This is a genomic window from Tardiphaga sp. P4_G1, assembly GCF_056401215.1.
This window is the reverse complement of sequence record NZ_JBFUJU010000001.1, coordinates 1-57212: the sequence shown is the minus strand read 5'-3', so window position 1 is coordinate 57212 and position 57212 is coordinate 1. Positions and strand designations below refer to the sequence as shown.

The 57212-nt window shown below is 61.8% G+C and carries 56 protein-coding genes (1 of these 56 running past the window's edge); 29 read left to right on the top strand and 27 right to left on the bottom strand.

Annotated features, from left to right (window positions below; translation table 11 throughout):
* Positions 1-793, top strand: partial view of a fatty acid desaturase gene (locus tag AC1DUY_RS00280; protein WP_478111548.1) — the 3' portion only. The gene continues 158 nt to the left of window position 1, outside the view; only the last 793 of its 951 coding nucleotides appear in the window; its start codon lies beyond the left edge, outside the window; the stop codon is at positions 791-793.
* Here the strand turns inward: AC1DUY_RS00280 and AC1DUY_RS00275 are convergent, their stop codons facing one another.
* Both AC1DUY_RS00275 and AC1DUY_RS00270 read right to left on the bottom strand, forming a co-directional pair.
* Positions 794-1375: a TetR/AcrR family transcriptional regulator gene (locus AC1DUY_RS00275; RefSeq protein WP_478111546.1), complete on the bottom strand. Its 582-nt coding sequence runs from the start codon at positions 1373-1375 to the stop codon at positions 794-796.
* Positions 1376-1432: 57 nt separating this feature from the next.
* Positions 1433-3400, bottom strand: a complete 1968-nt coding sequence (locus AC1DUY_RS00270; RefSeq protein WP_478111544.1) for an adenylate/guanylate cyclase domain-containing protein — start codon at positions 3398-3400, stop codon at positions 1433-1435.
* Positions 3401-3685: 285 nt separating this feature from the next.
* Between AC1DUY_RS00270 and AC1DUY_RS00265 the strand changes: the two genes are divergently transcribed.
* Complete coding sequence (locus AC1DUY_RS00265; RefSeq protein ID WP_478111542.1) at positions 3686-4069, top strand: hypothetical protein; 384 nt, start codon at positions 3686-3688, stop codon at positions 4067-4069.
* A 119-nt stretch (positions 4070-4188) separates the two neighbouring features.
* On the opposite strand, the gene AC1DUY_RS00260 is transcribed toward AC1DUY_RS00265, so the two are convergent.
* Positions 4189-4392: a cold-shock protein gene (locus tag AC1DUY_RS00260; protein WP_089263958.1), complete on the bottom strand. Its 204-nt coding sequence runs from the start codon at positions 4390-4392 to the stop codon at positions 4189-4191.
* 463 nt (positions 4393-4855) lie between these two features.
* On the opposite strand from AC1DUY_RS00260, the gene AC1DUY_RS00255 reads away from it, so the two are divergent.
* Entirely contained in the window at positions 4856-6016 is a 1161-nt protein-coding gene (locus tag AC1DUY_RS00255; protein WP_478111540.1) for an autotransporter outer membrane beta-barrel domain-containing protein, read from the top strand.
* A 75-nt stretch (positions 6017-6091) separates the two neighbouring features.
* On the opposite strand, the gene AC1DUY_RS00250 is transcribed toward AC1DUY_RS00255, so the two are convergent.
* Together AC1DUY_RS00250 and ndk are read right to left on the bottom strand one after the other, a co-directional pair.
* Positions 6092-6925, bottom strand: coding sequence for a TerC family protein (locus AC1DUY_RS00250; protein WP_093758307.1), 834 nt, complete (start codon positions 6923-6925; stop codon positions 6092-6094).
* An 83-nt stretch (positions 6926-7008) separates the two neighbouring features.
* Positions 7009-7431, bottom strand: a complete 423-nt coding sequence (gene ndk / locus AC1DUY_RS00245) for a nucleoside-diphosphate kinase (RefSeq protein ID WP_068731078.1) — start codon at positions 7429-7431, stop codon at positions 7009-7011.
* A 279-nt stretch (positions 7432-7710) separates the two neighbouring features.
* Between ndk and AC1DUY_RS00240 the strand changes: the two genes are divergently transcribed.
* The 3 genes from AC1DUY_RS00240 to AC1DUY_RS00230 all read left to right on the top strand — a co-directional run bounded on the left by AC1DUY_RS00240 (position 7711) and on the right by AC1DUY_RS00230 (position 10278).
* Positions 7711-7974, top strand: a complete 264-nt coding sequence (locus AC1DUY_RS00240; protein WP_068731077.1) for a sulfur globule protein precursor — start codon at positions 7711-7713, stop codon at positions 7972-7974.
* A 180-nt stretch (positions 7975-8154) separates the two neighbouring features.
* Entirely contained in the window at positions 8155-8337 is a 183-nt protein-coding gene (locus tag AC1DUY_RS00235) for a hypothetical protein (protein ID WP_089263955.1), read from the top strand.
* 78 nt (positions 8338-8415) lie between these two features.
* On the top strand, positions 8416-10278 hold the full coding sequence (locus AC1DUY_RS00230; protein WP_093758305.1) for an ABC-F family ATP-binding cassette domain-containing protein: 1863 nt from the start codon (positions 8416-8418) through the stop codon (positions 10276-10278).
* Between the two features lie 40 nt (positions 10279-10318).
* Here AC1DUY_RS00230 and AC1DUY_RS00225 read toward each other — a convergent pair whose 3' ends face one another.
* From AC1DUY_RS00225 to AC1DUY_RS00215, 3 genes are all read right to left on the bottom strand, one after another.
* Positions 10319-10912, bottom strand: a complete 594-nt coding sequence (locus AC1DUY_RS00225) for a hypothetical protein (protein WP_246297406.1) — start codon at positions 10910-10912, stop codon at positions 10319-10321.
* Between the two features lie 84 nt (positions 10913-10996).
* Positions 10997-11449, bottom strand: coding sequence for a DNA polymerase III subunit chi (locus AC1DUY_RS00220; RefSeq protein WP_093758304.1), 453 nt, complete (start codon positions 11447-11449; stop codon positions 10997-10999).
* A 9-nt stretch (positions 11450-11458) separates the two neighbouring features.
* Positions 11459-12961 (bottom strand): leucyl aminopeptidase, encoded by a 1503-nt coding sequence (locus AC1DUY_RS00215; protein ID WP_441229844.1) that lies wholly within the window; start codon positions 12959-12961, stop codon positions 11459-11461.
* Positions 12962-13465: 504 nt separating this feature from the next.
* On the opposite strand from AC1DUY_RS00215, the gene lptF reads away from it, so the two are divergent.
* From lptF to AC1DUY_RS00160, 11 genes are all read left to right on the top strand, one after another.
* Positions 13466-14635, top strand: coding sequence for an LPS export ABC transporter permease LptF (gene lptF, locus AC1DUY_RS00210; protein WP_068731073.1), 1170 nt, complete (start codon positions 13466-13468; stop codon positions 14633-14635).
* Positions 14632-15729 carry an LPS export ABC transporter permease LptG gene (gene lptG / locus AC1DUY_RS00205; RefSeq protein WP_231080480.1) on the top strand — a complete coding sequence of 366 codons (1098 nt, stop codon included), beginning with the start codon at positions 14632-14634 and terminating at the stop codon, positions 15727-15729. The genes lptF and lptG overlap by 4 nt, the downstream gene beginning before the upstream one ends.
* A 50-nt stretch (positions 15730-15779) precedes the next feature.
* Positions 15780-18230: an LPS-assembly protein LptD gene (locus AC1DUY_RS00200; RefSeq protein ID WP_478111535.1), complete on the top strand. Its 2451-nt coding sequence runs from the start codon at positions 15780-15782 to the stop codon at positions 18228-18230.
* 94 nt (positions 18231-18324) lie between these two features.
* On the top strand, positions 18325-19254 hold the full coding sequence (locus tag AC1DUY_RS00195; protein ID WP_414717154.1) for a SurA N-terminal domain-containing protein: 930 nt from the start codon (positions 18325-18327) through the stop codon (positions 19252-19254).
* Positions 19255-19296: 42 nt separating this feature from the next.
* Complete coding sequence (gene pdxA / locus AC1DUY_RS00190) at positions 19297-20301, top strand: 4-hydroxythreonine-4-phosphate dehydrogenase PdxA (protein ID WP_478111533.1); 1005 nt, start codon at positions 19297-19299, stop codon at positions 20299-20301.
* Positions 20298-21170 carry a 16S rRNA (adenine(1518)-N(6)/adenine(1519)-N(6))-dimethyltransferase RsmA gene (gene rsmA / locus AC1DUY_RS00185; protein WP_478111531.1) on the top strand — a complete coding sequence of 291 codons (873 nt, stop codon included), beginning with the start codon at positions 20298-20300 and terminating at the stop codon, positions 21168-21170. The genes pdxA and rsmA overlap by 4 nt, the downstream gene beginning before the upstream one ends.
* A gap of 246 nt (positions 21171-21416) precedes the next feature.
* A complete protein-coding gene (locus AC1DUY_RS00180; protein ID WP_478111529.1) occupies positions 21417-22730 on the top strand; it encodes an HdeD family acid-resistance protein in 1314 nt (437 codons plus the stop codon).
* A 106-nt stretch (positions 22731-22836) separates the two neighbouring features.
* On the top strand, positions 22837-23895 hold the full coding sequence (locus tag AC1DUY_RS00175) for an alcohol dehydrogenase (RefSeq protein ID WP_478111527.1): 1059 nt from the start codon (positions 22837-22839) through the stop codon (positions 23893-23895).
* An 81-nt stretch (positions 23896-23976) separates the two neighbouring features.
* Positions 23977-25356, top strand: a complete 1380-nt coding sequence (locus AC1DUY_RS00170) for a caspase family protein (protein WP_120292551.1) — start codon at positions 23977-23979, stop codon at positions 25354-25356.
* Positions 25357-25385: 29 nt separating this feature from the next.
* Positions 25386-25883 (top strand): hypothetical protein, encoded by a 498-nt coding sequence (locus AC1DUY_RS00165; RefSeq protein WP_478111524.1) that lies wholly within the window; start codon positions 25386-25388, stop codon positions 25881-25883.
* 27 nt (positions 25884-25910) lie between these two features.
* On the top strand, positions 25911-26390 hold the full coding sequence (locus tag AC1DUY_RS00160; RefSeq protein ID WP_478111522.1) for a hypothetical protein: 480 nt from the start codon (positions 25911-25913) through the stop codon (positions 26388-26390).
* A gap of 13 nt (positions 26391-26403) precedes the next feature.
* On the opposite strand, the gene AC1DUY_RS00155 is transcribed toward AC1DUY_RS00160, so the two are convergent.
* From AC1DUY_RS00155 to fabD, 12 genes are all read right to left on the bottom strand, one after another.
* On the bottom strand, positions 26404-27228 hold the full coding sequence (locus tag AC1DUY_RS00155; RefSeq protein WP_439064059.1) for an ABC transporter permease: 825 nt from the start codon (positions 27226-27228) through the stop codon (positions 26404-26406).
* A gap of 72 nt (positions 27229-27300) precedes the next feature.
* A complete protein-coding gene (locus tag AC1DUY_RS00150; protein ID WP_309945652.1) occupies positions 27301-28380 on the bottom strand; it encodes an extracellular solute-binding protein in 1080 nt (359 codons plus the stop codon).
* 11 nt (positions 28381-28391) lie between these two features.
* On the bottom strand, positions 28392-29432 hold the full coding sequence (locus AC1DUY_RS00145) for an ABC transporter ATP-binding protein (protein ID WP_120292339.1): 1041 nt from the start codon (positions 29430-29432) through the stop codon (positions 28392-28394).
* The gene (locus tag AC1DUY_RS00140) at positions 29429-30217 is read right to left on the bottom strand and encodes an ABC transporter permease (protein WP_478111518.1); all 789 of its coding nucleotides are present in this window, start codon (positions 30215-30217) and stop codon (positions 29429-29431) included. The genes AC1DUY_RS00145 and AC1DUY_RS00140 overlap by 4 nt, the downstream gene beginning before the upstream one ends.
* Before the next feature lie 85 nt (positions 30218-30302).
* Complete coding sequence (locus tag AC1DUY_RS00135) at positions 30303-30926, bottom strand: TIGR00725 family protein (protein WP_184517422.1); 624 nt, start codon at positions 30924-30926, stop codon at positions 30303-30305.
* A gap of 4 nt (positions 30927-30930) precedes the next feature.
* Positions 30931-31605: a guanylate kinase gene (gmk, locus tag AC1DUY_RS00130; protein WP_093758293.1), complete on the bottom strand. Its 675-nt coding sequence runs from the start codon at positions 31603-31605 to the stop codon at positions 30931-30933.
* 2 nt (positions 31606-31607) lie between these two features.
* Positions 31608-32495: a YicC/YloC family endoribonuclease gene (locus AC1DUY_RS00125; protein ID WP_478111515.1), complete on the bottom strand. Its 888-nt coding sequence runs from the start codon at positions 32493-32495 to the stop codon at positions 31608-31610.
* A gap of 120 nt (positions 32496-32615) precedes the next feature.
* Positions 32616-33899, bottom strand: coding sequence for an endolytic transglycosylase MltG (gene mltG, locus AC1DUY_RS00120; protein ID WP_175366145.1), 1284 nt, complete (start codon positions 33897-33899; stop codon positions 32616-32618).
* A 114-nt stretch (positions 33900-34013) separates the two neighbouring features.
* Positions 34014-35279, bottom strand: a complete 1266-nt coding sequence (gene fabF, locus AC1DUY_RS00115) for a beta-ketoacyl-ACP synthase II (RefSeq protein ID WP_120292331.1) — start codon at positions 35277-35279, stop codon at positions 34014-34016.
* A 124-nt stretch (positions 35280-35403) separates the two neighbouring features.
* On the bottom strand, positions 35404-35643 hold the full coding sequence (locus AC1DUY_RS00110) for an acyl carrier protein (protein ID WP_006020277.1): 240 nt from the start codon (positions 35641-35643) through the stop codon (positions 35404-35406).
* A gap of 297 nt (positions 35644-35940) precedes the next feature.
* Entirely contained in the window at positions 35941-36678 is a 738-nt protein-coding gene (fabG, locus tag AC1DUY_RS00105; RefSeq protein ID WP_089263936.1) for a 3-oxoacyl-[acyl-carrier-protein] reductase, read from the bottom strand.
* 20 nt (positions 36679-36698) lie between these two features.
* Positions 36699-37658, bottom strand: a complete 960-nt coding sequence (gene fabD / locus AC1DUY_RS00100) for an ACP S-malonyltransferase (RefSeq protein ID WP_478111510.1) — start codon at positions 37656-37658, stop codon at positions 36699-36701.
* A gap of 369 nt (positions 37659-38027) precedes the next feature.
* Here fabD and rpsF point away from each other — a divergent pair, with 369 nt between their 5' ends.
* The 4 genes from rpsF (at position 38028) to rplI (ending at position 40468) form a co-directional block, all read left to right on the top strand.
* Positions 38028-38501 (top strand): 30S ribosomal protein S6, encoded by a 474-nt coding sequence (gene rpsF / locus AC1DUY_RS00095; protein ID WP_068731054.1) that lies wholly within the window; start codon positions 38028-38030, stop codon positions 38499-38501.
* Between the two features lie 5 nt (positions 38502-38506).
* Complete coding sequence (gene rpsR, locus AC1DUY_RS00090; RefSeq protein ID WP_002711478.1) at positions 38507-38746, top strand: 30S ribosomal protein S18; 240 nt, start codon at positions 38507-38509, stop codon at positions 38744-38746.
* 124 nt (positions 38747-38870) lie between these two features.
* Complete coding sequence (locus AC1DUY_RS00085; RefSeq protein WP_478111506.1) at positions 38871-39839, top strand: hypothetical protein; 969 nt, start codon at positions 38871-38873, stop codon at positions 39837-39839.
* 44 nt (positions 39840-39883) lie between these two features.
* Entirely contained in the window at positions 39884-40468 is a 585-nt protein-coding gene (gene rplI, locus AC1DUY_RS00080; RefSeq protein ID WP_478111504.1) for a 50S ribosomal protein L9, read from the top strand.
* A 92-nt stretch (positions 40469-40560) separates the two neighbouring features.
* On the opposite strand, the gene AC1DUY_RS00075 is transcribed toward rplI, so the two are convergent.
* Positions 40561-41670, bottom strand: a complete 1110-nt coding sequence (locus AC1DUY_RS00075) for a hypothetical protein (RefSeq protein WP_478111502.1) — start codon at positions 41668-41670, stop codon at positions 40561-40563.
* A 289-nt stretch (positions 41671-41959) separates the two neighbouring features.
* Between AC1DUY_RS00075 and AC1DUY_RS00070 the strand changes: the two genes are divergently transcribed.
* Complete coding sequence (locus AC1DUY_RS00070) at positions 41960-43210, top strand: class I SAM-dependent methyltransferase (RefSeq protein ID WP_478111500.1); 1251 nt, start codon at positions 41960-41962, stop codon at positions 43208-43210.
* A gap of 6 nt (positions 43211-43216) precedes the next feature.
* Here the strand turns inward: AC1DUY_RS00070 and AC1DUY_RS00065 are convergent, their stop codons facing one another.
* The gene (locus AC1DUY_RS00065; protein ID WP_478111498.1) at positions 43217-43447 is read right to left on the bottom strand and encodes a hypothetical protein; all 231 of its coding nucleotides are present in this window, start codon (positions 43445-43447) and stop codon (positions 43217-43219) included.
* Between the two features lie 357 nt (positions 43448-43804).
* On the opposite strand from AC1DUY_RS00065, the gene AC1DUY_RS00060 reads away from it, so the two are divergent.
* Together AC1DUY_RS00060 and alr are read left to right on the top strand one after the other, a co-directional pair.
* On the top strand, positions 43805-45304 hold the full coding sequence (locus AC1DUY_RS00060) for a replicative DNA helicase (protein WP_068731048.1): 1500 nt from the start codon (positions 43805-43807) through the stop codon (positions 45302-45304).
* A gap of 99 nt (positions 45305-45403) precedes the next feature.
* Positions 45404-46594 (top strand): alanine racemase, encoded by a 1191-nt coding sequence (gene alr, locus AC1DUY_RS00055; RefSeq protein ID WP_478111496.1) that lies wholly within the window; start codon positions 45404-45406, stop codon positions 46592-46594.
* On the opposite strand, the gene AC1DUY_RS00050 is transcribed toward alr, so the two are convergent.
* Complete coding sequence (locus AC1DUY_RS00050; RefSeq protein ID WP_478111494.1) at positions 46591-46977, bottom strand: tautomerase family protein; 387 nt, start codon at positions 46975-46977, stop codon at positions 46591-46593. The genes alr and AC1DUY_RS00050 overlap by 4 nt on opposite strands.
* Before the next feature lie 77 nt (positions 46978-47054).
* Between AC1DUY_RS00050 and AC1DUY_RS00045 the strand changes: the two genes are divergently transcribed.
* Both AC1DUY_RS00045 and AC1DUY_RS00040 read left to right on the top strand, forming a co-directional pair.
* Entirely contained in the window at positions 47055-47783 is a 729-nt protein-coding gene (locus AC1DUY_RS00045) for a sulfite exporter TauE/SafE family protein (RefSeq protein ID WP_478111492.1), read from the top strand.
* A 317-nt stretch (positions 47784-48100) separates the two neighbouring features.
* Positions 48101-51577 carry a bifunctional diguanylate cyclase/phosphodiesterase gene (locus AC1DUY_RS00040; protein ID WP_478111490.1) on the top strand — a complete coding sequence of 1159 codons (3477 nt, stop codon included), beginning with the start codon at positions 48101-48103 and terminating at the stop codon, positions 51575-51577.
* A 90-nt stretch (positions 51578-51667) separates the two neighbouring features.
* On the opposite strand, the gene AC1DUY_RS00035 is transcribed toward AC1DUY_RS00040, so the two are convergent.
* From AC1DUY_RS00035 to AC1DUY_RS00025, 3 genes are all read right to left on the bottom strand, one after another.
* Positions 51668-52021, bottom strand: coding sequence for a hypothetical protein (locus AC1DUY_RS00035; RefSeq protein WP_089264635.1), 354 nt, complete (start codon positions 52019-52021; stop codon positions 51668-51670).
* 276 nt (positions 52022-52297) lie between these two features.
* Complete coding sequence (locus tag AC1DUY_RS00030) at positions 52298-52564, bottom strand: hypothetical protein (protein WP_139285819.1); 267 nt, start codon at positions 52562-52564, stop codon at positions 52298-52300.
* Positions 52565-52761: 197 nt separating this feature from the next.
* Positions 52762-52929 (bottom strand): hypothetical protein, encoded by a 168-nt coding sequence (locus AC1DUY_RS00025; RefSeq protein ID WP_441229861.1) that lies wholly within the window; start codon positions 52927-52929, stop codon positions 52762-52764.
* Between the two features lie 108 nt (positions 52930-53037).
* Here AC1DUY_RS00025 and radA point away from each other — a divergent pair, with 108 nt between their 5' ends.
* The 3 genes from radA to purF all read left to right on the top strand — a co-directional run bounded on the left by radA (position 53038) and on the right by purF (position 56898).
* Positions 53038-54498: a DNA repair protein RadA gene (radA, locus tag AC1DUY_RS00020; RefSeq protein ID WP_120292301.1), complete on the top strand. Its 1461-nt coding sequence runs from the start codon at positions 53038-53040 to the stop codon at positions 54496-54498.
* A 238-nt stretch (positions 54499-54736) separates the two neighbouring features.
* A complete protein-coding gene (locus AC1DUY_RS00015; protein WP_068731040.1) occupies positions 54737-55369 on the top strand; it encodes a CvpA family protein in 633 nt (210 codons plus the stop codon).
* A gap of 35 nt (positions 55370-55404) precedes the next feature.
* Entirely contained in the window at positions 55405-56898 is a 1494-nt protein-coding gene (gene purF / locus AC1DUY_RS00010) for an amidophosphoribosyltransferase (protein ID WP_081421779.1), read from the top strand.
* Between the two features lie 18 nt (positions 56899-56916).
* Here the strand turns inward: purF and AC1DUY_RS00005 are convergent.
* The coding region (locus AC1DUY_RS00005; RefSeq protein WP_478111485.1) for a transposase at positions 56917-57212 on the bottom strand (296 nt) is incomplete at its 5' end.

Sequence of the window (57212 nt, the reverse complement as noted above, 5' to 3'; positions counted from 1 at the left end):
CGCCACCCGCTACGGCGCGATGTGGGCGATTCCGCTGATCATCATCCAGGGCTATCTCATCGCCTTCCTGTTCATGGCGGTGCACGAGGCCGCGCACAAGACTGTGTTCACCAGCCGGCGGCTGAACGAGGCCCTCGGCCATGTCTCGTCGCTGATGATCGTTCTACCCTATGAACACTATGCGCTATTTCACTGGGACCATCACCGCTTCACGCAGGATCCCGACCGCGATCCTGAACTCGTCACCGCAACGATCCCCTCGTCCGACACCAGACTCGCCATCGCCTATACCGGCATCGTGCAACTGACCAATCGGATCCGTCTGCTGGTCCGCCGTGCTCTGACCGGACAAGCCGTGGCGCCGTGGATCCCGGAATCCAAGCAGGGCATGGTGGTGCGCGAAACCCGCATCTATGCCCTCATCTATCTCGCGCTGCTGATCGCTTCTATCGCGCTCTCCAGCATGATGCTGCTGTGGTGCTGGCTCGTCCCGCTCTATGTCGGCCAGCTCTTCCTGCGGCCCTATCTCTATGCCGAACACACCGGCTGCGAGCGTACCCGCAGCGCCTATGAGAACACCCGCACGACCTATACCGATAGGCTGACGAAGTGGTTCACCTGGAACATGCCATTCCATGTCGAGCATCACGCCTATCCGTCGGTGCCCTTCCACGCATTGCCGAAGCTCAACGCCATCATCGACGAACGTATCACGCATCGCGGTTGGGGTTACCGGGCCGTCACGCGCGAAACCTGGCGCTGGTTTCGCCGCGCGCGGCAAGGCGGCATCTGACTATTGCACCGACAACACGGATCTGACGAGCTTGCGGGCATAGTCGGCCGTCAGCGGCCGAAATCCAAAGACATACTCATAAAACAGCGTGCCATAGATCCGATCATAGAGATCGCCGGCTGGCTCCGAAGCAACGATGCTGCCGTCCTTCTGGCCGTCCTTGATAATCGCCAGCGATATGTCCCGGCGGATACCGAGATAGCGTTCGGAGAAGATTTTCGCTGAACCGGTCCGCGAGATGCATTCGGCAATGACAGCGAGCTGTACCTTGCCAAAATCGCTGTTCAGCGCCACGGCATAGGCGGCGGCATGTTTCGTGATGCGCGTGAACGGATCGCCGCTCTCGGAAAGCGGTAGCATGGTCGACGCCTGCCGCAGAAATGCGTCGATCAGTACCGCTTCGCGCGACGGCCACCATTTATATATCGTCATCTTGGAGACGCCGGAATCGCGCGCAATCGCATCGATGGTCGTCGCAGCAAGCCCCTCAGCCGCCATCATGCGATAGGCGCTGTCCAGGATCGCATCCTCGGTCTCGACCGATCGAGGACGACCTCGCCGCACCGGGGTCACGTCGGTCATCGTCGCAATATTTCTCTGTTGGCTGCCATGCGTTCACTATAGCGCGGCCCCCTTAGATCAAACAGGGAAATTGGCGTGGCGATCAGACGCGGCGACGGAATGTTGGTCTCGCGCGCCGAGCAACTCATAGATCTGCACTTCCGCGGCAAAGCCTTTCGGCTTGATCCGGGCGACGCTGCGGAAAAGGAACAGGGAGTCCACCCGCTCCTTGACGGCTTCGCTGACCAGGACGCTGGTTCCGTAGTCCTTGTTCAGCGTCTCGAGCCGTGACGCGAGATTTACGGTCGCGCCGAGCGCCGTGTAGTTCATGCGGTCGGGTGACCCGATATTGCCGATCATGACATCGCCCACATGCAGGCCAAACCGGGTCTTGTAGACGGGCCAGCCCTCACGCTCGAATTCCTCATTGAGCTTCCGATTGGCTTCGACGCAATCGAGCACAGCGGCGCAAGCCTGCGCGACATGGTCGGTGTGCTCGATGGGTGCGTTCCACAGCCCCATAACCGCATCGCCGATATATTTATCGACCGTGCCCTGATGCGTAGCAATGACGTCCGAAATCGCAGCGAAATAGCGCGACGTGTAGAGCATCACCCGGGTCGGATCTTCGTTCTCCGTCATTCCCGTAAAATTCTCGACATCCGTGAATAGGATGGTCGCTTCGCGGCGCTCGCCGCCCAATTGCATGGCTGTGCCGGTTTCGACCAGTTGCTGAACCAGACGCTTGGGGACGAAATTCGAGAATGTCTGCACCAGTGTGCGCATGGTGAAGACCGATCGACCGAGATCGTCGATTTCGCGGATCGGCGAACGCAGTTGCGGCATCGACGAGAACCGGAAGTTCTGGATGCGATCGACCTCGCGCGCCAAAATTCGCAGGGAGAGCGACAGCTTGTTGCCGATCCAGAACGCAATCGGTACGGCCGCGAGCACGAAACAAAATGCGAGAATGAAGAGCGTGCGCTTTTCTTGCTCGATCTCGGCATAGAACTCATCGAGCGGAGCGAAGAAGCCAACGCGAAGATTGGCCGATCCAGCCATCTCTACGGGCCTGAATGCCGCCGCATAGGCACGCCCGGTTCCGTCATCGAAGAACTGTTGTTCAACGCCGGTCTGGCGCCACGCCTTGATAGCCGCAGTAGCGCCGATCGTATCGACATCGCTCAGTCGCGGCAGCTCCGACAGTTTGTTCGGCACACTCGTGGCTTCAAGCCAGCGGGACATCTCGGGATGCGCCAGCACCCGGTCGGCATCATCAAACAGGTAGGCCACGCCCGAATGCCCGAGCTGCTGCTTGCGCAGCATGGCCTCGGCTTCACTGAGCAGGATATCGCCGGCCACAACACCCCGCTGCCCCTCCACAATGGGCATTCGCAGCGTGTAGCCGATGTCACCGGTCTGATAGAAAATATAGGGCTCGGTCAGCAGACTGGCATTGGGCTCGAAGGCGCCACGATACCAGGGCCGAACGCGAGGATCGAAATCGACAGGCCCGGGCAGACTTGCCAAAGGCTGCAGCGCATCGTCGAGATAGGAGGTCGTGGTCTGAAGCGGTCCAAAATCGCCTGCTTTCACGATCGTGAACAGGCGAAATCTGGCCCCGTCCGGCGCCCCGAAGCGCGCTTTCACCCCAGCTCCCGTTCGGTCGATCAGGTCCATTTCCAGGAACGAGCCGTCCTCATATCCCATGTACAGGCTGAAGAGCTGCTTGTTGTTGCGCAGCATCGACGCCAGCAGGATGTTCAGCCGCGGGTTATTCTTGAGCTCCGCGGACTGGACCGATGTGATACCGCGCAGGATATCCAGATTGTCATGGACGCTTTTGAGCTGCGCATCGATGCGATCGGTCGCAGCCTGCGCGACCACGCTGAGATACGACGAAGCCGCCGTCCGGATGATCGTGTTGACCCGGCTGAAGCTGAGATAGACCAGCGCAAGACCGACCGTCAGGACGACGCCGACGAACAGCGCAATGATCGACGTCCTGAAGCCAATCCGGAAACGCGATCTCGCCGGCACCGTCATCGCAGGATGCTCCACACGCCAGCCAATCTGGCACCGCATATCGACAGGCCAGACCTGGCTGCGCCGGACGGGAAGTCTCGCGGTATCATGATTCCGTCACGCAAGCGCAATTGCCGATTATCTTTACGGTAAAGAAACCCGATCTGTGCTTACGACATCGGACAATGAACTCACCTCGCGCAGCACGCTGGCCAGCGCCACGAGCTGCGACGATTGCAATGCCTCCATGGCAACTGCATAATTGAAACAATTGACTATTCTGGCTGTCACTTAAGGAAATGAAGAATGACGGGCGCCGATCTGGGTGTGATCATCCGGCAGACTGCTAAGCAGCAAAACAAGACACTGATGGCAGCCGTCAAGGCACAACGCGATCGCTATGCGGGCCTGGCCGCCAAGGCCAAAGACAAGACCGCCAAGGGCCGTTTCAAGCAACTAGCGAAGGACGCGACGGAGCAAGGCATGGCCGCCGCCAAGCGCCTTCAGATGTCCGCCGATAATGCCGCCGATAGCTATGCGCGATCGATGCGTAAGGCCGTTGAAGCACTTCAGATCGCAGAAGCAGCGCAAGCGATGAAGGCTCAGAACGCCGAAAAGGACAAGGCCGCCAAGAAGGCTGTACCCGCCAAGAAAACGGCCAAAAAGGCGAAGAAGCCAAAGAAGCGATAATGCGGGCATAACCTCGCCCGCTCGGCACGATCCGCACCGGAGCTACAAAAGGCCCGGCTTGCGCCGGAGTTACATAAGTCGGCCGGCCCACATGTCAGGGCCGGCAGGGCAAAACTCGGTTATGAGACCTTGAGGTTCTCGGCAGACGCCTTGCCGCGATTTTCCACCAGGTCGTATTCAATGGTCTGATTTTCATTGAGGGTGCTAAGGCCCGCGCGCTCCACGGCGGAGATGTGCACGAAGACATCCTTGTCGCCGACAGTCGGCTTGATGAAGCCATAACCCTTGGTGGGGTTGAACCATTTGACGGTGCCCTTCTGCATCGTCTGTCTCCCAATCTAGATACAAAAAAGACGCGGCCACGCATCATGCGTACCACGCCACAAGCGGGCTTCCCGGTGTCTGCTGAATGTCCTGCTCGCAAAACGCACAGTCGAACGGCCTCAATCCGATTGCGCAAGAATTCCAACATGAAAATTTTGGCTACGCAAGTCTTTGGCTTTTTACGGCAGAGGTTTTGATATCACCGACGGCGTTCAAGCGTACCTATCGAAAGCCGCTGACCGGCCCCATGAGCAGACGCGCCGGATTGAAACATCGTCAGCCCGCTCTGCGTGAATGGCCATAACGTGATGAAAAGCGGCACGAATCCGCTGTGGCAATCGCACAACAATACGCGTCAATCGCCACCGGAGGCGCTCAATGCGCAGCGGCAATGCTCAAGGGATCGCGTATGCTCTGCCGCAGCCGAACGGCACTGCAGCGACAATTTCGAAACGAGTAACAATGCGCGATCCATCGCGATACGCCCGAACGGACAGGCGCCCGGCTACCAGCCGGCAACGTCGGACCATTGTACTCGGCGTTGCCGTCGCGCTTGTCGTTGTGCCTTCGCTCGCATCTGCCCAGGTCGCACCACCGCCTACCACGCCGCCCCCAACCACACCGCCACCGACGACGCCACCGCCACCGGTGCCGTCATCGACCGACTTCAATGCCGGGCAATCCGCAGGTATTGCCATTGGCGATCTCGGTAGCCAGTTCCTGCGGCGCCTCGGCGATCAGGCGAGCTACGGCTTCAACCGCGCGTCGCGCGCCAATCCCGGCGGCGGGGGTGCGTCGGAGACCACCGAGACGCCGCGCTTCCGAAGCTGGGCCGAATTCTACGGCGTTGGCGCGCATACCAGCACCATCGGGGATTTCGTCGGCGACAAGCGCCGGACCATCGGCGGCGTCGCCGGGATCGGCGCGCGGCTGATGCCGGGTGTCAATGTCGGGCTGTCGGTGGACCAGAGTCACACCACGATCGATGTTCCGCTCGCCCTGCAGTCTGCAACGCTCGACCTCACGCAGATCGGAGTCAACGCTTCGGTCGACCAAGGCGCCTGGACCTGGGCAATCGCATTGGTGCACGGCTTCGGCGACATCAACTCGCGCCGCGACACGGGTCTGGGGCTCGCGAGCGCCGGCTACAATGCGCGGATCGACGGCGCGCTCACTGAGCTGAGCTATTACTGGAGTTACGAACAGGCACGGATCGTGCCCAAGGCTGCCTTCGAATACACCCGCGCGACAACCGGCGCGATGCAGGAGCTTGGCGGCCTCAATCCTGTCAACGCGAGCGGCGCCTCAGCCGAGCGTGCGCGTATCCTGATTGGCGCAGAAGTCGGCCGTTACTGGATATTCGATCAGAAGATTCTGGATCTGTCGGGCTATGCCAAATTCGTCGACAACGTGCATCAGCGCTTTAGCAACGTCACGGTTAGCCTGGGTTCCGAGAGCATCACCGTTCAGGGGATTGGCGAAAGCCAGTACGGCGCGGATGCTGGCGCATCGGCGTCGCTGAGCCTCAGCAACACCGCACGTCTCTATCTCAATTATGACGGCAAGTTCCGCGCCTATTCGCAGTCCCACCAGGGAACGCTGGGCGTCGAATTCAAGTTCTAGAAACCGTCAGATTCCAGAAACAAAAAAAGCGGGCGAAAGGCAAATGCCCCTCGCCCGCTTTGCGTTTTTATTGAGTTAGGCCGCCTGCTCGGCGTGCCCTGCCATGCTGCGACGACGCCACAACGTTCCGACAGCGAGCACCACAGCGACACCAATCAGACCGCAGACGATCTCGCCACCATGTCCCCCATTGGTGAAACGAACGCCAAGGCCCAGCGATGACATCAGGCTGTCGAGGCCAGTGCCGACCGAACCGCTGAAGAAGCTGTGCATCAGCGGCAGAACCGCAGGATCCGTCGCGATCACTTCGCCGGCGACCCAGCCCAGCAGGGCCGCACCGAGCCAGACCAGAACGGGCAGACGGGTCAGCAGCGCCATGATCAGCGCCGCGCCGGCGACGATCAGCGGGACGCTGATGGCAAGGCCGAGGATCAGCAACGGCACGCTGCCATTGGCAGCGGCAGCAACTGCAATGACGTTGTCGAGGCTCATCACGATATCGGCGACGACGACGATCTGCACGGCGGCCCACAGATGCGAGGCAGCCTTGACGCCGTCCTCTTCTTCCTGCTCGGGAACCAGCAGTTTGGCCGCGATCACGATCAGCGCGAGACCGCCCACCAGCTTGAGGTAGGGCAGTTCCATCAATGTGGCGACGATGCCGGTGAAAATGATACGCAGGATGACGGCCGCAGCGGCACCAAGGATCATGCCCCACATGCGCTGCTTCGGCTCGAGGCCGCGGCAGGCCAGCGCGATCACGAGGGCGTTGTCGCCGGACAGCAGAACGTTGATCCAGATGATCTTGCCGACGGCTACCCAGAATGCGGGCTGCTGCATTTCGACCTGAAACTGAACGAAAACCGACTTGATCGTCGCCGGATCGAGAATATGCAGCAACCAGTCCACAGCGCGCCCCTTTGTTTGTTCGTTTTGATTGGAAAGGTCGGCGCGCCCCCGCGCGCCGACCGGTCGTCAATTCGGCTGGAAGTTTAGCCGACGATCTCGTTGCCCGAGAAGAACTGTGCGATCTCGATCGCCGCAGTTTCCGGAGCGTCCGAACCATGAACCGAGTTCTCGCCGATCGACTTGGCGTGAAGCTTGCGGATGGTGCCATCAGCAGCCTTCGACGGATCGGTTGCGCCCATCACATCGCGATGCTTGAGGACGGCGTTCTCACCTTCCAGCACCTGCACGACAACCGGACCCGAGGTCATGAAGTCCACCAGTTCGCCGAAGAAGGGGCGTTCCTTGTGAACGGCGTAGAAAGTGCCGGCCTGTTCGCGGGTCATGCGGATGCGCTTCTGCGCGACGATCCGCAGGCCGGCCTTTTCGATCAGCGCGTTGATCGCACCGGTCAGATTGCGCTCGGTCGCGTCGGGCTTCAGAATCGAAAAGGTACGCTCGATAGCCATGATTTATCCTTGAATAACAGTCGCTGGAAGATGGCGGCTTATATCGACGCTATCCGGGAACGGCAAGCGATCCGTCCAAATGTCGCAGGCCCCATTTTGGCAGATCCGGCGCTCGAAATTACCTAGATGTCATCCACATGAACCATTCCTGACAGGATTGGCGCGATCCGGTTCAGCTTCCTCCTCCTACACTGCCTGCAATGACCCCGGCCAACGGCATTTGCCCCCGGTGCCATGTTCACGGCAGGCGCAACACGCGCCGTACCAGAGGAGATGAGAATGTTCCGCAAGATCGCACTGACTTTGGTTGCAGCGGCCTCATTGGGCGCCGCGGCGCTGGCTCCGACCTCGGCTTCTGCCTGGGGCGGCCACGGCGGATGGCACGGCGGTGGCTGGCATGGCGGCGGCTGGCATCGCGGCTGGGGCGGACCACGCTTCGTCGGCGGGCCGGTTTACGGCTATGGCGGCGGCGGATGTCTCGTCCGCCGGGTCGTTCCGACCCCGTGGGGACCGCGTTGGCGACTGGTCAATCGCTGCTACTGACGCTCCACGAGCAGAGAAATACCGCCCGGCCGTTCCCTCGGCCGGGCTTTTTCTTGGCAGATCCATCGACGATTCATCGAATTTTGACTCAAACAGCCTCAAATCCATAAATCTTGAAACAATTTCGGCCCGCACGACTTGCCTTAGTGTCATTCAACTGCCACGAGCGCCGGGAAGACAATGCAGAACCAGTTCATCAATGATGGCGAAGAACACATTGACCGCACCACCAGCGCGGCGATCTGCAATGCCATCGGCGAACGGCTGCGCCGGGATGTCGGCCCGGACAACGCCCTGCCCTCCCATCTGCAGATGCTGATCGACCAGATGCGGCAGCAGGATGAGAACACCGGTAGCCGCTGACGGCATAATTGACCTTCCGCGCACCAGCAGCGAGCAAATCGGGGTTGCCTTTGTGCGTCGCAGCGGTGACAACCCCGCATGCTTTCCATCACAGACATTTCGATCCGGATCGCCGGACGCCTGCTCATTGACGAGAGCACGGTACAGATTGCGCCGGGAGCCCGCGTGGGTTTCGTGGGCCGCAACGGCGTCGGTAAATCGACACTTTTTCACGCCATTCGCGGCGATCTGGCCACCGAAACCGGAAGTATTTCGATTCCGCCCCGCTGGCGTATCGGCAGCCTCGCCCAGGAGGCGCCGGACGGCCCCGAAAGCCTGATCTCCGTCGTCTTGAAAGCCGATCTTGAGCGCGACGCACTGCTGAAGGAAGCCGAGACCGCCTCCGATCCGGAGCGCATTTCCGATATCCAGACCCGCCTTGTGGATATCGATGCGCATTCCGCGCCCGCTCGCGCCGCAGCGATCCTGAGCGGCCTTGGCTTTTCGGCGGAAGCCCAGTTGCGCTCCTGTTCTGAATTCTCCGGTGGCTGGCGCATGCGCGTGGCACTTGCAGCGACGCTGTTCTCGGCGCCGGATCTGTTGTTGCTGGACGAACCGACCAACTATCTCGATCTCGAAGGCACGCTGTGGCTCGAGGACCATCTCGCTAATTATCCGCGCACGGTCATCGTCATCAGCCATGACCGCGACCTGCTCGATACGTCGGTGAATGAGATCCTGCATCTCGACCGTGGCAAGCTCGTGCATTATCGCGGGACCTATTCGAACTACGAAGAGTTCCGCGCCAACAAGGAGGCGCTCGACGCCAAGAACGTCAAGCGTCAGGAAGCCGAGCGCAAGCGGCTGCAGGACTTCGTCGATCGCTTCAAGGCCAAGGCCTCCAAGGCACGTCAGGCACAATCGCGCGTAAAGATGCTTGAGCGCATGAAGCCAATCTCGGCGCTGGTAACGCAAGACGTGCGCGAGATCGTTTTTCCTGCCCCCGAGAAAATCCTGTCACCGCCGATTCTCGCGGTCGACAATGTGTCGGTCGGCTATGAGCCCGGCAAGCCGGTACTCAATCAGGTGACACTCCGCATCGATACCGAGGATCGCATTGCCCTGCTCGGCTCCAACGGCAACGGTAAGTCGACGCTGGTCAAGCTGCTGGCAAACAAGCTGAAGCCATTTTCAGGATCGATCACGCGCGCCGACAAACTGTCGATTGCTTACTTCGCCCAGCATCAGCTCGACGAGCTGGTGATGGACAACTCCGTCTATGATCACGTGCGCAAGCTGATGCCCGACATGCCGGAATCGAAAATCCGCGCGCGTGCCGGCAATATCGGCTTTTCCGGCAAGGCCGCGGATACGATCGTAAAAAGCCTGTCCGGCGGCGAAAAGGCGCGGCTACTGCTGGGGCTCGCGACTTTCTACGGTCCGAACATGATCATTCTGGACGAACCGACCAACCATCTCGATATCGACAGCCGCGCAGCGCTGGCCGAGGCGATCAACGAATTCCCCGGCGCCGTGATCATGGTCTCCCATGATCGCTATCTGATCGAGGCCTGCGCAGACCAGCTCTGGGTCGTGGCTGACCGCACCGTCACCAATTTCGACGGCGATCTCGACGACTATCGCAAAGTCGTCATGCAAGCCCGCGGCATGCGCACGCCGACACGCGACCGCGCAAACACGGACCGCGAAAAACTGGCGAAGCCTAAAGAAAAGAAGGTCCCGCTCAAGCAGCAGGTCGCCGAAGCAGAATCCGAGATGGAGCGGATCACCGCCATCATCGCCAAGATCGATACTGCGCTCGCATTGCCTGACCTGTTCAAGAAAGATCCGAAGCAGGCCACGCAACTCACCAAAGCGCGCGCCGCTGCGGCGGACGCATTGCAACGCGCTGAAGAGCAATGGCTTAGCGCGAGTTCTCTGCATGAAGAAGCGAACGGCTGATCACGCAGCCGTCGCTTACTTCTAAATATTCACGAAAAGATCAGGTCGCGGCGCGCTTCTTCGCCTTCGGACGCGCGGTCTTCGGCTGCTCAACTTCCGGACCGCGTTCGACCACGGTCAAACGACCGGCGGTAAACGTATAGATGCCAGCGCGCGGACCGCGCAGATAGGTCAGCACGGCAACGCGATCGCCGCGCGGGCTGGTCGATAGACTGACATTGTCGGGTGCGCCTGCACCACGCGCCACGTCGCATTCGGTATGGCCGAGCGCCACGACGCCAGTTTGAACCGGCGCACCTGCGGTACCATCGGCAAGCGCGTTGGCATCACGCGGCGCCATGCCCGGGCACGCACCGTCAGCGCTGATGAGATCCTGCGGACTGACGGCCTGCTCAGGCGATAGCGGCGGCGTCTCGATCGAAACATTCTTGATGAATACGCGACCCGGTTTGGAGAACCAGTCGGCATCCTTGGACAGCAGATCCGTAGAGAATGCGTCACCGCCCACGCCGGCGCAGCCAGCAAGCAATGGCGCAGCAAGCAGCAGCACGAGCAGACCGTTTCGATGAAGCTTTTCTTGTCGCACGATTACGCAACCCCAAGACAGGCGATAAGCGCCTGTAACATCATTCATTTGCGGCACCACCATGACACAGCGGTAGATACCGGTGAGGAAATCTACAATTATCATTAATTGCAGCAGATCGCCAATCGCCAGCTAATTCTTGCGCTGCCATCGGCCACGTTCATCGGTCTGCCAGTAAGTGGCGGTAAAGCCCCTCGCCTTACAATCAGTCCAGGCTGCGCGCGCTGCAGCGAGCGCATCGGCATCATCGCCGTTGAATACCAGCACCATGCGCTCATAGCCGTCGGCATCCGCCGGCACTGCTGCGCTGTCCACAAGGAACCGGACCTGGGCACGATTGGGATTACCCTCTTCGATCGCGAGAATGATCGGCTGATCCGCAGCGTCTGCCACACGCCAGGTCGCGTGCGGCAGAAATGAATCATCACGATAGGTCCACAAATGCGCATCGAGCGCATCGGCGCGTTCTTCTGATGTGGATTGCACGACGACACGCCAGCCGCGCTCAAGCGACTTCTCGAGCAGCGGCGGCAGCACGCTCTCCAGCGTCATGTTCTGCAGGTGATAGAACAGGACCTCGGTCATCGTGTCAGACTACTTCTTCGCCTCGTAATAGTCGGCCACAAGCCGATCCAGCAGCCGCACGCCGTAACCCGAGCCCCAGCTCTGATTGATCTCGGTCTTCGGCGCGCCCATGGCGGTACCGGCGATATCGAGATGCGCCCACGGCGTATCGTCGACGAAACGCTGCAGGAACTGCGCCGCAGTGATCGAGCCGCCATTGCGCGTGCCGGTGTTCTTCATGTCGGCGAATTGCGAGTCGATCTGCTTGTCGTATTCCGGACCGAGCGGCATCCGCCAGACACGTTCGCCGGTGGTCTGTCCCACGGTGGACAGACGCTCTGCGAGTTCATCGTTGTTGGAGAACATGCCCGCATATTCGGTACCGAGCGCGACCATGATCGCACCGGTAAGCGTCGCCAGATCGACCATGAATTTTGGCTTGAACTTCTTCGCCACATACCAGAGCACATCGGCCAGTACGAGGCGACCTTCAGCGTCGGTGTTGATGATTTCGATGGTCTGACCGGACATCGACGTCACGATGTCGCCCGGACGCTGCGCGTTGCCATCCGGCATGTTTTCGACGATGCCGATGGCGCCGACCACATTGACCTTGGCCTTGCGGCCCGCGAGTGCATGCATCAGGCCAACGACGCAGGCTGCGCCGCCCATATCGCCCTTCATGTCTTCCATGCTGCCGGCCGGCTTGATGGAGATGCCACCGGTATCAAAGGTGACGCCCTTGCCGACGAAGGCGACGGGCTGCTCGCCCTTCTTGCCACCGTTCCAGCGCATCACCACCATGCGGCCGGGACGCACAGATCCCTGGGACACACCGAGCAGCGCGCCCATGCCAAGCTTGGTCATCGCCTTGACGTCGAGCACTTCGACCGTGACGCCGAGCTTCTTTAACTCACCTGCGCGGCGCGCGAATTCGGCGGGAAACAGCACATTCGGCGGCTCATTCACGAGTTCGCGGGCCAGCACGACGCCGTTGACGATATGATTGCCCGGCACAAAGGCCCTCTTGGCTGCAGCGACGTCACCGACGGACAACGAAACCGCGACGCTGCCGGGCGTCTCGTCGGCATCCTTCTTCTTGGTTTTGTAACGATCGAATTTGTAGGCGCGCAGCAATACGCCGGAGGCGACCGATGCCGCCTGCTCCGGCGTCATTGCACCCGAAGCCAGCTCCGCGATGACGGTCACCGCCTCATTGTTGCCGCCGACCTTGCCGGCGAGCACGCCGCCAAATTTCAGCAGATCGGTCTCCTTCAGATCGGCCGGCTTGCCGGTGCCGATCACGATGAGACGGGACGCCTTGATGCCGTCTGGGGCCAGGATGTCGAGCGTCGACGCGCTCTTGCCCTTGAACTTGCTGGTTGTAGCCGCGCGCTTCACAGTTGCTGCGGCGTCCCCGAGAGCCTTGGTCGCAGCAGGACCGAATTTCAGCGCTTCGTCGCAGAACACCACAAGAGCACCGCGCGCAGCAGTGGCAAACGGGACGAAGCCGACCTTGACGGCGTCGGACATGGCAAATTCCTCCAGAAGATCAGGGCTGTCGCAGGGGTCGGCGCGGAATCCGGTCAGTGCGGCGGGGTTCAAGTGTTTTGTTGTCGTCGCGGCGTGAACCGTCAAGACAGGTTCTGACCGAAACCGCCAAGGATCGATAGTTTCTTGTGTTTCCCCCGAGGGAAACCAAACCGCCCGTAACCCACGATTCGGGCATTGCCTGTGTCCGAATGTGTCGACTCTGGCCTTAGGCGACGGTCTTGCCAACGAATAGGCCCCACCGACGGATACGCCTCCTCGTCGCCACGCGGGTTGCGAAGCATTTCAGTGGCCCAAGGGACACATCAGGCACATAATTAACCATATCTTGAGCGAGCCATCCCCCGGCCATTTTGTTGACCAATCAAAGGGATGCTAAGTGAGATGATGGGCTTGTGAGGATCGCGGCATGTCCTTTTGGGGGTCCCCTTGCGGGATTGGGCATGCGGGCGGCTTTAATGGCCGGAATGGGGATTGATCGGACCGATGGGGTCTATCGACAGGTATATTTTCCGCACGACGCTGGCGTCGTTTGCGGTGGTTCTGGTCAGCCTGACGGGTGTGATCTGGATCACGCAAGCGTTGCGCGGAATCGACCTGATGACGAGCCAGGGTCAGACCATTCTGACCTTCCTCGGCGTCACCAGCCTGGCGATTCCCGTTCTCGTTCTGATCATTGCTCCAATCGCCCTGATGATCGCGGTGTCCCACACCCTGACCAAGCTCGCGACCGACTCCGAAATCATCGTGATGAATGCCGCCGGCCTGTCGCCGCGACGGCTGTTTCGTCCCTTCCTGTTCGCGACAATGGTCGTATCGTTGCTCGTGGCTTTCATTGGCTCATATCTGGCACCGGATGGTATGCGCCGGCTGAAGCGCTGGGACGCCGAGATCACGGCCGATGTTCTGGCGAATATCCTGCAGCCAGGCCGCTTCGCACAGCTCGACCAGAACCTGACTATCCGCGTCCGGGAGCGTCAGCCCGGCGGATTACTGGTTGGCATCTTCGTGGATGATCGCCGCGACCCGAAGGAGCGCGTCACCATTATCGCGGACCATGGCACGGTGCTGAAGAACAAGGATGGCTCGTTCCTGATCCTGGAAGACGGCAATCTGCAGCGTTTCGAGACAGGCAAGACCGACCCCGCCATGGTAGCGTTCGGCCGCTACGCTTTCGATATGTCGAAGTTCTCCAATCGCAGCCAGGACGTCACCTACGGAATTCGTGAACGATATCTCTGGGAATTGATGGTGCCGCCCGTGGATGACCCGCTTTACAAGCAGGTGCCGCGGCAGTTCAGCGCCGAGATGCACGACCGCCTGATGGCGCCGATCTATCCGCTTGCCTTTGCCGCCTTGACCTTTGCATTCCTTGGCTCACCACGGACGACGCGGCAGAGCCGCAACTTCTCGATGGGCAGCGCAATTGCCGCGGTGTTCGGCCTGCGCATGGCGGGCTTTGCCTGTTCCGTCGTGGCAGCGAAATCGGACTTCGCCGCACCGCTTCAATATGCCCTGCTGGCGACAGCGATCGGCGTCAGCTTCTGGATCATCTCAGCCGGGATTGTCGTGGAGCCGCCGGCGAAGCTGGTGGAAGCAATCAACAGATCCAACGAGCGGTTGTTGCGCCTCTTCCGACGGCCGGCCGCCGCATGAGCATGATCACCAACACCATTGGCAGGTATTTCGCCGGTCGCTTCCTGGTGGCGGCCTTGGGCGTGTTCACCAGTATCTTCATGCTGTTGGTGCTGGTCGACTACATCGAGATGGTCAGGCGCACCTCCGGGTTGGCCTCGGCCTCCGCTCTGATGGTGGCGCAGACATCGCTGTACCGGGTACCCCAGTTGCTCGAGAAGATGATGCCGTTTTGCATCCTGATCGGCGCCATGACTTGTTATCTCGCGCTATCGCGGCGGCTCGAACTGGTGGTCGCCCGCGCCGCCGGCGTTTCGGCCTGGCAGTTTATTTCCCCTGCACTGGCCAGCGCCCTCGTCCTGGGCGTGCTGGCGACTGTGGGCTACAATCCCCTGTCGGCCAACCTGCGCGAGGAATCGAAGCGGATGGAGGCCCAGATGTTCGGCGATGCGCCGGGCGGCGGCGTCCAGGACGCCTCCGGCTTCTGGATCAACCAGGTCAACCGCGAGGGCCAATCCATCATCAATGCCGCCCGCAGCGAGCAGCAAGGCGTCCGCCTGACCGGCCTGACCGTGTTCCGGTTCGACACCGAATCCCAATTCAAGGAACGGATCGAAGCTCGCGAGGCATCGCTGGAGCCCGGCCGCTGGTTGTTCAAAGGGGTGCGACGCTACACCCTCGATTCGCCCGTGGTCGAGCAGGACAGCATGTACCTGGCCACGACCCTGACCCCGCTGCAGGTCAGAAACAGTTTTTCGACCCCCGAAACAGTGTCATTTTGGCAACTTCCTTCGTATATCAAATCCTCAGAGAGTTCGGGTTTCGCGACGGCGGGGTATCGCTTGCAGTATCATAAGCTTATCGCACAGCCGTTTTTGCTGGTTGCGATGGTGATGCTGGCTGCTTCCGTGAGCCTGAGGTTCTTTCGGATGGGCGGTGTCCAGAAGATGGTTTTGAGTGGCGTGGGCGCAGGCTTTCTGCTCTACGTCCTGTCGAAAGTTACGGAAGATTTGAGCAAGGCTGAGTTGATGCATCCGATTGCTGCGGCGTGGCTGCCTGTGTGTGTGGGCGGCCTCACCGGCTTTTTGGCCTTGTTGTACCAGGAGGACGGATAGTGGCTGTGTTTGCCGCCCTCCGTGAGCAGGCATTTGATTGGAAGCTGCGCATGACCACGCGCGGTGACCGGTTTTGCACGTCTGGCGTACTGGCCCCGGTGCTCGCAACCGTTTTGGGTCTCTCGACTGGCTTTGGCGTCGCGACGACAACGCCGGCGGCTGCCCAGAGTTTCACCTACAATCGCCCCGCCACCCGGCCTAAGCCGCCGCCTGCCGCCCAGACCGGGCAGATGCTGGTGCAGGCCACCGAGGTCAATTACGACTATAACAACTCGCGCGTCGCCGCAGTCGGCAGCGTGCAGATGTATTACAACGGTACGTCCGTCGAAGCCGACAAGGTCATCTACGACCAGAAGACCAAGCGCCTGCACGCCGAAGGCAATGTCCGCATGACGGACGCCGACGGCAAGATCACCTATGCCAACCTGCTCGATCTCAGCGACGACTACCGCGACGGTTTCGTGGATTCGCTGCGTGTCGATACCGCGGATGCGACCCGCATGGCCGCGACGCGCGCCGAGCGCACCGCCGGCAACTACACCGTGTTCCAGAACGGTGTCTACACGGCCTGCGCCGCCTGTAAGGAAGATCCGAAGAAGCCGCCGCTGTGGCAGGTCAAGGGTGCCCGTGTCATCCACGACCAGACCGAAAAGATGATGTATTTCGAGGACGCCCGGATCGAGTTCTTCGGCGTGCCCCTCGCCTATATCCCGTATTTTTCGACGCCCGATCCGACGGTGAAGCGCAAGACCGGCTTCCTGATGCCGATGCCGTCGCAGAACACCAATTACGGTTTCGGTGTCGAAACCCCATTCTATTGGGCGATCGCCCCCGACTACGACGCGACGTTCTCGCCGCGCTACACCAGCAAGCAGGGCTTGTTGGTGCAGGGCGAATTCCGTCAGCGGCTAATGGACGGCGCTTATCAGATCCGCGCCTATGGCATCAACCAGCAGGATCGGAATGCATACGCCAACACGGTCGGCGACAAGGACTGGCGCGGCGGTGTGGAGTCCAAGGGCCAGTTCGCGCTGAACGATAAATGGGTCTGGGGTTGGGATGCGGTCGCACTGAGCGATTACAACTTCCTGCAGGACTACCGGCTATCAATGTACCGGGATCCCTATGCCTCGTTCCTGAATCTGCAAACGGAAGCCGTTTCGCAACTCTATCTGACTGGCGTCGGCAAGCGCAGCTTCTTCGATGCACGCACGATCTATTACCTGAGCTTCTCCGGCAGCCAGAGCCAGGTCCCGGTGATCCACCCGGTGATCGATTACAATAACGTCCTGAACCAGAACATTCTCGGCGGCGAGTTCAGCTACAAGTTCAACATGACCAGCTTGAGCCGTGATCAGGCTTCGTTCACTGCAATCAACAGTAAGATTGATCCACTGACCGGCTTGAGCCCTTGCAATATTCTCTCAGCGGATACGGCCTCACGGACGCCAACCAATTGCCTGATGAACGGCGTTCCTGGCACTTATACCCGTGTGACCGGTGAAGCACAGTGGCGTCGGTCCTACACGGACTCGTTCGGCCAGATCTTCACTCCGTTCGCGATCCTGCGCGTCGATGCGATCGACGCGTCGATCTCGAACCAGCCCGGCGTGTCCAACTTCCTGCCGACCGGCGACACGACCGCGTTGCGGGTAATGCCCACCGTCGGACTCGAATATCGCTATCCGTTCATCAACGTTCAGCCATGGGGTACAACCACCCTCGAGCCGATCGCGCAGGTTATCATTCGTCCGAACGAAACCTATGCCCGTAAGTTGCCGAATGAAGACGCGCAGAGCTTGAATTTCGACGCCAGCAACCTGTTCAGCGTCAACAAGTTCTCCGGCTACGACCGGGTCGAAGGCGGTGGCCGCGCCAATGTGGGCGTGCAGGCTACCACACAGTTCGACCGCGGCGGCTCCGTCAAAGTCCTGTTCGGGCAGTCGTATCAGCTGTTCGGTCTGAACTCGTTCGCCGTGGCCGACGTCATCAATACCGGCGTTGACTCGGGACTGGCCAAGGCACGGTCCGACTATGTCGCCAGCGTCGCCTATTCACCGAACCGCACCTACACCTTCAGCACCCGCGCTCGCATCGACGAGGCAACCGGCAACATCTCGCGCTTTGAGGCGGAGGGTCGCGCCAGCTTCGACCGCTGGTCGATCAGCATGCTCTACGGCAACTATGCGCCGCAGGTTGATCTCGGTTACCTCACTCGCCGCGAAGGCCTTCTCGGTACCGGTTCGATCAAACTGGCATCGAATTGGGTGGTCACCGGTGGTGCGCGCTGGGACCTTGAGGCCAACAAGATTAACCAGTACACGGTCGGCGCTGGCTATGTGGACGATTGTTTCGTGCTCGGCGTCAATTATGTCACGTCCTACAACTACGTGAGTAACCTGAGCACGCCGCCCGTTCTGAGCCATTCTGTCATGTTCCAGATTGGCCTGCGGACAATTGGCAATACCACGTCTGCGAGCGGAACCGGCGGCACTTACTAGTATCGGTCCTTTGTGCCGTGAAATCTCCGTTTTCCGTCGCGATGTATGCGAATTCTGCTTTCAAGAGAGCTTTGACACCGCGGTTTTGACAATGATGGGTACGATGATTTCCGGACGCGTTCTGCGAGCCACTTTGGCGACGGCAGTTACCCTTCTCATTTGCGCGGGATCGCCGGCTCGGGCGCAGTCCGTCGCCGTCATGGTCAATGGCGAGCCCATCACCAATTTCGATATCGAGCAGCGCACCAAGTTGAATGCACTGTCCGGCGCGAAGACGAACAGCCGCCAGGACGTGATCGAGGAGTTGATCAGCGAAAAGGTGAAGATCAAGGAAGGCAAGAAATACAGCGTCGATCCCGGTGCTTCGGAAGTCGATGGTGCATTTCAGAACATGAGCTCGCGCATGCGCCTCACGCCGGATCAGCTGGTGCAGTCACTGGCGTCCAAAGGCATCCGCCCGGACACGCTGAAAAGCCGTTTGAAGGCCGACATGGTCTGGAACGCGATTGTCCGCGGGCGCTTCAAGCAGAGCCTGCAGGTCGGCGAAAAGGAAGTCGATGCAGCTGTCCAGAGCGCCGGTGGCGATGCCATGACCGAAGCGTTCGAATATCAGATGCGACCGGTTGTGCTGGTCGTGCCCCGCGGCGCGGCGTCCGGCATGATGGAAGCGCGGCACAAGGAAGCCGAAGGGCTGCGCGAGCGTATCCAGAGCTGCGAAGACGCCAACCGTACCTTCAAGTCGATGCAGAATGCGACCATCCGCGATACGGTCGTCAAGACCTCTGCCGATCTGCCGCCGTCGCTGCGGGAACTGCTCGACAAGACCCCGATCGGACGTCTCACGCCTCCGGAAGTGACCCGCCAGGGTGTCGAAATGGTCGCCTTGTGCGCGCGCAAGCCAACCAAGGTCGATACACCGAAGAAGCGGGAAGTCCGCGACAAGATGTTTGCCGACAAATTCGAAGCGAAGTCGAAATCCTACCTGCAGGAAGTGCGCAAAGCGGCGATGATCGAATATCGGTAGTTTCCGATCCGGCTTAGGCCGCGACTGGCTTAGGGCGGCACCATGACCAAACCTCTTGCGCTGACATTGGGCGAACCGGCCGGCATCGGCCCGGACATTGCCATCGCTGCCTGGCTGCGTCGGCACGAACTCGACCTGCCCCCGTTCTATCTGCTTGGTGACCGAGACTTCATGGCGGAACGTGCCAGGACGCTCGGCCTCGACGTCAGGCTGGCCGATGTAACGCCCGCCGGTGCCGCTGAGACGTTTGCTGACGCGTTACCGGTGGTGTCGATCGGGCAGACGGTCACCGCGCCTCCCCGTCGTCCTGACGCGTCCAGCGCACCCGCAGCCATTGCCTCGATCCGTCAGGCGGTCGCGGACGTGGAAGCCGGCCATGCCGGCGCCGTCGTGACCAATCCGATCGCCAAGAGTGTGCTCTATCGCGCCGGTTTCACCCATCCAGGTCACACCGAATTTCTCGCCGAGCTTGCCGCCCGCGACGGAAAGGTCCCGCTGCCGGTGATGCTGTTGTGGTCGCCCGAACTGGCCGTGGTGCCGGTCACGATCCATGTCTCGCTGCGCGATGCTATTGCCCAACTGAGCGGCCCGCTGATCACTGCCACCGCACGCATCGTGGTCAACGACATGAAGACCCGTTTCGGCATCAAGCGGCCACGACTGGCAATTGCTGGCCTCAATCCGCATGCCGGAGAAGACGGTTCGATGGGAGATGAGGAGCAGGCGTTCATCATGCACGCGGTCACCGTATTGCAGAACGAAGGCATCGACGCACGCGGGCCTTTGCCCTCCGACACCATGTTCCATCCGGCAGCCCGCGCGACCTATGACTGCGCGATCTGCATGTATCACGACCAAGCCCTGATCCCGATCAAGACCATCGCTTTCGATGATGGCGTCAACGTCACGCTCGGCCTTCCCTTCATCCGAACCTCGCCGGACCACGGCACGGCCTTCGATATTGCCGGCACCGGACGCGCCAATCCGTCGAGCCTGATCGCCGCGCTCAAACTCGCAGCTCGCATGGCCGCGACGCAATCCGCATGAGCGGGATCGACGATCTGCCGCCACTGCGTGACGTCATCAAACGTTTCGATCTGCAGGCACGCAAATCGCTCGGCCAGAATTTTCTGCTCGATCTCAATCTCACCGCACGCATCGCACGCGCCGCCGGCCCGCTGGAAGATTGCACGGTCATCGAGGTTGGCCCCGGTCCCGGCGGCCTCACCCGTGCATTGCTGGCGACGGGCGCCAGGCGCGTCATCGCCGTCGAGCGTGACGAGCGCGCGCTCGGCCCGCTCAAGGAAATCGCCGCGCACTATCCTGGTCGGCTCGAGATCGTCATCGGCGACGCCCAGACCTTCGATCCGCGCCCGATGCTATCAGGCGAGCGCGCCAAGATCGTCGCCAACCTGCCCTATAATATCGGCACGCAGCTCCTGATCGACTGGCTGTGCACCGAGCCGTGGCCGCCCTGGTACGACATGATGGTGCTGATGTTCCAGCGCGAGGTCGCCGAACGCATCGTCGCTATCGAAGATGATGAAGCCTATGGCCGGCTCGGTGTGCTGTCGAACTGGCGCGCCGACACCAAAATCCTGTTCGACATCTCGCCGGCCGCCTTCACGCCGCCCCCGAAGGTGACGTCATCGGTCGTGCGCCTCGTTCCCCGCGCAGAGCCAGAGGCCTGCGAACGACGCCTGCTGGAACAGGTGGCGGCCGCAGCCTTCAACCAACGCCGCAAGATGCTGCGGCAGAGCCTGAAGTCCCTCGGCGTCGATCCGGAGCGGCTCGCCGCAGCTGCCGATGTCGATGTTACCCGGCGTGCCGAGACGGTTCCGGTGTCAGGTTTTGTCGCAATGGCACGCGAATTATCAGAGATCAGAAAGACAAAGAGCATCACGCCGGCGCCCTGATGTCGCGCGCAGGACTGCAGATTGCCGCGCACCTGAAGCAGGCGCAAACGAACGCCACGAACATTGGTAGTCCGTGCGTCAGTCCCTGCATCGCAACGCCGGCGAAGACCGGGCCGATCAGCGCGCCTGCGCCCCACATCAGTCCCATCGTAGCATAGATGCCGACCAGAGCCGGGCTCCTCGCATAAAAACATTAATCATCCGCTGGCTATATCTGGCCCTGGAAACTGGGATCATGGGCAACCGATGATACGACTGCTGCTCCTCCTGCTGGGCGCGGAAGTGGTGCAACGGCGCTGGCGGTTGCTGTTTGCGATCGGCGTGCTGTGGGCCGCCTTGGGGCTCGCTATCGTGATCGACGCGTTCGATGGCAGCACGATCGTGCGACCTCACTATTTCGGCTACCTGCTGCTGCTGGAAGGCATTGTCAGCCTGCTGGCTGCTCTGCTTGCCGTCACACGTCGGCCCTATCAGTTCGCTAAGGCCGTTATCCTGATCGTACCGGCCGTTATCATCATCGCGCAGCCGCGTCATTCCAACCTGTTGATCGCGATGCTGCTGGGCGGCGTGCTGCTGCTCGACGGTAGCGCGCGCATCGTCAGCGCCTGGCTGGTGCGTTTCGAAAATTGGCGGATGGCAATCGGCGCCGGCGTGATTGAACTGGTGCTGGCCGCCACAACGCTGGAGCCATGGCCAACCTGGTACGAGGGCACGATCGGCTTTAACATCGGCGCGCTCCTGATCGTATCGGGAATAAGCACGACGTTGCTGGCTAATCGCTTGCGGCGATTGCCACCGGATGCACCGATCTCGATGCTGGTGGGCGGCGCGTTTCCGACCGCATTGTGGGTGCCCGCCACGCCGGATGATGCCGGCAAGGACGATCTCGTCGTGCATATCTGGACACCCACAGGGCCCGGCCGCAGCGCGCGGCGCCGACCGTTGGTGGACCGCTACATTGCAGCTGTCGATGCCAACGGCATCGTCTCCACCGGACATGCAGCACTTGAACTCGCGCCCAATGTCTATGTCAGCCACTACCCCGCCGTCGAAATCGATCGCGCGCCGGACGAGTTCGGTCGGGTGCTGCGTGCTGGCGTCGAGAACGACCTGCCCGGCCGTTTTCAGCCGAGCTATGCTGAGGAAGCAGCCGGATGGTGCGAGGCAACCGAACATATCCGCTTCACGCGCATCGACCGCGTCCGTGTCCGCCACTTCTGGCGCACCTACCGCGTTGATACGACCTACAACCTCACCAGCCGCAACTGCTCGACCGCCGTGGCACACGCGCTCGATGCGGCGCTCGAAGGCGTACTCGGACGCACCGAGCGACCGTGGCGCGCATTTTTCCGGGCCGCGGTCACGCCCGAATTATGGGTCGCGGGCGTGTTGCGGCAGCGCGCCGAAGCGATGGCCTGGACACCCGGATTGGTCCTCGACTATGCGCAGCTGCTCCAGGTGTTGGTCGAACCCACGCCGGAACAGACCTCCCCGGACTGGTCGCGCCTCAGACGGCTCAGTATCCGCCGAGCAGCACGGGCCCGCACGCGCACGGCATGACCTTCCGCACGTGTGGCGCAAGTGCGAACCCCGTGCTCTTGGGCACCCTTGAACTCGCTCCCATCCTGTGATTGCTAGGGTGCAACGAAGTCTAGGGAAGACAAAAATGGCTCTTATGAAACGCCAGTCTCTGGTGAAATTCGACGCTCCGCTCTGCGAAACCATCGTCGACACACCGAAGCCGCAGGGCAAGGAAGTGCTGGTCCGCATCGAGTGCTGCGGACTCTGTCATTCCGACCTGCACATCCAGGACGGCTATGCGGATCTCGGCGGCGGCAAGAAGCTCGACACCACGCGCGGCATGACGCTTCCCTTCACCCTCGGCCACGAGATCGCCGGCATCGTCGATGAAGTCGGCCCCGATGGCGATCAATCGCTGATTGGCAAAAAGAAGGCCGTCTTCCCGTGGATCGGCTGCGGCAAATGCCGCGACTGCCTGGCAGGCGATGAGAACCTCTGCGCCAAGAACCGCTTCCTCGGCGTGTCGCTCGACGGCGGTTTCGCAACGCATGTCCTCGTGCCGGACGAGAAGTATCTGCTCGATTACGATCCGCTACCGATCAACATGGCGGCGACTCTGATGTGCTCGGGCATCACCGCTTACGGCGCACTCAAACGTCTCGTCGATCGTCCGCGGCAACGCAACCTGCTGCTGGTGGGTCTCGGCGGCGTCGGCATGGCCGGTCTCGCGCTGGCACAGGCGATGTTCAAGCAGCCGATTTCGGTCGCCGACCTCAACCCCGCCGCACGCGAAGCCGCGCTCAAGAACGGCGCCGCCTTCGCCTATGACCCTTCCGAGCCCGATGTCGCCAGGCGCATGGTCAAGGAGAACGATGGCGGCTTCGATGGCGTGGTCGACTTTGCTGGTAATGACAAGTCCATGAACTTTGCGGTGGCCACGGTGGCGCGGGGTGGCAAGATCGTGGTGTCCGGCCTGATGGGCGGCGAGTTCAGCCTGCCCACGGTGCAATGGATCTATAAGCGCATGACCATCGAGGGCTTCATGGTCGGCACGCTTGAGGAAGCCAAAGAGCTGATGGCTCTGGCCCGCGCCGGCAAGCTCAAGCCGACGCCGATGAAGGCGGAGCCGATGGGCGATGCGCAGAAATGGATAGATGAATTGCGCGCCGGCAAGGTCGTCGGCCGGATCATGCTGACCAACTGAATTAGACTGCACTCAGGCTCTGGCCCGGATTGCGCTTCATGCGATCCGGGCTAGGATATGTCCCATTGCAGGATGGGATTCATGGACCATTTCGTCCAACCGGTCAGGTCGCTTGCGCGAATTGCCGCGCTGATAGCCCTGACTTTGCTGCTCTCGGTCAGCGCTGCATTGGCCGAGAAGCGCATTGCGCTTGTGGTCGGCAACTCCGGCTACCAGAACATCACCCGCCTCGATAACCCGAAGAACGACGCGAAGCTGATGGCGGAGACGCTGAGCGGTCTCGGCTTCACGCTGATCGGCGGCACTGCGCAATTGGACCTGGACAAAAGCGCACTTGATCTCGCCGTGCAGAATTTCGGCCGGCAGGTTCAAGGCGCCGACGTTGCTCTATTCTATTACGCAGGTCATGGCGTACAGGTCAGCGGCTCCAATTACCTCGTGCCGGTGAACGCCAATCCGACCCGCGAGGCGGATGTCGATTTCCAGATGGTCGATATCAATCTGGTGCTGCGCCAGATGCAGGGCTCCGGCACGCGGCTCAACATGGTTATCCTGGACGCATGCCGGAACAATCCGTTCGGGTCGCGTGGCCTGCGCGCCTCGGAAGGCGGCCTTGCCCAGATGCGCGCACCGGAAGGCACCCTGATCTCCTATGCGACCCAGCCCGGCAGCGTGGCGCAGGACGGCAGCGATGGTAACAGCCCCTATACCAAGGCATTGGCGAGTACCGTGCGTCAGGCTGGGCTTGATATTTTCCAGACCTTCAATCAGGTCGGCCTTGCCGTGAAGCGCGCCACCGGCGGCTCGCAACAGCCTTGGGTGTCGTCATCGCCGATCGATGGCACATTCTACTTCGTGGCACCAACCGCCACCGTGCCGCTCGTCGTGCCGCAGAAGGCCGTGCAGGAAGCACGCCTGCCCGATGCGCCACGGATCGACTTCGACAAATTGCCGATCACCGATCCAATCAAGCTTACGGAAATCAGCGATCGGCTTTATGAGCTGAATTTCGATCCCGAACCGCTGAACAGCAAGAATGGAATCGCGGTTGCGATCCGCGATTTCCAGGTCAAGGGCGGCATGCCACCAACGGGAGAAGCGACCGAGGGCCTGCTGCAGCGTTTGCGCAGCGCGAGCGACCAGAAACAATGGGGCTCGATCGTCTACGACATCAAGAACAAGAAATGGGGCATGTCGTGGGATCAACCGTCCCGCAAGTCAGCCGTGACCAAGGCACGCGCCCAATGCGGCACGGCTCCCTGCCCGCTCGAACTGTCGTTTTACGGAGCGAATTGCGGTGCATTCGCAGCTCTCGGCGGCAACTGGTCGCTTGTCGCGCGGCCCACGCTTGCACAGGCGCGCGATGCGGCCATCGATCAATGCACCAAAACAGGAAAATCATGTCCGATTGTCGGCGCCATCTGCGCCAACGCCACGATGGGGCCTGACGCGAAATTGTAAGTTCGATCTTTTTTTGAAAGTTATTGAACATGATTTTTCGATCTGGACTTCTGATTGGTTTGGCCATTCTGATATTTCCGGGAGACGCAGCTCTGGCACAGGGCGCAACCGGTGGCAGCCTTGGCAACGACAGCAAGACGCTGTCGGGCTCCTCCCCCGAATCCCGATCGGCGGCGCCTGCCCAACGCGAAAGCTCCGAACGCCGCGCGCCGCGCCGTCAAACCGCGCCGCGTAACCGTGGCGAGGGCGCGGGAGGTGGCGGAAATTTCGACGGCGCCTGGTCGATATCGAGCGTAGGCACCTCCGGCTGTTCCGACACATTCACGGAAAACTTCGTCGTGGCCAACGGAAGGATGATCGGCAAAGACGGCAGCGCCCCGGTCAGTGCCAACGGGACAGTGCGCGGAAGCGGAAACTACAGCGGTATCCGCGTCACCAGCCAGGGTCGCCTCTCCGGCCGTACCGGTTCGGGAGTTTTCCAGCGATCCGATGGATGCTCGGGCCGCTGGGTCGCAAGCAAGCAGTAACCGCCCGTGACAATCCCGCAGATCATCATGAAATCCGTCATCCTCCCCTGTCTGCTCATCATCGCACTCGGCGGCAGCGACGTACGGAGTCAGGGCGCAACCGGCGGCAGCCTCGGCAATGACAACAAGACGCTGTCCGGCTCGTCATCCGAGCCGCCTGCCGCCAAGCCAGCACGCCCGCCGCGATCCGAGCAGCGTGCAGCTCCGGGCCGCCGCGGCTCTGGTGACGGCAGCGGCAGCGCCGCCAGATTCGACGGCATGTGGCAGATCACTTTCACCGGTCAGTCGGCGGTGTGCGCGGGCAAAACCGCCAGCAGCACATTGACGATCTCCGGTGGGAGCGTCGGTGGAGGCGGCAGCATCAGTCCGAGCGGCGTATTGCAAGGGGTCGGCAGCAGCGGCAGTGTAAGCGCGGTCATGACCGGCCGCCTGTCCGGCCGCAGTGGTGGCGGCTCGATGCAAATGTCGAATGGCTGCACTGGCCGCTGGACAGCCAGCAAGCAATGATCGGCGGTAGCGCCTACGACTTGCGCTGCGGACGCATCGCTTCGCCGATGGACACCACGACGGCGCAGATCGCGACCAGAACGATCGATGCTGCGGATGCGGCCGGCAGATCGGTCCCCGTCTCCGAGATCTTGCTGTAGAGCACCAGCGGCAGGATATTCACCTGCGTGCCGGCGAGCGCCAGCGCCGTACCATAGGCGCCGACGGCAACTGCGGCCGTCAGGCAATAGGCTGCAATCAGGCTCGGTAGTATTTGCGGCAGCATCACCTCGACGAGCGTGCGGAAGCTCCCTGCACCGAGCGAGCGCGAGGCGAGCATCTGATTACGATCGAAATTGCTGATCGCCGGCAGCACGATCAACACGACGCGCGGCACGAGATAATAGGAATAGGCCAGCCCGAGCCCCACCGGTGAAAAGATGAAGCCACCGATGACGGCGGGATCGAAGCCCAGTTTGGCGAGCAGCAGTGTCACGAAGCCGGCGCGGCCGAGCAGAAGAATGAAACCGTAAGCGACGATCAGCCCGGAAAATGTCAGCGGTAGCGAGATCGCGATCAAGGCTGCCGTACGGAGGCCTGGCGCGAAACGCGCCAGCGCAAGTGCAACGCAGAAGCCGACAACGAGCGAGAACAGCGGTGCGACGGTGCCCAGCACCATCGTGCCGCGCAGGCCGTTCCAGAACACGGGATCGCCCGCGAGACGACCGAACGCACTGCCGCCATCCGCGAAGGCGCCGACGAGCACCGCACAGACGGGGATCAGGAAGAACAGTCCCAGCACCACGCTGCCGGGAACGGCAAAGGCAGCGAGCATGGATGTCGGAACGCGCGCGCTCATCGTGATCTTTATTCCGTAATGACGAAAACGCGATCCCCGCGCTATCGCGGAGATCGCTTTGGTGAGTTCGGCTTACTGGCCGAGAACGGCCTTGGCCCAGCCGGCGTCGATCTCCGCCTTCTTTGCGGTGGCCTTGGCGATATCCATGGCCTGCACCTGCGGCGCGGCCGGCATCTTGTCGGCAACGCTCGGCGGCAGGGCGACACCGGGCACGGCCGGACGCACATAACCTTCAGCGAAGATCTTCTGACCTTCATCGCTCATGATGAAGTTGAGCCAGAGCTTGCCGGCGTTCGGGTTCGGGCCGTTCTTCACCAGCGAGATCGCGTATGGCGCGGCGGCTGAAGCTTCCTTCGGAATGACGACAGACACGCCATCGCCGAGACCGTCGGTGAACTTGGCCTTCAAACCATCGTTCTCGTAGCCGATCCAGATCGGGATCTCGCCCTTCAGGAACTGCGCGTAAGGCGTGGTGCCGACCGTGCGCAGTACGTTGCCGGCCTTGGTCAGCTTGCCCAGATAGTCGATACCCGGCGCGACATTGTCCATGCTGCCGCCATTGCCGAAAGCCGCGGCGAAAGCCACCACCTGGCCCTGCCCCGTCGAGCGCGGGTCCTGATACACAATGGCGTTCTTGTATTCCGGCTTCAGAAGATCAGCCCAGCTCTCCGGCACGGTCTTGACCAGCTTGGTGTTGACTAGGAAGGCTACGCTCAGCGTGTGAATGGTGAACCAGCGGCCATCGGTCTCGCGCAGCGGCTCGGCAAGCTTGTCGAAATTTACCGGCTTGAAGCCATCGACGACGCCGGCCTTGGCAGCGTCGAGCGCCGAGGCCGCGAAGTAATAAGCCGTGTCGGCCTGCGGGCGATTGCGCGCCTTGTCGAGGGCAACGACGGTCGCCGCCGAGCCAAGGTCATTGTAGACCATCTCGACGCCGGGATAGCGTTTCTGGAAAGCCTTGAACTGGTTGGCCCAGTTGGCCCAGGTCGGTCCGGTATCGAACGACACGACGAGGCCCTCCTTGCGCGCGGCTTCGTACAGCGTCTTCTCGCCGGCGTAGAGTTCGGCACCTTCGAAGGCCCATGCGGTTGGGCTGATGGCAATGGCGAGGGAAGCTGCGGCAACGCCGCTCAGAAACTTGCGTCGGTTCATGTCGATCTCCTTTATGAGGTCGGGGGAAGAAGGCGGATGGCATCGTGCGGGATCGTCACGCCGGTGATCGGCCCGCGCAGATGAGTTTCGAGACGGATGGCCCCGCCGGCGACGGCCATATCGATCCGCCTGACGGGACCAAGATAGCGGTCGGCCGACATGCTGCCCGCGAAGCAGCAGGGATTGCTCGCGTCGACCGGACCCGTGATGGGCTCGACCCGCTCGGGGCGTACGAAGACGGTGACCTTTGTGCCGAGGCTCTTGCCATGCGTATCGCAGGCCAGCGCGCCAATCGGCGTCGTCACCATGCCATCGCCGGAGACGCTGCCGGACCACAGATTGGATTGACCGACAAAGGCCGCGACACTTGCATCGGCCGGCGTCTCGTACAGTTCGCGCGGCGTGCCGATCTGCACGATGCGACCATCGCGCATCATCACGACCTTGTCGGCAATCGACAGCGCCTCTTCCTGATCATGCGTCACCAGTAGCGTCGCAATGCCGGCCTGACGCTGCACGCGCAGAATTTCGTCGCGCATTTCCAGTCGCAACCCCGCATCGAGCGCCGACAGCGGCTCGTCGAGCAGCAGTCCCTGCGGCTCGAACACCAGCGCACGGGCCAGCGCAACGCGCTGCTGCTGGCCGCCCGACAATTCTGCTGGATAGTCTTCTGCCCGCTTACCCATGCCGACACGTCCCAGCATCTCGATGGCACGCGCGCGCCGAGCCTGTTTAGCGATACCACGCACCTTCAGCGGATAGGCGATGTTTTCCCAAAGCCGCATATGCGGGAACAACGCATAGTTCTGAAACACGACACCCAGACGACGCGCCTCGGGCAGTGACGCGCCGACATCCTTGCCATCGATCAGGATGCGCCCGGTGTCAGGCTTGAGGAAGCCCGCCAGCAATTTCAAAATCGTCGACTTGCCCGACCCCGACGCGCCGATGATCGCCAGCAATTCGCCGCGGCCGATCTCCAGGGCAATGTCGAACACACCAGTGCTCGTGCCGGGATAGCTGTAGCTCACTTGATCGTATCGCAGCGTCACGCGCCTGCCCCCACTTTACGTCGGCCAGTGACCCGCGCCGTCAACCCGCTGGTCAGTGATGCGATCATCGCAAGCCCAAGCAACACGACGGTGGCCGCGCAGGCAAAGCCCGTCGCGCCGTAGAATGCCTGCAGCAGCACCACAGGATAGGTGCGCGACAGAAAGCCCGAGACCAGATTGGATAATTGAAATTCACCGATCGACAACGCCGCCACGGTCAGCATGCAGGACAGCAGGCTCGTATGCAGCTGCGGCAGTGTCACGTCCCACATGCGGGCCGGAAAAGATGCGCCGAGCGTTGCCGCCGCATGCTCATATTCGGCGAGCCCGAGCTGATCCATATCGGCGACAAGAGCCGTCACCGTATAGGGAAGCGTCAATACGAGGTGCCCCGCCGCCAGCAGCCAAAAACTGCCGAGCCACGGCAATGCATCCGACGAGAAGACGAGGATGAAGCCGAAAGCGAGAACCAGTTCGGGCACGGCAATCGGCATCAGCGTGACGATCCGCGCCGCGAGCCGCACGCCGCCGCGGGCGCCGGCATGAATGGCGTAAGCGAGCGGCAGGCCGATCAGGATGTTGAGAATGCAGGTGGTCGCGACGATCTTCAGGCTGGTGATGAAAGCGCGGCGAAAGCTCGGGTCGCCCGCGACTTCCTGATACCAGCGCCAGGTGAAACCCGACGGCAGAAGCGTGCCGCTCCAGACTTCTCCAAAAGAGCCGACGAACAACAACAGGACTGGCGCCGCGAGAAAAATCAGATAGACGATCGCGACGAACGGCACGAGCCATGTCCCCTGTCAAATGTAATGCTGAAGTCTGCGCCTCAGTATAACGGCGGCATATCAGTTTTATGACAGAGCGGCAAAGTTATGCATTTGCGAGAAGGCGTGCTGCGATGCGAGCGATGACGCCGTCGACATCAGCGACGCGCTCGACCGTATTCACCTCCGGCGCATCGGCCATCGCCAGCACCAGACGATTGAACTGTAGTCCCAGCGCCATCTCCGAGAGTGTCCCGACACCTCCGCCAATCGCGACCAGCACGAGACATGCGCGCGCGATAATGGCATTCCGTGCGGGGCCTATGCCCGTCGCGATAGGAATAGCCACATAGGGATTGGCTGCGTGCCATTCCTCATCGGGCAGCAGACCAACAGGCATGCCGCCTTCCTGTGCATGGCCCTTGCACGCCGCTTCCATCACGCCGTTCTTGCCGCCGCACAACAGTTGCAGGCCATGGCGCGCCAATGCCGCGCCCATCTGTTCGGCGAGATCGTATTGCGCTTGTGTCGCGTCTCGCGGCCCGATGATGCCGATGGGCACACGGCGCAGCTTTCGCGTTGCTGCGAGCCGCAACAACGCCTCGGAAGCCGTTACAGCTTTACCATCATGCTCCGGCGCATCGTCACGCCACGTCAGCGCCAGCGGATCGAACACCCGTGCGCCATCGCTGAGCTGCTGCGTGCGCTCATTCCAGAACAATGCCTGCATGGTATTAGCCTTCGAGTTCTTGCTGGAGCCCGCGGACGAAAGATGTCAGGCCGGTGCGGCGTTCGCGCTTCAGGCGCTCGGCCTTGAGAATCGACTGCACCTCGCTATAGGCCTCTTCCACATTGTGGTTGATGACAATGTAGTCGTATTCGGCCCAGTGGCTCATCTCGTGGCTGGCGCGGCTCATGCGCCCGCGGATCACTTCGTCCGAATCCTGCGCGCGGGTATGAAGTCGCTTTTCGAGATCGGCCGCCGAGGGCGGCAGGATGAAGACGCTGACGACGTCAGCCCGCGCCTTCTCACGCAGTTGCTGCGTACCCTGCCAGTCAATATCGAACAGCACGTCATTGCCGGCTGAGAGCGCGGCTTCCACCGGTGCACGTGGCGTGCCGTAGCGGTTGTCGAACACCGTGGCCCATTCGAGCAGTTCATTGCCCTTGGCCATTTTTTCGAAGCGCGGCTTGTCGACGAAGATGTAGTCCTTGCCGTCAACCTCGCCAGGCCGCATCGGGCGCGTCGTGGCCGAGACCGACAGTTGCAGCCCCGGCATCCGGTCGATCAGCAGCCGCGTCAGCGTCGTCTTGCCGGCACCGGATGGCGATGACAGCACGAACATCAGCCCGCGCCGTTCGACTCCGTCAAAGCCAGCTTCTTGAGAATTTCGGCTGCCCCCGGACATGGTCACTCCAGATTTTGTACCTGTTCACGGAATTGCTCGACCACGTTCTTCATCTCGAGGCCGGTGCTGGTCAATTCCAGATCGTTGGATTTCGAGCAGCAGGTGTTGACCTCGCGATTGAACTCCTGCGACAGGAAATCCAGCCGCCGCCCCACCGGACCGCCCTTCTTGATCATTTCGCGCGACTGCGAAATGTGCGACGCGATGCGGTCGAGTTCTTCGCGAATGTCGGCCTTGGTCGCCATCATCAGCGCTTCCTGATTCAGCCGATCAGAATCGAAACGATCCGAGGCTTCCAGCAGCGTGGCGATCTGTTCGGCGAGCCGTGCACGAATGGCTTCGGGCTTGCGGCCCGGTGCGGCCTCAGCCTTCTTCGACAACGTCTCGATCTCGTCGAGGCGCTGCGACAGGATGTCCCCGAGCGTCGTCCCCTCACGCTTGCGCATCGCGACCAGCGCGGTGAGGGCCTCTTCGAATGCTGCGGCCACGGCAGCCTTCGCCGCCTTGTCCTCGGCTTCATCCGCCTCGGGCTCGACCACTTCGATGACGCCCTTGATATTCATTAGACCATCGACGCTCGGCGCGACGGCGTCGATCTTGCTGGCCAATTCGGCGGCAATACGCAGCACCGAATTCAGCACCTCTTCGTTGATCCGCACGGTCGAAGCCGCGTTGCTGCGCTTAACGGTGAGGTTCGCGTAAACCGTGCCGCGTGACAGCACTTCAGTGGCGCGCTTGCGGGCGACCGCCTCGACTTCGTCGAAACCCGGGGGCGTCCGGAAGCGCAGGTCGAAGCCCTTGGCGTTGACGGATTTCAACTCCCACTCGAAGCTGTAAGGCCCGCTGGTGCCGTGGCTTCGCGCAAAGCCGGTCATGCTCGACAACGCCATCGCGGAACGTCTCCAAAGAATACGAGTAAGATTCGCAAGGCGCGAACCGGCTCAGGTTAGGGCCTTTTCAGGCCAAGGGGAATTCGAAGCAGAAGCCAGCGCAGGGCTTGGTGGTACGGCCTACTGCTGGACAACCGGCGGTGTACCCGTCGACTGCGCAGCGCCCTGACGGGCCGGCGCGGCTGGCGCAGGAGCCGTACGGGCACGCTGCTTGGCCGGTGCGGCAGGCCTGACCGGACTTGTACCCGTCGCGGCGGCAGGATCCGTCGCCGCTCCGGTAGGCGCAGCAGTAGCCTCTTCCGGCGGCTCGACAGCGTCGTTCTGGACGGCCTTCTCGAGCGCGCGCAGCTTGCTGACGTTCTTCTGGTGCGCGTCGTAGGTTTCGGTAAAGGCGTGACCGCCGGTGCCATCGGCAACGAAGAACAGGTCGCGGGTGCGTGCCGGATTGGCAGTCGCCTCAAGCGACGCACGGCCAGGATTGGCGATCGGGCCCGGCGGCAGGCCTTCCACCACATAGGTATTGTAGGGCGACGGCTGCTGGATCTCGCTGCGCTTGATCGGACGGCCCAATGTGCCCTTGCCGCCGACGATGCCATAGATGATCGTCGGATCGGACTGCAGCTTCATCTTCTGGCGCAGGCGATTGGCGAACACGGCGGCCACCCGGCTGCGCTCATCGGCGCGGCCGGTTTCCTTCTCGACGATCGAGGCGAGCGTCACCAGTTGTTCCGGCGTCTTCGCCGGAATGTCGGCGTTACGGCGTTCCCAGACTTCGGCCAGCACGCGCTTCTGCAATTGCTGCATGCGCTGGATCACCTGGTCGCGCGGCGTGCCACGGGGAAATTTGTAGGTCTCGGGCAACAACGTGCCTTCACGCGGCATTTCGCGGATCGAGCCGGTGAAGATGTCGTTATCGGTCAAACGCGCGACGATCTGCTCGGAGGTCAGGCCCTCGGGAATCGTGATGGAGTGTTGCACGACCTTGCCTTCGACGATGGTGCCGATGACATCGCGCAGATTGGCGTTCTTCTGGAACAGATATTCGCCGGGCTTCAGTTCGGAGCTGGCCTTCAGCGCAAACACGGCGCCGATGAAAACCCAGCGATTGGCGGAGATCACGCCTTCGCGCAGCAACGCTTCGGCGATGTCGCCTTTGCCCGCACGCGCGGGGATATTGACGACCTTCTCTTCCTGCAGCGGTCCCGGCGCTTCCAGCGCCTGGCGACCATAGACATACGCACCACCTGCACCGAGCATCGCGACGATAATGATGGTGATGATGGCATTACCGGCAACCACGAGCGGATTACGCGCATGATCGGAACGCTTCGGCGGCGGCGGAACCTGCTCCGGCTCCAGCGCGGCACGCGGACTCCTCGGCGAAATGGGCGGCCTCTCACTCATCGATAGTACCTGATCCTGTCGGTTCAATCGTGACGGGGACAAACACGATCCCCGTCAATAACATACGCCCAGTGTAGGAATTAGCGCGGAATACGGCGAAACGGTGGAGGTTCTCTAACCAGCCACGCGCTGTAGGATCACGGACGCATTAGTACCGCCGAAACCAAATGAATTCGACAAGGCAATGTTGATCTCGCGCTTGCGCGGGGTCAATGCGACGAGATCGATCGCAGTTTCCACCGACGGATTGTCGAGATTGATCGTCGGCGGCGCGATGTTATCCCGAATCGCAAGCACACAGAAGATGGCCTCGACCGCACCAGCCGCACCGAGCAGGTGGCCGATCGACGACTTCGTCGACGACATCGACACTTTTGACGCGGCATTGCCGAGCAGGCGCTGAACCGCGCCGAGTTCGATCTCGTCGCCGAGTGGCGTCGAGGTGCCGTGCGCATTGATGTAGTCGATGTCGGCCGCGGCAATGCCGGCGCGCTTCATCGCAGCGTTCATGCTGCGGAACGCACCATCGCCATCGGGCGTCGGTGAGGTGATGTGATAGGCATCGCCCGACATACCGTAGCCGATGATCTCGGCATAGATGCGTGCGCCGCGCGCCTTGGCGTGCTCGTACTCTTCGAGCACCACGACGCCGGCACCCTCGCCCATGACGAAACCATCGCGATCCCTATCGTAGGGCCGCGACGCTTTCTCCGGCGCTTCGTTGAAATTGGTCGACAGCGCGCGTGCTGCCGCGAAGCCGGCCATCGCCAAACGGCTGATTGGCGACTCGGTACCGCCGGCGACCATGACATCGGCGTCGCCGAGCGCGATCAGACGGCCGGCATCGCCGATCGCATGCGCGCCGGTCGAACATGCGGTGACGACGGAATGATTGGGACCCTTGAGGCCGTGCTCGATCGAGACATAGCCCGAAGCGAGATTGATCAATCGGCCGGGAATGAAGAACGGCGACACTTTGCGCGGGCCGCGCTCTTTCAGAAGCAATGCGGTATCGGCAATGCCGGACAGACCGCCGATGCCGGAGCCGATCATCACGCCGGTGGCGCAGCGATCGTCTTCATTGTCGGGGTGCCAGTTGGCATCGTCGAGCGCCTGCTTGGCGGCGCACATCGCATAGATGATGAAGTCGTCGACCTTGCGCTGGTCTTTCGGCTCCATCCACTGGTCGGGATTGAAGGTACCGCCCGTGCCGTCGCCGCGCGGAATCACACAGGCGATCTGGCTGGTGAGATCGGATACATCGAATGTATCGATCCGCTTTGCGCCGCTCTCACCGTTGAGGATGCGCTTCCAGGTCGGCTCGACGCCGCAGCCAAGTGGCGACACCATGCCAAGGCCTGTGACGACCACCCGCCTCATTGTCGTACCTCCATGGCCCATCCTTGAGCCAATGCCTTTGAGCAATGCCTACGCGTCACAGCAAGAAGCCGGTGGATCGCACAAACGCGATCCGGCCGGCTTCAAAATGTGTCGCGCGAAGGTGTCAGCTCTTTGCGTTCTTCTCGAGAAACTTGGTTGCGTCGCCGACGGTCAGAATCGTCTCGGCGGCATCGTCCGGAATTTCGCAGCCGAACTCTTCTTCGAACGCCATCACGAGCTCGACCGTGTCGAGGCTGTCAGCGCCGAGATCATCGATGAAGCTCGCGGCATCGACCACCTTCTCGGGTTCAACACCAAGGTGTTCAACCACGATCTTCTTCACTCGCTCGCCAATCTCGCTCATATCAACCTCGTGCTTGTTACATTGGGCCCGTCCGCAGACGATACGAGCCATCGTGGAGCGTTTAACTCGTTAAACCTTGCGCAGTTGCGCGTCTCTGGATTGACCCCGTCGTCCCGGACGGAGCCTCGCGAAAACGGCAGGCTCGTCCCCGCCAATATACAGGGTTTCAAATTCCTGCAATGGCCTTCTTTGCCCCACCGTTGGAGGTTCGGTTACCATACTTCATTTGGCTTGGCCACATAGCCCGGTGACTGTCCAAACCTCAATTAAATCACGACGTTGGGGTTCCCCCGACGCTTAGATCATCGCCATGCCGCCATTGACATGAATCGTCTGTCCGGTGACGTAGGCCGCCTCATTTGAGCTCAGATAGACCGCTGCCGCCGCAATATCTTCCGGCGAGCCGAGACGCCCTGCCGGCACCTTGGTCAGAATCGTTTCGCGCTGCTTGTCATTGAGCACATCGGTCATCGGCGTTGCGATGAAACCGGGTGCAATGCAATTGGCCGTCACGTTGCGCTTGGCGTATTCCGCCCCCAGCGTTTTCATCATGCCGATCAGGCCGGCTTTCGCTGCGGTGTAATTCCCCTGCCCGGGATTTCCGGTGACGCCGACCACCGAGGTGATGGCAATGATGCGGCCGAAGCGCTTGCGCATCATCAACTTGGTCGCGGCGCGTGCGAGGCGGAAGGTCGCGGTCAGATTGACGTTGATCACGTCATCCCAGTCTTCGTCCTTCAACTGGACGAACAGATTATCGCGGGTGATACCGGCATTGCTGACGAGGATGTCGAGCTGGCCCATGGCTTTCTCGGCTGACGGCACCAACTCTTCGACCTCAGCGGCGTTGGAAAGATTGCACGGCAGCACATGCGTGCGATCGCCGAGCTTCGCAGCCAGCGTTTCGAGAACCGCCTTGCGCGTTCCGGACAGCGCCACCGTCGCGCCCTGCGCATGCAGAGCTGTGGCGATGGCTTCGCCGATGCCGCCGGTCGCGCCGGTCACCAGCGCGGTCTTGCCTGTCAAATCGAACATCTTGTCTCTCCTCTGGCCGCTTACGCCGAACGCGCTGCTGCGAGCGCATCCTTGGCGGCGGCAATGTCATTGGGTCCGCCGACGGCGACGCCGACGGCGCCTTCGGCAATGCGTTTGACAAGTCCGCTCAGCACCTTGCCGGAGCCGACCTCAAGGAAACGCGTGACGCCCTGGCCTGCCATATAGGACACGCATTCACGCCAGCGCACGGTGCCGGTGACCTGCTCGACCAGGCGGCGGCGGATTTCATCGGGATCCGAGATCGGCGCGGCCAGCACGTTGGATACCAGCGGCACCACCGGCTTGTTGATCGTGACCTTGGCCAGCGCCTCCGCCATCACGTCGGCGGCGGGCTGCATCAGGCTGCAATGGAACGGCGCCGACACCGGCAGCAACATCGCACGCTTGGCGCCCTTCGTCTTGGCGATCTCCAGCGCGCGTTCGACCGCAGCCTTGTTGCCGGACACCACCACCTGACCGCCGCCATTGTCGTTGGCGGCGTGGCACACTTCGCCCTGTGCAGCTTCTTCAGCCACGGCCGCGGCGGTCTCGTAATCGAGGCCGAGCAACGCCGCCATGGCGCCGACACCCACCGGCACGGCCTTCTGCATGGCCAGACCACGGGTCCGCAGCAGGCGGGCCGCATCCGTGACTGAGAGGCTTCCGGCCGCTGCCAGCGCCGAATATTCGCCGAGCGAGTGGCCGGCCACGAAAGCGGCGTCCTTGGCCAGCGAGATGCCGGCCTCGGCCTCGAGCACCCGCATGGTCGCCAGCGACACCGCCATCAGCGCCGGCTGGGCGTTTTCGGTCAATTGCAGGGTTTCGGCTGGGCCATCCCAGATGATTCCCGTGAGCTTCTCGTTGAGGGCCGAATCGATCTCGTCGAATACGGTCTTGGCGGCCGGAAATGCATCCGCGAGCGCCTTGCCCATGCCGACCGCCTGGGAACCCTGCCCCGGAAAGGTAAATGCTGCGGTCATTGACGCCCCGTCATGTTTTTTGGCTTAAACTCGTTCAAACGTGCGCCGTAAGACACTGGCACGACGGGGAATGTCAAGCCGCAGCGCCCAGGATGCACCACGATCCGGGTTCCCGCCCGCTCCCGGAATCCGCTCATTTGGCCCCCGTTTCGCTTGCCATTACTGGGAAAATCCGTATAAGGCCCCGATCCGCAGATCCCGGCCGGGAGCTGAACGGACGGTCACAGCAAAATCACACACAGGTTTGTTGCGATAGGGCCAGTTGGTCCGTCGTCCCGTGCTCCCGCCTTCTGAGCAATATCGAGTCCTTTCCATAAGGGTTCGAAGGGCTTGCCGCCGGGAAACGCGCTAACCTTGGAAAGGACAGCCATGCCTCTTTATGAGCATGTATTTCTCGCACGTCAGGATGCGAGCGCACAGCAGGTCGAAGACCTCACCACCCAGATGACCGGCATCGTCGAAGGTCTCGGCGGCAAGGTCGTGAAGATGGAAAACTGGGGCGTGCGCTCCCTGACCTATCGCATGAACAAGAATCGCAAGGCGCACTTCGTGCTGATGAACCTCGATGCCCCGTCCGCGGCGGTCACCGAGATTGAGCGCCAGGAGCGTATCAGCGAAGACGTCATCCGTTATCTCACCGTCCGCGTCGAAGAGCACGAGGAAGGCCCGAGCGCCATGATGCGTAAGGCTGATCGTGATCGTGAACGCGACGACCGTGGCGGTGGCTTCCGTGGCGACCGCGAAGGCGGCGGTTTCCGTGGCGACCGTGAAGGCGGTGGCTTCCGTGGTGATCGTGGTCCGCGTCGTCCGCGCGACGACGAAGCAGCATCGGTTGAGGAGTAAGAATAATGGCTGAAGCTGGTGCACGTCGTCCGTTTTTCCGCCGTCGCAAGACCTGCCCGTTCACGGGTCCGAACGCGCCGAAGATCGACTACAAGGATTCCAAGCTGCTGATGCGTTACGTTTCCGAGCGCGGCAAGATCGTGCCGAGCCGCATCACGGCCGTCTCCGCCAAGAAGCAGCGTGAACTCGCCCGCGCCATCAAGCGCTCGCGTTTCCTCGGCCTGCTGCCCTACGTTATCCGCTAAGGCGGTTTTCGGCCGGCGGCCTCGCGCCGCCGGTCGCTTCTATTTCTCATAAGGCTTCCGGGTCGTCCGGTCGCCGATGGTTGGGGCAAGTGCCTCTAACCGCTCAAAGGGGGCGGGACAGCTGATGATCGCAAGTCTTCTCATCGCGTTTGCCGCCGGCGCTGCCTCAGCGCTGATGTTCGCCTCGATCATTTCGGGCGCGTTGATTTCCCTTTTGCTGTTCTATCTCGCGCCGCTGCCCTTGATGGTGGCCGCTCTCGGCTGGGGTCCGGTGACTGCTGCCATCGGCGGCATCGCAGCCGGCACCTCGCTCGGCCTGCTGTTCGGCATGCCCTATCTTGCCGCCTTCGTCTTCACCGTGGCACTGCCCGCCTGGTGGCTTGGCCATCTCGCATTGCTCGGCCGTCCAGTGACTGCAGAAGTGCCGGGCGTGAATGGCGCGGCCGCGACACCCCCCGTGGTCGAATGGTATCCGGTGGGCCGTATGCTGCTGTGGACAGCGGGTTTCGCCGCATTCACGACCATGGGCGCGCTGCTGACGCTCGGCACCGATAGCGACACTATCGTCTCGGCGCTGCGCCGCGCTCTGACCCGCATCCTGGGATCGCGCGGCGGCGCTGGCGACTCCGAACAGGTCATCAATGCCCTGGTGGCGATCGCGCCGGCTGCCGCCGCCATCGTCGCGATCATGACGCTGACGCTCAATCTCTGGCTCGCCGGCCGCATCATCGTGACATCGGGCCGGCTGAACCGGCCGTGGCCCGAGCTGAAATCCGCAGCACTGCCGCCGATGACGATGGTCGCGCTGTGTCTGGCCGTCGCGCTGTCCTTCATGGGCGGAATCGTCGGCATCTTTTCACAGATCGTCACGTCGGCGCTGATGATGGCCTATGCCCTCACCGGCTTCGCCGCGCTGCATACGCTGACCATGGGCATGAAAAGCCGCGTGATGGTGCTCGGTCTGACCTACGCCATGGTGCTCGTCCTCGGCTGGCCCATCCTCACCATGGTTGGCCTCGGCCTCGCCGATGCCTTCTTCGGATTTCGCCAACGTTTTCTCGCACGCAAGCCACCTTCTTCGACGGTGGCCTGACCAACTCAACTCAACACCTGCTCAACACTTAAAGGAGAACGATCATGGAAGTCATTTTGCTCGAACGCGTCGCCAAACTCGGCCAGATGGGCGAAGTCGTCCGCGTCAAGGACGGCTACGGCCGCAACTTTCTGCTGAAGCGTGGCAAGGCGCTGCGCGCCACCGCCGACAACCGCGCCAAGTACGACGGCATGAAGGCTGACCTCGAAGCCAACAACATCAAGGCCAAGGCGGAAGCCACCACAGTTGCCGAGAAGATCGACGGCCGCAACGTCGTCATCATCCGTCAGGCGTCGGAAACCGGTCAGCTGTTCGGTTCGGTGTCGGTGCGCGACATCATCGCCACCTTCGAGGCTGATGGCGTCACCTTCGCCCGCAGCCAGGTGCTGCTCGACGCGCCGATCAAGACCATCGGCCAGCACAAGATCTCGATCGCCGTGCATCCGGAAGTCGAAGTCAGCGTCAGCGTCACCGTTGCCCGTTCGGCCGACGAAGCCGAGCGCATCAACCGCGGCGAAGACATTTCGAGCCGTCAGGAAGATCAGGACGCAGCCGCCGAAGCACTCGCCGCCGCCGGCGAGTTCTTCGATCCGGACGCACAGGGCAATGCCGAAGAAGGCAACGGCTAAGCCACGCACCTCGGAGCTTCTGCTCAAACGAGAAAAGCCCGGCCAGATTGGCCGGGCTTTTTTGTATCCTCACTCAAACGACGGCTGATCTACTACTGCGAGATCGGCGGCACCGGGGAGCCTGACGAGGCCGGAGGCGCCGGTGGTGCAGCCGACGCCGGAGGCGGTGGTGGCGGCGCGGCCGGTGCCGGCGAAGGCGCGGCTGGGGCCACAGGAGTCGGCGCGGGCGCTGGCGGAGCTGCGGCTGGCGCGACCGCTGGCGGCGGAGCTGCGGCTGGCGGAGGCGTTGGAGCCACAGGTGCCGGGGCCGGCGTTGCTGCAGGCGGAGACGCAGGGGCTGCCGGCGCAGGAGGCGCCGGCTCGGCAGGCGCCGGACGGTTTTCCCCTTCAGGCGCCTTCGGAGCCGGCGTGACCGACGGAACGGGATCTGGACGAAGTGCCGGCGTCTCAGGCTTGGCTTCGGGCTTCGCCTCAGGCTTGCTCTCTTCAGCGGGCTTCGCAGGCTCGGTCTTGGCCGGCTCCGGCCGTGGCTCAGACTTGGGTTCAGCCTTCGGCTCAGTCTTGGGTTCGATCTTGGGCTCGTCCTTCACAGGTTCGGCCTTCGGCGGCTCTTCCTGATGACGGCGCCCCTTCTTGTCGAGCTTTTGCTTCTGCGCGGGACGCTCTGCTTCGGCGGCAGCCGGCGACTGTGCGTCTACGGGCTTGGCCGTATCGGGCTTCGCTTCGGGATTGTCTGTCGCCGGGCGCGCCTGTCGCCGGGCATTGCGGCCCTGGCGCGTGCCGGGCTCGGCCTGAGCTGGTGCAACATCGGCATCGGGCTTGGCGGCCTCCTGCGGACGTAGCCGGCGTCCCGGCGGCGGAGCCTCGGACGGCGGCGCAGCACCGGGCTTGGCATCGGCCGGGGCCGGCTTCTGCTCGGTCGTGAGTTCACGGCCCTGACGCGTCAGGTTATCCCCGGCAGGACGGCGATCGGCCGCCCCGTTGGACACGACATAAGCGGCCATGGACGCCGCCATATCTGTACTTGTGGTGTAGTGCTGGCGCAGGAAGGCCGGCAACTGACCGGGTGCCACCGTCTTCAGCAGCCCGCGCGGACTTTTATGGCAGACGGCACAGCCGCCCGCGAAAATCTGGGAGGGTGACTTTCCGGCTTCGAGGTTTTGGGCCTGTGCCGGGACTGCCGCGAAGCTAATCAGGAGCATCACCGTCGCTAAACTGAGCGCTCGGCTCAACATTTCAATCTCCTGATGTGGCTAGCTTAATCACGCGGATCACCTTGTATCCGATTGTGACGTGAATGGAAGCATCGACATATCGCAACGATGTGATCGGAACAATCGGGATAGCGGCATTGCAGCGTGCGCATTGGCACAGGCGGTGCACCGCTACTATCTTCTACACAAGAGCTAGGGAGACAGTTGATCTCGTGCACGGCGGGAAGTTACGCTGTTGCTTCAGTTTGCGCGTGATCGGATCATTGGGGTGATTTCGATGGACCGTCTGTTGCGATTCTTCCTGAGTCAGTACATTCGCCGAGGGGCAATAACCTTCACCACGGCCTCCGGCCAACAGTTTACCTTCGGTGATGGCTCCGGGCCTCCCGTCTCTGCCCGCTTCGTCACCAAAGCCGCCCAACGCCGACTACTTCTCGATCCCGAACTGGCACTCGGCGAGATATTCATGGACGGGCTCCTCGTTATGGAGCGTGGCACCATTGCCGACCTGCTCGCCATCGCCCTGAACCAGCCCGACATGGCGCCCCGCTGGGCCAAGCTGCAATGGTGGCTCCGCTACGTCCTGCGCCACGCCCAGCAGTTCAATCCCCGCAAGCGCTCCCGCAACAACGTTGCCCATCACTACGATCTGGACGCCCGGCTCTACTCATTATTTCTGGATGCCGACAAGCAATATAGCTGCGCCTATTTCGAAGGACCGGACGCGACCCTGGACGACGCCCAGCTCGCCAAGAAGCGCCACCTCGCGGCCAAGATGCTCATCGAAAAAGGCCAACGCGTACTCGACATCGGCTCCGGCTGGGGAGGGCTTGGGCTCTATCTGGCAGAGATGACCGGTGCCAATGTCACCGGCGTTACGCTGTCCACCGAACAGCTGCAGGTCGCCAATGCCCGGGCCGGCGAGAAAAACCTCAAATACCGCGCAAAATTCCTGCTCGAGGACTATCGCGACATCCCCGGTCCATTCCACCGCATCGTCTCCGTCGGCATGTTCGAACATGTCGGCGTCGACCATTACGACACCTACTTCAAGCGATGCGCTGAACTCCTGACAGAGGACGGCGTCATGGTGCTGCACTCCATCGGCCGCCCTGAGGGACCCGGTATCACCAATCCATGGGTCGCCAAGTACATTTTCCCCGGCGGCTACATCCCCGCTTTGTCGGAAGTTCTCCCGGCGATCGAACGGGCCGGGTTACTGGTCTCGGACATCGAAATCCTGCGGCTGCATTATGCCGAGACGCTCAAGGCATGGCGCGAGCGCTTCATGGCACGACGCGAGGAAGCCGTGCGGCTCTATGACGAGCGCTTTGCGCGGATGTGGGAGTTCTATCTGGCGGCGTCCGAAATGTCGTTTCGCATGCAGAACGTGATGAACTTCCAGATCCAGCTCACCAAACGTCAGGACGTGGTGCCGCTCACGCGGGATTATATCGGGCGGGAGGAAGATCGGCTTCGAGCCAGGGAACGGACCCAGCAACCGCGTCTGCAAATTGCCGGCGAATAGGCTGGTTTAGTGCTGGAATAGGAGCGTCGCCTGCCGGCGGCGCAAGACAGGCCGTGGCCGCAAAATGGCGGGGCGCTGGAGGCGCGCTTTGGCGGCGGAGAGCGCTTTCGTATCGCATGGGACATTTTCAAGCTGCGCGGTGCGCTCGAACGTGTCGATCAGCGTGGACAACCACGCAGAACCATCGGTTCCGGTAGCCTGAGTTCCGGCATCGGGATACTGGTGACGCTGGCCCATGGATCTATCCTTCGCCTCTTATTCGTTTTTAAGCCAACGCCCGGCTCCCCGCGGGGTTCCGGCACTGCCGTGCCTGCCAGCGGCTGGCTCTCTTATAAGTGCGAGAGATCGCCATTCGGTTCAGGCGCGGGGCGCAATTTTTCCGGGTTCCTTAAGCAATGATTCAGACCCCTCCCCTTGCTGCGGTGGAAGCGTCAAGCGCAATGCGCGCGACCGGCCGGAATTCCCCCGCCTTGATGTGTGAATCGTGCATAAGGCCGCTTCGTCCTTCCACTCGGAGACCGTCAGGCGCTTAGTCGCCGACGCCCGCGTGACCACGCCGTTCATCCGCCCAATTCGGAAGACCCAATAGAGACCATGGCCGCATTCGATTCGAACGTTCTCAAGCTCACCCCCGAGGCGGGCACCCCGGCCTATCGGTCGGCGCCGCACAATATCGAGGCGGAACAGGGCGTGCTGGGCGCGATCCTGGTCAATAACGACGCCTTCTACCGGGTCTCGGACTTCCTCAAGGCCGAGCATTTCTTCGAGCCGATCCACCAGACGATCTTCGAAACGGCCGCTGCCATCGTGCGCGCCGGCAAGATCGCCACACCCGTGACGCTGAAGACCTTCCTGCCGACCGACACGGATCTCGGCGGCATGACCGTGGGCCAATATCTCGCCCGCCTCGCCGCCGAAGCCACCACCATCATCAATGCGCAGGATTACGGCCGCACGATCTACGAACTGGCAATCCGCCGCCAGCTGATCAATGTCGGCGAGGACATGGTCAACGTCGCCTATGACGCGCCGGTGGACTTCGCTCCCCGCGCCCAGATCGAGGATGCCGAGCGCCGGCTGTATGAGCTGGCCGAAGCCGGCCGCTATGACGGCGGCTTCCAGCGCTTCTCCCAGGCGATGACCACCGCGCTGGACATGGCCGCCAACGCCTATCAGCGCGACGGCAAGCTTTCGGGCATCTCAAGCGGTTTGCGCGACCTCGACGCCCGTATGGGCGGGTTGCAGCGCTCCGACTTGATCGTGCTCGCCGGACGTCCCGGCATGGGCAAGACCTCGCTCGCCACCAACATCGCCTACAACATCGCTGCCGCCTATCAGTCCGAAGTGCAGCCCGACGGCAGCATGAAGACCATCAATGGCGGCGTCGTCGGCTTCTTCTCCTGCGAAATGTCCGCCGAACAGCTCGCCACGCGTATTCTCGCAGAGCAGACCGAGATTTCCTCCAGCGCGATCCGCCGCGGCGGCATCACCCAAGCCGAATTCGACAAGATCCGCGACTACACCATCAAGCTGCAGAACCTGCCGCTTTACGTCGACGAAACCGGCGGCCTGTCGATCTCGCAGCTCACCGCCCGCGCCCGCCGCCTGAAGCGGCAAAAGGGCCTCGACGTCATCATGGTGGACTATATCCAGCTGCTGCAGGGCTCCGGCAAGCGCTCCGACAACCGCGTGCAGGAAGTCACCGAGATCACCACCAGCCTCAAGGCGCTGGCGAAGGAACTGAACTGCCCGGTAGTCGCGCTGTCGCAGCTCTCGCGTCAGGTCGAAAATCGTGAAGACAAGCATCCGCAGCTGTCCGACTTGCGTGAATCCGGATCGATCGAGCAGGACGCCGACGTGGTGGTCTTCGTGTATCGCGAGGAATACTATCTGCAGGCCAAGGAGCCGCGACTCGGCACTCCCGAACACGAGAAATGGCAGCTCGAGATGGATCTTGCGCACGGCAAGGCCGAAGTCATCATCGCCAAGCAGCGTCACGGGCCCACAGGCACCGTCGACCTGCAGTTCGAAGGCCAGTTCACCCGCTTCAGCGATCTCGCCGGTGGCGCCCAGTTCCGCGCCCCGCAGGAGTGACGCGGGTGCGGTTGAACCGGCTCTGACGCGCGCATATTGTGCGGCGCAGAAGATCGACCGCGTGCTCCCATCGCGCGATCCCTGCGCCAGGATATTTCGATGACCAGCGTCTCCGACCCGAAACCGACAACTCCCACTGAAACGGAGTTGCCCGCAGACGCCAGCGGCATCCTGACCATCGATCTCGACGCCATCGTCGCCAATTGGCGCAGGCTCGAAAAGCATGGCGTGCCCGCCGAATGCGGCGCAGCGGTGAAAGCAGACGCCTATGGCTGCGGCATCACCCCCGTGGTGCGCGCGCTGGCGAAGGCGGGCTGCAAAACCTTTTTTGTCGCGACCTTCGACGAAGCTCGCGCCGCCCGCGCGGCCGCACCCGAAGCCGCGATCTATCTCCTGAACGGTTTTCCGCCGAATTCCGGCGATGCTCTGGCCGCCATCAATGTGCAGCCGGTGATCGGCGATCTCAACGAACTAGCCGAATGGGACATGTTCTGCCGCCGCACAGGCTGGAAGGGCGGCGCGGCGGTGCATATCGACACCGGCATGAACCGGCTCGGCCTCGGCCTGGTTGACGTCCAGGGCCTTATCCCGCGCCTCGGCTCGGGCGATCACGGCTTCACGCTGGTGATGAGCCACCTCGCCTGTGCTGAACAACTGCACAATCCGATGAACGCCCGGCAATATTCCAGTTTCCGCGAGGCGTCATCGCTGTTTTCCGGCGTGCCTGCATCCCTCGCGAATTCGTCGGGCATCTATCTCGGCGCGGCCTATCAGTTCGATCTGATGCGTCCGGGTGCTGCGCTCTACGGCGTTAATCCGACGCCGGAAGCCGACAACCCGATGGCACCTGTGGTCGATCTCAAGGTGCGCATCCTGCAGACCCGCAGTGTCGAGCGCGGCGACAGCGTCGGCTACGGTGCCACCTGGGTGGCGCGGCGTCCGACCAGACTTGCGATCATCGCGGCCGGCTACGCCGATGGCTATTTCCGCGCGGCCGGCAGCAGCGACGGCACCCGCGGCGCCGAGGTCATCATCGCCGGCCAGCGCTGCCCAATCGCCGGCCGCATCTCCATGGATCTGCTCGCGGTGGACATCACCGACCTGCCCCACAACGCCGCCCGCCGCGGCCATCTGGCGACGCTGATCGGCGACGGCATCACCGTCGACGAACTCGCGCATCACTACGGCACCATCGCCTATGAGGTGCTGACCAGCCTCGGCCGACGCTACATGCGGGTCTACAAGGGCGGCGACGGCACCGCCGCCGCGGAGCCCGCTGCTGCGTCCTAGACGTCGACCTTGAAACTGAGTTCGATCTCGGAGGCCGGCAAGCCGCCGCGTACGCCCCAGTTCTCCAAAGGCTGCTCGTTCAGCACGATCTTGATCTCGAGTTCCGGCACGCCGAGCGCCGCAAGGTTCTGCACGATCGTCTTGTAAAGGCTGCGCTTGGCCTCGATGGAGCGGCCGGCAAACATCGTGATCTCGACCCGCGTGAAACGCTGCGAGCGCCCGATCGGCACGATGCGCTGCGTCTCGCTATAGGTATCCACCGTCACGTCGCGGTCCCAGTCGGGAATTTTGAGCGCCACCAGCATCGCCGACTGCACGGCCTCGATGACCTCGATCTCGCGGCCCCGCGCCCATTCTCCGGTGACTATTCTTGTGACTGGCATCGCCCTCTCCCATCGGATCGGTTGCACCTACATGACTGGAGCGCTCTTGTAACGTCCCGCGCTTGGAGAGTCGCGCCTTGAACTTCATCTTCGTCTGCGCGGTCGGCCTTATCGCCGGCACCATTTCCGGGATCGTCGGCACCGGCTCGTCGATCATGCTGATGCCGGTGCTGGTCTGGCAATTCGGGCCGAAGGAAGCCGTTCCGATCATGGCGGTAGCCGCCGTGATGGCCAACCTGTCGCGCATCCTCGCCTGGTGGCGCGAGGTCGACTGGCGCGCCACCGCCGCCTATTCGCTCACCGGAATTCCAGCTGCAGCCCTGGGCGCAGGCACGCTACTGGTGCTGCCGTCGCATGTGGTCGATCTCACCATCGGACTGTTCTTCATTGCGATGGTGCCGCTGCGCCACTGGTTGGCGCGGCGCTCCTTCACTATCAGCCTGTGGCAACTCGCGCTTGGCGGCGCGATCATCGGCTATCTCACCGGCATCGTCGTTTCCAGCGGCCCACTCAGCGTGCCGCTGTTTCTGTTCTACGGCCTCGCCAAGGGCGCCTTCCTCGCCACCGAAGCCGCGAGTTCGCTCGGCCTGTATCTCAGCAAGTCTGTCACCTTCCAGCGGTTTGGCGCGCTCGATCTCGACGTGCTCGTGAAAGGCCTGATCGCCGGCGCCTCGCTGATGGCCGGCGCGTTCATCGCCAAGCGCTACGTACTGAAACTGAGCGTCGAGACGTTCCGCCTGGTCATGGACGGGATCATGTTTCTGGCTGGCGCAAGCATGGTGCTGTCAGGCATGGCGCTGATCTAGGGAGTGGACTCACAAATCGCGGTAAGTATGTCCGCTACCCCGCTAATTGCAGACTCAACCGGACAGCAGGCCGCTGGAAACTGGCGCTGTTTAAAGTTGTATCTATCACTTACAAGTACGTACGACTGATGTTCATAGATGGCGATCAACCAGCAACAGGTATTAGTATCTCGCGAATCCGCATTTCCAACGTGCGCAGTGCAACATAATCCTTTGCCTCGCCGCGTACAGTAAAGCCAATATTTCCAACCTATTATTAAGGTTCGTCATCCACGCTGAAATCCGGAATTTCATTTGTAACGACTACTGGACGCTTCATGCGCGCGTTCTATGGAAGACTGGCCCGGCTGCCAGGATTTTCATTGGTGGTGCTCGGCGTCTTCTTTGCGACGTCGATCATCGTTGTGTTTTTGGTGGATCTGCAGGCGCGCCATCATGCGGCGCTTTCTGAGGCAAGAAAGGCAGCACTGAACATCGCCGAGATTCTCGCCGAACACACGGCGCTGACCTTTGAGGGGATCGATCGAACACTGCTCGAAGCCGAGAGAATTCGCGAAGATAGTCTTTCGGGGAAGTATGCAACGCCCGAAGCCGCAAATACCGCCTTGCGTCTTCTCAAGAAGGCCTCATCGATCGTCGTTGCCGTCGGCTGGACAGATGCAGGCGGTAACCTTCTGGCGCATTCCTACGATCGCACGCCGCCGCGAAGCAATATCTCCGACATGTTGCACTTCACCGCTCAACGCGATCAGGCCGATGGCCGGCTGTTTATTGCGCCCCCCTATCCCTCGGCTGTCACCGACAAATGGTTGACGGCGGCGTCGCGCCGGTTAAGCAACGCCGACGGCAGCTTCGCAGGGGTCGTAACTGCGCCGCTCGACCCGACACATTTCACGCAGGTCTATCGCGCGATCGATGTCGGCAAGGGCGGATCCGTGCTGTTGCTGCATCGCGCGGGCACGGGGCGGGTTCTTGCGCGAGAGCCCGCGAGAAAAGGAGCCATCGGAAAATCTTTCGCGGATAGCCCGCTCGTCTCCGAATATCTGCCAAAATCGGAAGCGGGCACCTACGAGACCATAGGCGTTATCGACGGCATCGCGCGCCTCGCGGGGTACAAGGCTGTGCCCGGACTGCCGCTGGTCTTGGTCATCACATACGCCCGCAGTGAGGTGCTGGGACCATGGCGCCAGCACCTTTACATGGTGGGCCCGCTCGTCGCCATGATCGTTGCCGTCATCTTATTCGGCACGTTTAGGATTTTGCGCCAGACGAATAGTCTTGCCGTGAAAACTAGGATTCTGGAACGAACGAACATGCAGTTCGATGCTGCCTTGAGCAACATGTCGCTAGGGCTCTGCCTGTTTGACGCGAACAAGAATCTGGTGGTTTCGAATGGCCGCTTCCGCGAGATGTACGGTTTCCCGGAAGAACTCGTCAGGCCCGGAACACCTTTGTCTCTCATGCTGCAGGCCCTCAAAGATCGCGGAAAGCACGATTTGTCCATCGAGGGGGATGTTCAGGAGATTCCGACGAAGCAAAGACAGATTTTTATGACTGCCGACGGTCGCGTGATTTTAATTCAACGCAGGTCGATTGCGGATGGCGGATGGGTCGCAACCCATGAAGACATCACCGAGCAGAAACGCGCACAGCGCTTGTTGACTGATAAAGCTGCTGAACTCGAGCGGATCAACATGCGCTTCGACGCCGCGATGAACAACATGTCGCAGGGTCTTTCGCTGTTTGATGGTGAGCAGAGGATCATTCTTTCAAATGCGCGCTATGCGGAAATCTATCACCTCAGCGAGGAACAGGTGAAGCCAGGGACTACGCTGCGGCAAATCATTGAATATCGCCGGGCGAAGAGAACAAATTGCGAAATGGCTGCGGATGTCCTTGTCGACGCCAAACTGAAACTGGAGAAAGAGGTCCAGGAGCTTGTCGACGGGCGCCTCATTTCGATGACGCGCCATCTGATGCCGACCGAAGGGTGGCTGGCGACTCATGAAGATGTCACGGCGCAAAAACACAGGGAGCAGTTGCTGGCCACGAAAGCCGTGGAGCTGGAGCAGACCAACGAACGCTTCGACATTGCGCTGAGCAACATGTCGCAGGGTCTCTGCATGTTCGACGGAGCGAAACGGCTCGTTGTCTGGAATGATCGTTATGCGGAACTATACCAGTTGCCTGCGGCTTTGTTGAAAGTCGGGACGCCTCATGAGGCTATCATCGCCGATCGCGTCTCCCGTGGCATTCTCAAGGGCGGGACGAGCGAACCAGCCATCAGGAAAAAGATAGCTGAATTGGGCCAGCACTCGACCGATTCAAGCTCGGCCAGGGTCGATGAATTTGCGGATGGGCGATTGATGCTCGTCACCCGACAGCCGATGAAGGACGGCGGTTGGGTTGCAACGCACGAAGACATCACCGAACGGCGGCGCGCAGAGGCCGAGATCGTTCACCTGGCGCGTCACGATGCGCTCACGGGACTTGCCAACCGAACACTGTTTACCGAGAAACTTGAGGAGGCGAGCCAGCGTCTTAGCCGCCATGACGATGGCTTTGCCGTGGTCATGCTCGACCTCGATAGATTCAAGACCGTTAACGACACGCTGGGACATCCCGCTGGGGATCGTTTGCTTGTTGAGTTCGCACAACGACTGAAATCGTCGACTCGCGAAACCGATGTGGTGGCCCGCCTTGGCGGTGACGAGTTTGCGATCATCCAGGACGGCGGCCCCAATCCGCAGGAGGGTGCAATCGTGCTTGCCCTCAGGATCATCGATGCCATTGCTCAGCCATTTGATCTCAACGGCCACCAGGCCAGCATCGGGATCAGCATTGGAATTGCCCTCGCTCCGGAACAGGGCGTCGATCCCGAGGACCTGTTGAGAAAAGCAGATCTCGCGCTCTACGACGCCAAGACGGGCGGGCGAAACGATTTCCGCCTGTTCCAGTCCGAAATGATTGAGGCTGCCCACTCGCAGAAGATATTGGCAAACGAACTGCGGGACGCGATCGCGCGAAATGAATTCGAAGTGCACTATCAGCCGGTGGTTGACGCCAAGACACGGCAGATCCGCGGCGCCGAGGCGCTGGTCCGCTGGCGGCATCCGTCGAAAGGGCTCGTCGCTCCCGATCAATTTATTCCACTCGCGGAAGCGACGGGGCTGATCCTTCCTCTTGGCGAGTGGATCCTGCACCAGGCTTGCACGGATGCAGCGTCGTGGCCGGCTCACCTCAAGATCATGGTCAATATCTCTGCGGTTCAAGTCAGTAAGGGAAAGCTGCTCGACGTCATGCTGGATACTCTGATGGAGACTGGTCTTTCGCCTGAACGGCTGGAGTTGGAAATTACGGAGACGGCTCTTCTTGAGAACGCGACGGCGCATCTGGGGACGATACGGCAGCTGAAGAATCTCGGCATCTCCATAGCGCTCGATGATTTTGGCACTGGTTATTCAACGGCGAGTTATTTGACCAATTTCCCGTTCGACAGGATCAAGATCGACAAATCCTTCGCACAAGGCGCTCCCAATCGCCGCGATTGCGCAGCGGTAGTGTCCTCGGTGCTTGCGCTGGCCCGTGGTCTTGGCATCGCTACGACGGCCGAGGGTGTCGAGACCGAAGAGCAATTTGAATATCTGCAGGCTGCAGGCGTGGACCTCGTCCAGGGCTTTCTGTTCGGTCGGCCCGTCCCGCTCTCCGAATTCGACCTCGATGCCGCAGTTTCATTTGGAAATGGTGCTGCTGACGGCGAGTTGTGCGGAGAGGTCATCACCGCAGGGAGATGACCGCCGCCGCCACCGGTGGCCTCCCCCAAACGCAAATCGGCCACCCTGAGGCGGCCGATCGCAGTCCTGAAAATCTGAGCTATCCGCGGCTTAGTAACCGTAGCTTGAGCCGAAGCTGAAGCCGCGATTGCAGGTCGAGCAGCCCTGCTGCACCGGTGCGTAATAGACCTGCGCCGGAGCGACCATCTGGACACGCTGCTGCGTGGCGTATTGCGCCGGAATGCGCTCGTAATCGACGCGCGCAGGCGCGACCATCACGGTCTTCGGCACCATCACCGTCTCGTACTGCGCTGGCGTGCGGCGCGCGACGGTGCGACCGGGAGCGACCATCACCGTCTCTTCGACCGTGCGATACTGCGGCGGCACCACCTGCTGCTGATAGCAGGTCTGGCACGGCGGCGGTGTGTAGCAGTTATAGCAACCTGCCGAGGCAACACCGGGCATCGCCATTCCGGCGACAGTGGCGAACATCGCAGCAGCAATCAATTTCTTCATGATGAGACCCCGTGGCGAGCTTGTTTGAAATGAGTTCGTATCGCTCTGATGGGCGACACTCAGCCAAGCACCACCACCGGTCAACGCGGTCCTGATATTTACCTTGATGAACGTGCTTAAGATTTGATGACGGCAACATATGAGGATGCCAAGGCAGACACAGCTGCACTGCGCCTGGATTCACCGCAGAGCCCGACGTGAGATCAATCGGCCTCAGCAGCCAACCTAATAACCGTCGCGGGGCAGCCCGAAGAGTTGCTCGAACACACTCGGTTGGCGAACCACCCATTGGCCCGGTTCGCCCGTTCTCAGATCCCGCACATAACGCGGCGGCGCTTCCACATAGTAAAGCGGCGGCGGCGCGCGAATGCCGGTATCCATCGTGATGGGATAGCGCGCGGTGCCGGCGCGATAGCGCGCATCACGGTAGTCAGAGGCAAGTACCGGCGTCGCCAGCGTCGCTGCACCCAGCACGATTATCAAAATACGCACGGCACACCTCACGCTGACGTCACTGCGGTGAGGCTATCGGGCGGAGGTTAATGAAGGATTCGTCGCATGGCAGTTCCACGCGAGCTCCTGCGCGGAACAAATTGGACTCGCGAAGCGCTGGACTGCGGCTCAGCTGGTTGGTCGAGCAGCCTCGATCGCTCACCACTGCTTGCATCTGGATTCTGCTCGCGGCGCATCTACCGAGCGTAAGCAATCGCCAAGCTGAAGAAGGACCACTGCAGAGGCTGCACCTCCAGCATCGCCGCGGCAAAGGCGATCCAGGCCGACATTGCCGACCAGTTCTCGCGCGTCGGAATTTTGGCAACCGAATAGACCTTGCCCATGTGCCGGTCGATGCGTCCCACCCGGCGAGGCTGGCAAACCCTTCGAGAAGAAACTTGCAAATGCCCCGTTCAACCGCGTAGACCAAGAGAACAAACCAAAAACACCTACAGACGCGATTCCTTCCGCCAATGGCCAAGAACCTCCTCTCCTTCGTCTGCCAGAATTGCGGTGCCGCCTATAACAAGTGGCAGGGCAAGTGCGACGCCTGCGGCGAGTGGAATTCGCTGGCCGAGGAGGACACCACCGGCGTCACCACGATTCCGGTCAGCGCGCGCTCCAAGCGCAAGGGGCGCACCTTCAATCTCGAAAGCCTGACCGGCCAGAGCAACGATGCGCCGCGCATTGCCTCGGGGATGGGCGAGCTCGACCGCGTCACGGGCGGCGGTTTCGTGCGCGGCTCGGTGCTCTTGATCGGCGGCGATCCCGGTATCGGTAAATCGACCTTGCTGACGCAGGCCACCAGCCTGATGGCGCGGGCCGGCCATCGCGTGGTTTACATCTCCGGCGAAGAAGCCGTGGCACAGGTGCGGCTGCGCGCGTCGCGGTTGGGCCTTGCAGACGCCTCGGTGCAGCTCGCGTCCGAGACCTCGGTCGAAGATATCATCGCCACGCTGTCCGAAGGCACGGTGCCGCGGCTGATCGTGATCGACTCGATCCAGACCATGTGGACCGACACCGTGGAATCCGCGCCGGGCACAGTGACTCAGGTCCGCGCCTCGGCGCAGGCGCTCATTCGCTTCGCCAAGAAATCCGGGGCCACTATCATCCTGGTCGGCCATGTCACCAAGGACGGCCAGATCGCCGGGCCCCGTGTGGTCGAGCATATGGTCGATGCCGTGATGTCCTTCGAGGGCGAAGGCTCGCAGCAGTTCCGCATCCTGCGCGCGGTGAAGAACCGCTTCGGCCCGACCGACGAGATCGGCGTATTCGAGATGACCGGGCTTGGCCTGCGCGAGGTCTCCAACCCGTCCGAGCTGTTCCTGTCCGATCGCGATCTCGGCTCGCCGGGCACCGCCGTCTTCGCCGGCATGGAGGGCACCCGCCCGGTGCTGGTGGAACTGCAGGCTCTGGTTGCGCCGACGACTTTGGGCACGCCGCGCCGCGCCGTGGTGGGTTGGGATTCCTCCCGGCTGTCCATGGTGCTGGCAGTGCTGGAGGCCCATTGCGGGGTCAAGCTGTCGGGCTACGACGTCTATTTCAATGTCGCCGGCGGATTGCGCATCAACGAGCCCGCCGCCGACATGGCCGCGGCCGCAGCGCTGGTGTCGTCGCTCTGCAATGCGCCGCTGCCCACCGACGCGGTCTATTTCGGCGAAATCTCGCTGTCCGGCGCGGTGCGCCCGGTGGCGCAGACCTCGGCGCGGCTGAAAGAGGCGGCAAAACTCGGCTTCGGCCGCGCAGTGCTGCCGGAATCGGCGCGCGGCGATCCCGGCGGCGATGCCGGACTGTCGCTGAATACCATCGGCGGCCTGACCTCGCTGGTCGCCGATATCGCTGCGCGCGGCGTCAAACCCACGCGCGACAACAGCAAAAGCACAGATGCCGAGAAAAATACCGTACCGGCGCGATTCAAGCGCCAGGACGGCTGACAGCGACGTGACCTGCGCTGCCGCGGCCGCTATAGAATGCGCGCGCGACAGACTGCGCAGATGTGCAACACGCTCCGTTAAGGCACTCTGCCGAAAGCGGAACAATGGTGTGATCTGGTATGCTCTTGCGGCCGATAGCGGTTTTCCGGCCTTGCGAGACGTGCCATATCACCGTCACCTGAAGCGGCCGCCTGTGCCGATTCGCGGTTTCTGATTCACGAGCGGACCTGACCAGCCGATGCCGATCACGATTCTCGACCTTGTCCTGCTCGGCGTCATGCTGATCTCCGGCCTGCTGGCCATGGTCCGCGGCTTCATGCGCGAGATCCTGTCGATCGCGGCCTGGGGCGCGGCGGCGCTGGTCACCCTGTTTGCTTTCCAGAAGCTGCTCCCGACCGCTAAAACTTATTTCAACAACGATACCGTCGCCAGCATCGTGGTGGTGGCCGGCGTGTTCATCGGCACGCTGATCGTGGTCTCGATCATCACCGTCCGCATCTCCGACATGATCCTGGATTCGCGCATCGGCGCGCTGGACCGCACGCTCGGCTTCCTGTTCGGCCTCGCCCGCGGCCTCCTGATCGTGGTCGTCGCCTTCCTGTTCTTCTCATGGCTGGTCCCGGACAAGCAGCGTCCGGACTGGGTCACGGGTGCCAAATCGCGCGTCGTTCTGCAGGGAACCGGCGATTGGCTGATGGCGCTCTTGCCGGATGACCCTGAAAACACCATCTTGAAGAGGTTCAAGAAAAACAAACCCGATGAGGATACGACCGACGCCGAGCCCGCAGCGCCCGGCGCCGCGGATGGCTATTCCAAACCTGCCCGCGACAGCCTGAAAAAGCTGATCGATGGCAAACCGGCGGGACGCTAGGCGTTCTTAGTTTCTCGCGACACCTGAAAGGCGCGATGGATCCGATGCAGAGCCCTTCCGACGACGCGAGCACCACCATGCGAAATCCCGATCTAGACGGCGACATGCTCCGCGAAAAATGCGGTGTATTTGGTATCTACGGCCATCCCGATGCGGCGGCGATCACCGCGCTCGGTCTCCACGCCCTCCAGCATCGGGGACAGGAAGCGGCCGGCATCGTCGCCTTCGACGGCAAGCGCTTCCATTCCGAACGTCGCCTCGGCCTCGTCGGCGACACCTTCTCCCGCCGCGAAGTGATCGAGCGCCTGCCCGGCACCGCCGCCGTCGGCCACACCCGCTACTCCACCACGGGCGAAACCATTCTCCGCAACGTCCAGCCGCTGTTCGCCGAACTCAATGCCGGCGGTTTTGCAGTGGCCCATAACGGCAACCTCACCAACGGTCTGACCCTGCGCCGCGAGCTCGTGAAGAACGGCGCGATGATGCAGTCGACCACCGACACCGAGGTCATTCTGCACCTCGTCGCGCATTCCAAGCGCAACCGTTTCATCGACCGCTATATTGAAGCACTCCGCGCCATCGAAGGCGCCTATGCGCTGGTGTCGTTGACCAACAAGAAGCTGGTCGGCGCCCGTGATCCGCTCGGCATCCGCCCGCTGGTGCTGGGTGAACTTGACGGCTCGCCGATCCTCGCATCCGAGACCTGCGCGCTCGATATCATCGGCGCCAAGTACATCCGCGACATCGAGCCTGGCGAAGTCATCGTGTTCGACGAGAACGGCGCGCAGAGCCACAAGCCGTTCGCGCCGCAAGCGCCGCGCCCCTGCATCTTCGAATATATCTATTTCGCACGTCCGGACTCGATCGTCGGCGGACGTTCGGTCTACGACACCCGCAAGGCGATGGGCGAACAGCTCGCCCGCGAGACCCATGTGGAAGCCGACGTGATCGTGCCGGTGCCGGACTCCGGCGTGCCTGCCGCGATCGGCTACTCCCGCGCTTCGGGCGTGCCGTTCGAACTCGGCATCATCCGTAATCACTATGTCGGCCGCACCTTCATCCAGCCGACCCAGAGCGTGCGCGAACTCGGCGTGCGCATGAAACATTCGGCCAACCGCGCCGCCATCGAAGGCAAGCGCATTGTGCTGATCGACGACAGTCTGGTGCGCGGCACCACGTCGAAGAAGATCGTCAAGATGATGCGCGACGCCGGCGCCAGGGAAGTCCATTTCCGCATCGCCTCGCCGCCGATCACCCATCCCGACTATTATGGCATCGACACGCCGGACCGCGCCGGTCTCCTCGCCGCCACGCACACGCTGGAAGAAATGCGCGACCTGATCGGCGCGGACTCGCTGGCCTTCGTTTCCGTCGACGGCATCTACCGCGCCATGGGCGAACCCGGCCGAGATCCCGCCCATCCGAAATTCGCCGACCACTGCTTCACCGGCGACTATCCGACCCCGCTCACCGACATGAGCGAAATCGATGCCCCGCGGCAGCTCTCGCTGCTGGCCGAGGCGAGCTGATCGCAGTCTTATCGGGTGTCATCCCCGCGAAAGCGGGGAGGTGGATTCACACTCGAAGTGCAACAGCTGTCGAGCAAAGAGCTCGGCGGGGGTATGCCAGTCAAGGCACTTTCGGGGTGTGCTGTTGTAAGCCAGCACGGCATCGGCAAGATCCTGGGAGGTGAGCGTAGCTAGATCTGTCTTGCGCGGAATCCGGCGGCGCATGCGACCGATGGCATTCTCGACGCCACCTTTCTGCCAAGGGGCGTAGGGATCGCAGAAAAACGTCTGGATACCGAGGGCGTAGGGATCGCAGAAAAACGTCTGGATACCGA

Bases quoted from the DNA above. Each gene is read 5' to 3' on its own strand.
- AC1DUY_RS00015 (WP_068731040.1), top strand. From the start codon at position 54,737: ATGCCGATCACGATTCTCGACCTTGTCCTGCTCGGCGTCATGCTGATC.
- AC1DUY_RS00050 (WP_478111494.1), bottom strand. From the start codon at position 46,977: ATGCCAGTCACAAGAATAGTCACCGGAGAATGGGCGCGGGGCCGCGAG.
- fabD (WP_478111510.1), bottom strand. From the start codon at position 37,658: ATGACCGCAGCATTTACCTTTCCGGGGCAGGGTTCCCAGGCGGTCGGC.
- AC1DUY_RS00085 (WP_478111506.1), top strand. From the start codon at position 38,871: ATGATCGCAAGTCTTCTCATCGCGTTTGCCGCCGGCGCTGCCTCAGCG.
- pdxA (WP_478111533.1), top strand. From the start codon at position 19,297: ATGACCAAACCTCTTGCGCTGACATTGGGCGAACCGGCCGGCATCGGC.
- AC1DUY_RS00180 (WP_478111529.1), top strand. From the start codon at position 21,417: ATGATACGACTGCTGCTCCTCCTGCTGGGCGCGGAAGTGGTGCAACGG.
- radA (WP_120292301.1), top strand. From the start codon at position 53,038: ATGGCCAAGAACCTCCTCTCCTTCGTCTGCCAGAATTGCGGTGCCGCC.
- AC1DUY_RS00260 (WP_089263958.1), bottom strand. From the start codon at position 4,392: ATGCAGAAGGGCACCGTCAAATGGTTCAACCCCACCAAGGGTTATGGC.
- rsmA (WP_478111531.1), top strand. From the start codon at position 20,298: ATGAGCGGGATCGACGATCTGCCGCCACTGCGTGACGTCATCAAACGT.
- AC1DUY_RS00125 (WP_478111515.1), bottom strand. From the start codon at position 32,495: ATGGCGTTGTCGAGCATGACCGGCTTTGCGCGAAGCCACGGCACCAGC.
- lptF (WP_068731073.1), top strand. From the start codon at position 13,466: ATGGGGTCTATCGACAGGTATATTTTCCGCACGACGCTGGCGTCGTTT.
- AC1DUY_RS00165 (WP_478111524.1), top strand. From the start codon at position 25,386: ATGATTTTTCGATCTGGACTTCTGATTGGTTTGGCCATTCTGATATTT.
- AC1DUY_RS00170 (WP_120292551.1), top strand. From the start codon at position 23,977: ATGGACCATTTCGTCCAACCGGTCAGGTCGCTTGCGCGAATTGCCGCG.
- purF (WP_081421779.1), top strand. From the start codon at position 55,405: ATGGATCCGATGCAGAGCCCTTCCGACGACGCGAGCACCACCATGCGA.
- gmk (WP_093758293.1), bottom strand. From the start codon at position 31,605: ATGTCCGGGGGCAGCCGAAATTCTCAAGAAGCTGGCTTTGACGGAGTC.
- AC1DUY_RS00265 (WP_478111542.1), top strand. From the start codon at position 3,686: ATGACGGGCGCCGATCTGGGTGTGATCATCCGGCAGACTGCTAAGCAG.
- AC1DUY_RS00275 (WP_478111546.1), bottom strand. From the start codon at position 1,375: ATGACCGACGTGACCCCGGTGCGGCGAGGTCGTCCTCGATCGGTCGAG.
- rpsR (WP_002711478.1), top strand. From the start codon at position 38,507: ATGGCTGAAGCTGGTGCACGTCGTCCGTTTTTCCGCCGTCGCAAGACC.
- AC1DUY_RS00075 (WP_478111502.1), bottom strand. From the start codon at position 41,670: ATGCTCCTGATTAGCTTCGCGGCAGTCCCGGCACAGGCCCAAAACCTC.
- AC1DUY_RS00060 (WP_068731048.1), top strand. From the start codon at position 43,805: ATGGCCGCATTCGATTCGAACGTTCTCAAGCTCACCCCCGAGGCGGGC.
- AC1DUY_RS00195 (WP_414717154.1), top strand. From the start codon at position 18,325: ATGGGTACGATGATTTCCGGACGCGTTCTGCGAGCCACTTTGGCGACG.
- AC1DUY_RS00255 (WP_478111540.1), top strand. From the start codon at position 4,856: ATGCGCGATCCATCGCGATACGCCCGAACGGACAGGCGCCCGGCTACC.
- AC1DUY_RS00040 (WP_478111490.1), top strand. From the start codon at position 48,101: ATGCGCGCGTTCTATGGAAGACTGGCCCGGCTGCCAGGATTTTCATTG.
- fabG (WP_089263936.1), bottom strand. From the start codon at position 36,678: ATGTTCGATTTGACAGGCAAGACCGCGCTGGTGACCGGCGCGACCGGC.
- AC1DUY_RS00175 (WP_478111527.1), top strand. From the start codon at position 22,837: ATGGCTCTTATGAAACGCCAGTCTCTGGTGAAATTCGACGCTCCGCTC.
- AC1DUY_RS00200 (WP_478111535.1), top strand. From the start codon at position 15,780: ATGACCACGCGCGGTGACCGGTTTTGCACGTCTGGCGTACTGGCCCCG.
- AC1DUY_RS00135 (WP_184517422.1), bottom strand. From the start codon at position 30,926: ATGCAGGCATTGTTCTGGAATGAGCGCACGCAGCAGCTCAGCGATGGC.
- AC1DUY_RS00230 (WP_093758305.1), top strand. From the start codon at position 8,416: ATGCTTTCCATCACAGACATTTCGATCCGGATCGCCGGACGCCTGCTC.
- AC1DUY_RS00065 (WP_478111498.1), bottom strand. From the start codon at position 43,447: ATGGGCCAGCGTCACCAGTATCCCGATGCCGGAACTCAGGCTACCGGA.
- AC1DUY_RS00225 (WP_246297406.1), bottom strand. From the start codon at position 10,912: ATGAATGATGTTACAGGCGCTTATCGCCTGTCTTGGGGTTGCGTAATC.
- lptG (WP_231080480.1), top strand. From the start codon at position 14,632: ATGAGCATGATCACCAACACCATTGGCAGGTATTTCGCCGGTCGCTTC.
- AC1DUY_RS00220 (WP_093758304.1), bottom strand. From the start codon at position 11,449: ATGACCGAGGTCCTGTTCTATCACCTGCAGAACATGACGCTGGAGAGC.
- AC1DUY_RS00240 (WP_068731077.1), top strand. From the start codon at position 7,711: ATGTTCCGCAAGATCGCACTGACTTTGGTTGCAGCGGCCTCATTGGGC.
- AC1DUY_RS00160 (WP_478111522.1), top strand. From the start codon at position 25,911: ATGAAATCCGTCATCCTCCCCTGTCTGCTCATCATCGCACTCGGCGGC.
- AC1DUY_RS00110 (WP_006020277.1), bottom strand. From the start codon at position 35,643: ATGAGCGAGATTGGCGAGCGAGTGAAGAAGATCGTGGTTGAACACCTT.
- rpsF (WP_068731054.1), top strand. From the start codon at position 38,028: ATGCCTCTTTATGAGCATGTATTTCTCGCACGTCAGGATGCGAGCGCA.
- ndk (WP_068731078.1), bottom strand. From the start codon at position 7,431: ATGGCTATCGAGCGTACCTTTTCGATTCTGAAGCCCGACGCGACCGAG.
- AC1DUY_RS00215 (WP_441229844.1), bottom strand. From the start codon at position 12,961: ATGTCCGACGCCGTCAAGGTCGGCTTCGTCCCGTTTGCCACTGCTGCG.
- AC1DUY_RS00035 (WP_089264635.1), bottom strand. From the start codon at position 52,021: ATGCCCGGTGTTGCCTCGGCAGGTTGCTATAACTGCTACACACCGCCG.
- fabF (WP_120292331.1), bottom strand. From the start codon at position 35,279: ATGAGGCGGGTGGTCGTCACAGGCCTTGGCATGGTGTCGCCACTTGGC.
- AC1DUY_RS00070 (WP_478111500.1), top strand. From the start codon at position 41,960: ATGGACCGTCTGTTGCGATTCTTCCTGAGTCAGTACATTCGCCGAGGG.
- mltG (WP_175366145.1), bottom strand. From the start codon at position 33,899: ATGAGTGAGAGGCCGCCCATTTCGCCGAGGAGTCCGCGTGCCGCGCTG.
- AC1DUY_RS00150 (WP_309945652.1), bottom strand. From the start codon at position 28,380: ATGAACCGACGCAAGTTTCTGAGCGGCGTTGCCGCAGCTTCCCTCGCC.
- AC1DUY_RS00155 (WP_439064059.1), bottom strand. From the start codon at position 27,228: ATGAGCGCGCGCGTTCCGACATCCATGCTCGCTGCCTTTGCCGTTCCC.
- rplI (WP_478111504.1), top strand. From the start codon at position 39,884: ATGGAAGTCATTTTGCTCGAACGCGTCGCCAAACTCGGCCAGATGGGC.
- AC1DUY_RS00270 (WP_478111544.1), bottom strand. From the start codon at position 3,400: ATGACGGTGCCGGCGAGATCGCGTTTCCGGATTGGCTTCAGGACGTCG.
- alr (WP_478111496.1), top strand. From the start codon at position 45,404: ATGACCAGCGTCTCCGACCCGAAACCGACAACTCCCACTGAAACGGAG.
- AC1DUY_RS00235 (WP_089263955.1), top strand. From the start codon at position 8,155: ATGCAGAACCAGTTCATCAATGATGGCGAAGAACACATTGACCGCACC.